Below are 57,671 nucleotides of genomic sequence, written 5' to 3'. Positions count from 1 at the left end.
GAAAGAGGGTCGCACTGGAGCCAATCAGGGGTATCAGGAGGAGCACCGTCAGAAACGTACCGACAATCGAACCAACCGTCGAGAGGGCCGAAATGGTTCCGGCCGTGCGGCCTGCTTCTTCCACCCCACGGGCAGCCTCACGTAGGCGCAGACGGACCGCAAACGGACCCACGGTCGCCATCAGAATCACCGGGGCGGCAAAGAGCAACAGGACAACAAGCAGCGCCCCAACAAACCCACCTGCGGCGACCGTACGCAGCGCCCCCTGGGCAAAGAGCAGCACGGGCCGGGCAATGAGCGGAATAACCGCACACAGCAACCCGGCCCAGGCAATGAACCAGTAGAGCAAACGTTCATCGGGGTAACGATCAGCGAGGCGCCCGCCAAGCCAATAGCCCACCGCGAGATAAGCGAGCGTCATCCCGATTACCACAGCCCAGATCGGTTGCGACGTCCCAAAAAAGGGCGCCAGCAACCGTGGCATCACCATCTCGATCCCCAGCGTACCAACACCGGCCAGAAAGACAACCACGAATAAAAAGCGGTCACGACGCGCCATTTAGATTGCTCGCAGAATGAGGCTCTGGAGCAGCTGAAGCAAGAGCAGCGCCACCAGAGGTGAGAGATCAATCATACCCATTGTCGGCAAAACACTGCGGATCGGGGCCAGGATTGGCTCGGTCAACTCACGCAGGATCTGCGTCACGCGCATATTGCCCATCGGATCAATCCACGAGACGATGACCCGCCCAAGAATGGCAAACAATAAAACTTGAAAGAGCAAGTTGATAAAGGTCACAAAAAAGCCGGACATAGAGACTACCTTTCAGCAAAGATTTTTTACTTCCAAACACCGAACCAACCCAACCCACCAGTCTTAGCCCGAATACCTTGCAAAGAAGACCTCACAGGTCTGCTTGTCCGCCTTGGGGCGCCATCATCAAGACCTGTGAGGTCTCTTCTTGTCCTTCTTTGCAAAGTATTGGTCTCAGCCATTGTCATCCGCAGCCTCAGCGTGTTCGCGGCGGATACGCACCGCCGCAGCGTGGGCATACAACCCTTCAGCCTCGGCCAGGCGCTGTGCTGCGGGGCCAATCCGGGCAAGCCCGGTTGCATTGAGCCCAACCAACGAGATCACCTTGCGAAAATCATCAACATTCACAGGCGAAGCATACCGCGCCGTTCCCTCGGTGGGCATAATATGTGAAGGCCCGGCACAATAATCGCCGAGCACCTCAAAGGATTGTTCCCCAAGAAAGATGCCCCCGGCATTGCGCACCATCCCGACATACGGCCAGGTCTCTTCGAGTAACAAACAGAGATGTTCCGGGCCATACTCATTCGACAGAGCAAACGCCATTTCAAGATCGCGTACCAGCACAATCGCACCACGCTGGCTCACCGCTTCAGCCGCCGCCGTTGCATTTGGCTCGGGCAGCAATTTCAACTGCCGTTCAAGTTCGGTCTGCACCGCCACGGCGAGTTCGGGTGACGGCGTAAGCAAGATCGCGCTTGCCTCAACATGTTCAGCCTGGGCAAGCAGATCGGCGGCCACATACCGCGGATTCGCCGACCGATCGGCAATCACCAGGGTCTCAGTCGGTCCTGGCAGACTCTCGATGCCTACCGATCCATAAACCAGGCGCTTGGCCTGGATGACAAAACGATTCCCGGGGCCAGCAATTTTATCGACCCGCGGGATACTCTCGGTCCCATAGGCCATCGCGGCGATCGCCTGGGCTCCACCGACCGCAAAGACCTGATCAACCCCCACGAGATGCGCCGCAGCGAGCACAAGCGTCGAGGGCTTGCCCGTCGCCACCTGGGGGGGCGAACAGACGACAATCTGTTCCACGCCAGCCACCTGAGCAGGTACGGCCGCATGGATCAACGACGAAGGCAAGGGAGCCGCCCCACCCGGGGCATAGACCCCGACCCGCTGAAGAGGAACCACCAGTTGACCGCGCACCCCTTCGACGCTGAAATCGATCCAGGAGTTGCGGGCCTGACGCTCATGAAAACGACGAATTTCCGTGACCGACAGTTCGAGGGCAGCCCGTACATCGGGGGGCAAGGTTTCAGCCGCAGCAGCCCACTGCGCACGGGGTACGTCGATCGCTGCGGGCGCAACACCATCAAAACGCTCACTCAGGATACGTAGCGCCGCATCGCCACCCGCACGAACTTCAGCCACAATGGCGGCCACCGCTTGTGCTGTTGTCTGATCCTCATCAAGCGGTGCGCGATAGAGCACACTCTTGCGGGCAACAGCAGGATCAACAATGATCGGAATGGTCGTCATCGTTCTACCTTTCGACGCAACTCCAGCCTGACACAAAGGGACTTGCTTGTTGCTTCTATTATACAGCTTTTACTCGCAAAGCCGCTGGCCGGCGCCTCATCCCAACACCTTGCAAAGAAGGTGATTTTTTTGACGCCAAGGCGCTGTCCACCTTGCTGTCAAGGGTATGAGCGGCGTATATGCGCCGCTCATACCCTTGACAGCAAAGATCCCATCGCGTATGATGAGCCTGAAGGCGTGTAAACGATAAAACGGTCATTTTACCATGCACAAAGCAGGTAAAGACAAGGCCGAACTACTCCAGAGTGGCAAGAATTCGCTTTACGCTATGGTAAGGAAAAAGACATGAGGCAGCGACACAGATGGTGGGCAGGGCTCTTGGTCGTCCTGGCAGGTTTGATGCTTTTTGGTACCATGCCAGCCGCGCCCGCTGAGGCTCAGAGCAAGATCTATTTTCCGCAAACGGGACATTATCTTGGTGGGGCGTTTCGCTCCTTCTGGGAACGCAACGGTGGGGTCGAAATTTTTGGTTATCCCCTTTCCGAGGAGTTTATCCAGAATAGGGACGGACGAGTTGCGCAGTTTTTTGAACGGGCACGCTTCGAGCTCGATGTTGTCAACAATACTGCGGTGGTCAGCCTAGGCCTGGTAGGGCGTGAATATCTGGCGGCAACCGGGCAGGGCTTCCCCCGGCTGGCCCCGGTCAATCAGCCCGGCGTGCGCTATTTCCCCGAGACAGGTCATACCCTGCGCGGGGCATTTCGCACGTTCTGGGAACGCCGTGGTGGGCTGCCAATTTTTGGCTTTCCCATCAGTGAAGAGCTCGTTCAGGAGCTTGACGGCAGAGGCAACTATGTTGTCCAGTATTTTGAGCGCGGGCGCTTTGAACTGGTCGGGAGCAATGTGCGCCTGAGCACCCTGGGCAGCGTCCTGGTACCGTGCCAACTCCGCCTGCCCCTGCCACCGAACGCACCTCCGACTGGCCCGATCCCTGAAGGCGACCCAAGCACCTGTCCACCGCCAGTGAATTTGAATTCGCGGGTCTTCCCCGATCCGACATCACCTGGCACAGTGCAAGGCTTTGAAGCGCATGGGTATCAACCCGGCGAAGACATTGCGCTCTGGTTAAACTTGCCCAATGGCACCACACGTGCGCTGCCCTATCTGGCGCGGGCCAACAGCGATGGCTCAATCCTGATCGGCTTTCTCACCGAGACCCGCGATCCTGTGGGGCACTGGAGCATTGTGGGGCAGGGATTACGCAGCAATCAGGTGCGCGTGGCGGCCTTTGTGTTGCAACGCTAATGCCTTAAAGGAACGCAATGAGCGTTCCTTTAAGGCATTTTTTTGACGCAAAGGCGCAAAGACGCAACATTTTGAGCGGAGATGCGCTCACCCTTCGCGGCTTGGCATGAGCTTATTTGCATGGTATTGAGCCTAGGGACGTGGAAACACAAAAACGCCAGCTTAGCTGGCGTTTTTGTGTGCAAAGAGCGGCTTTAGGGACGAGCTTCCAGCAACAGGTCAACCTCTTCGGTGGTACCATTGGCACGGACAACCGTCAGCACCGCCGTATCGCCAGCACGGTAATTGAGATCGAGCAAGCCAAGCAGTTGATCGCTGTCAGCAACAGGTTGACCACCAATGGCAATAATAATATCGCCACCAGCGCGGAGCGACATCATGCCTTCAATCAACTCACCGGTACCCGCCCGCAAGCCAGCCCGCTGAGCAGGGCTAGGCGAGCGCACATCGGTAATCAAGACGCCACGATCAACGTCAAGACCAAGGGTTTCAGCCATCAGTGCATCAAGCGAGAGCATAGCGATCCCCATCCAGGGATGGTTAAAACGGCCTTCACTGATCAGGCCAGGAACAACCTTGGCCACAGTGCTCGCGGGCACAGCATAGCCAACCCCTTCAAACGAGCTATTGCCCTGACTGACCGCAATCGCCGTATTGACCCCAATGACTTCACCCCGAATATTCAGCAGTGGGCCGCCCGAATTGCCAGGATTGATCGACGCATCGGTCTGAATAATATTCGGAATGCTATAGGTTCCAATCGAACGAGTTGGGCCACGAAGGGTACGGCCAAGACCGCTGACCACGCCAACCGTCAAGGTATTTTGCTCACCAAAGGGACTCCCAATCGCGACAGCCGTCTGACCAACCTCAACCGCACGTGACTCGCCAAGGGTAAGGGGGCCGACACCTTCAGGCAGACGACGAACTCTGATCACCGCGAGATCGCTATCAGGATCGGTGCCCACCAGATCAGCGAGCGCCGTCGTCCCATCAAAAAAGCGCACCTGCAACTGTGACGACTGGGCAACCACGTGATTATTGGTCACAATATGGCCCTGATCATCATAGAGAAACCCAGAGCCCTGCCCGGAACGGACATCAGGCAAGCCAGGAATAGCCGGATGATCGCTGGGCAAACTACTGCCCAGTACATCAATGCTCACCACAGCCGGATTAGCGCGACGAAACAACTCAACCAGCAAGCGCTCCTGACTGAGCAATGGTTCAGTCAGTTCAGCGCCAAGGGTCGGCTGAGGCGGAACTGGAGGAAGCGTTGGCAGCACAGGCAACGGCGGGCGAGGGGTCGGAGTTGCCTCAAGCATCAGCAACTGTTCCTCGGTCATCAGCGCAACCTGGGTCTGAATAGCCTCAACCGTCGGATCAGGGCGTTGGCCAACCGGCATTGACGGGAGGGAACACCCGGCAAGCAGCAGACACAACCCGCAGAGAAGCAAAAAACGCACGATGCAGCCTTCCAGACTATTATTAGTAGTGTCTAACGTACCATTCCTGGCCTTCTGGAGTGCCGGCTTTAGCCGGCTGAAGCCAGCACTCCAAAAGGCAGCAGAGCGGAAAACGTACGTTACACACGCATTAGTGTCTAACGTACCGTTCCTGACAAGCTTGCAGCCTGGTGATGGTGAGCGGAGGTCCACATCCCGGGCCAGATCGAGCAGAAGAAGAGACCGGCCGCAAACCCGGCCTGAATGCCATTGAGCAGCAAGAGCCACATTGGGGCAAACCAGAGGCCCTGATAATGGCCGACAATTTCAAGGGGCCAGAGCAAAAACGGGAGCGCGCAGAGCAACAGGCGTATCGGCCAGGGCAGGCCTAGGAACCAGCCGACTACGGCGGGCGGGCGGGCACCATCAGCCGTCCAGCGGCCAACGAGCAAGCGTGCCCCCCAGAGACCAAGCGTTGCGCCCCAGCAGCGCGCACAGACAGCCATCGGCAACCCAAAGAGCAGATACGAGCGCTCAGGGGTTGGACAGACATAGATGGAGAGCAGATCGCGAGCGAGCACCCCGGCATCGCTCACCAGCGGCAACCCGGTCGCCCGGAAGAGCGGCGAGATAATCGGGCCAAGCAAGAGCACCCACAAAAAAGTATCAAAGAGCCACTGCGGCCAGACCTGGGGAGCCTTGCTACGATTGACGGCAACCATCGTCGTCATAGAATTACTTAAATCTCCTCACACCCCACCAGATCCGGGGCATACGCACCAGTTTCTCGTGGAGCTTCAAATAGGCTCGGCGGGTATGGGCGTCATAATGGTTCAAGACAATTTTATCAAGAATACCCTGATAAACACGGCTCGCCGCAGCAACCGCAAACCGGCTCTCAGGGGGCAAGAGCGCAATACCGGGCCAACTCTCATCATAGAGGCGATGGGCGCGGTCAATTTCAAAGCGCATCAGATCGCGGAAACGGCGATCATAGACCCCAGCCAGGATATCATCGGCAGTCAAACCAAACCGTTCCAGATCTTCCTGGGGCAGATAGACCCGGCCACGGCGCGCATCTTCACCGACATCGCGCAGAATATTGGTCATCTGGAGGGCGACCCCCAGCTTAATGGCATAGGGTTCTGCTCCAGGAGCGTGGCCGGTAATACCCATCACCAACAGACCAACAACCGAAGCCACCCGATAGCAATAGAGCCAGAGGTCAGCAAACGTCTCGTAGCGATTGATGGTCAGATCCATCGCCACCCCGGCGAGCAACTCATCAACAAGCTGGGGGGCCAATTGATAACGCACACGGGTATCGTACCAGGCAACAAGCACCGGATTATCGGGAACCGGGCGTGGGGCACGCACCTGTTGCACCCAAGCGGCAAGCGCACGAGCCGGATCACCCGTTGCCATATCAACCGTATCATCGGTCATACGGCAGAACGCATAGAGGGCACGTACCGCCTTGCGCACATCAGGGGCGAGAAACTGCGAACTAAAATAGAAACTCTTGGAATGCTGGCGGATAATGCGTTCACACTCGAGATACGCTGCAGCCGTCGCATCAGGTGGATGGGGCGGCCATTCATCAGAGCCAACCTGGGGAGCAAGATCAGTCAGATGAAACAACAGCGCGAGCTGCTCCTCCGCAGGCAAAGGTTGGGCTCGACGCGTACCGGTTGCGTGAAGCGCCAGTGAGGGCACGGAGTTCAGCGACACGCGGCTCTCCTTCAAACTTGAGACACACACGAAGATCACAAAGTGTTCTCTTTTCATAATACGTGAATCAGTGCCAGAAGGCAACCCACTTCTGGCCCGTAAGAGCCAGAAGTGGGTTAGAAGGGAGGGAGCGTGCGGCCCATGCACATCAACATGAGGGCGTCAGGTGCTACGCATAGCTACTTTACAGACACAAAAAAGCCAGCGACGCTGGCTTTTTTGTTCAAACAGAACACATTGGTAGGCAGAAAGCTTAGCGACTAGAACTCAACAGATCGGCAATGGTATCAACGGCTTCCTGGGCATCGCGACCAAGGAACGCACCAGGCATACGCTGGATCAGCATCGGATTCAGATTAAAGGCGCGCCCACCATAACCAAAGTGAGGCGTAGGCGGTGGAAGCGCCGTAATGGATCGTCCCGCTTCGAGGAGTTGGGTCGCCGACTCGGTGGTAGAGGCTGCAACCGCAACAATATCAGGTTGCAAATGACGCACCGTATCAATCAGATCACGAACGGGCACTTCAGGGCCAAGATAAATCACCTGCCAGCCGTGACGCACGAGGAAGACCGCGAGCATCAGAACCCCAAGATCGTGCTGCTCGCTCGGCGCACAGGCAAGCAGAACGAGGCCACGCCCGTCGGTAATATTGTAGGTATTGAAGAGACTCGAAAGCTTACGGCGCACAAACTGGGTCGCAAAATGCTCGGCGGTGACGGTGATCCGCCCGGCGTGCCACTGCTCACCAATTTCAACCATCACTGGCTGAACCAGTTTGAGAAAGACCTCTTCCATAGGATAAAGGGCAAAACCTTCACCGAGGATCTGTTCAGCGCGCGTTGAGTCAAAATCGGTCAGCGCGGAAAAGAGCCGACTGTTCAGCCGCTCCCAGGTGTGTGGTTCCGTATCAACCGCCGTACTCAGCCACGAAAGATTTGCCTCGTTACCGTCGGTCATCAACGCAATCGCCTGGCTGATCGTCAGACCTTCAGCGGTGCGATCACGTAACCAGCGAATCGTGGCAATATCGCGCTCAGAGTAGAGTCGGTGCCCACCTTCAGTACGTTGCGGCCGCGGCACACCGTAGCGCCGCTCCCAGGCACGAAAAGTATCCGCCGGGACACCTGTCTCCTGAGCAACGGCCTTGGTATTGTAGCGTGGCTTGTCAGAGAATTGAGTCAAAAAATGCTGCTGGGCCATGACTGGCTGCCTTCCTGAAAGGTTGAGACCCTGGACAAAAGGTGTTCCTTTGTCTTTGCACATTGTAGCATGATGCACAAACGGTGTCAATGAAATGCACAATTGATTCTACGGCATCAGAATGCGCTAGACGGTTCAGGAGGGGTGGGATTATATTGTAATCTCGCAACAAAAGTTGTGCATATATCACCCATCCGACGCTGTGCGAAGGTTGTGCATCACTTCAAGGCGAAGGATCGGGCGTCCGCGGGCCTCCCAGCGCTGGTAGTAATGTGATTTGATCATGCCAGTCAGGGCTGGGGACCAATGCTCGGGGGGCAAAGGGCGCAAACCTGGATGGTGAAGGAGCAGCGTTTGGAATTCGGCAAAAAGGGCCGGCTGGTCAGTCATAATGCTCAAGCGGCCCTCAGGGGCAAGGCAACGCTCCATCTGGGTCAACAGGATTGGCGAAATGAGGCGCTGATTGCGTTGACGGTTGCGCAAGAGGGGGGCAGGAAAATGCACATAGGCCATGGCGAGGCTGGCAGCAGGGATCTGGCGATAGGCCAAGCGGGCATCAGCCTGGATAAAACAGACATTGCGCAGATCCGCCGCTGCGGCGCGTTCGACCGCGCGCCAGAGCGGCTTGGCCACAATGTCGAGCCCAACATAGTTTCGATCTGGAGAGGCTGCGGCAAGGGCCAGCACGAGATCGCCAGTGGCACACCCGAAATCAAGGGCGAGCGGCTGCTCGTTGCCAAAGAGCCCCGGCGATGAGAGTGGCGGAAACTGTTCAGCGTGGGCATAGAGCATGTGCCCAGGCCAGACGTGCAGATAGCGTGCGGTAAGTTCTTCGGGCGGCGGCACTACTTTTAGGCGCGCCGGATAACGTCCACGTCCCATGTTGCTTTCCTGCTACCGTAGAAGTTGACATTTGCCAATGAAGCCACGCGATTATACCCCATGGCTTGCAATTTTGTTATAATAGCCTGCAGGGAAGCTACGTTGCCGTGAAACGAGGACGAGCCGATGAGTGACATTATCGGCAAAGAGCCAATCCTGATTGTAGGCGGCTTTGGAAGCAACTACTCGTTGTACAATCAGTTGCAGCAATTGCTAGGTCAGGTCAGCGGGCGCGTCGTCAAAGTTGCGCCGATTACCCTCTTTGAATGGAGTGGCGTCATCGCCAGTGATAGCTACGGAGCGCTGTTGCGAGTGCTCGATCTGGCTGTTCGTGATATCCTGGCCGAACAACACGCCCGCAAAGTCATCCTGGTGGCGCACAGTGCAGGTGGGGTTCTTTGTCGGATCTATCTGGGCGATCAGCCGTATGGCCCACGTCGCCTCGTGTACAATGGGTTCAACCACGTCAGCGCCCTGGTAACCCTGGGAACGCCCCATACAACGACGCGTCTCGGGCGCCAGGGTGGGCTCAATCAGATCGCGTTTGTCCAGGCACGCTATCCTGGGGCGTACTGGCGTTTCATGCATTATATTAGCGTGATGGGGCGAGGCATCTATGGGGTGCAACAGGGCCAACCCCCAGAACGCGGGGCATGGCAGAGCTATGCAATGATCGATGGGTCGGGTGAACAGTGGGGTGATGGGGTGGTGCCGCTTACCGCCGGGTTGCTTGAGGGTTCACGCAAAGTTATCATTCCCGGGCTACGTCACGATCCACGCCCTGACCTTCCATGGTATGGTACGAATGCCGCGATTGTGCGTGGCTGGTGGGAACAGGTCGAACTGGCTTTACGAGAACCAACCCAAGGTCAACGTACCTGAACGTGTCTGATGTTCGTCTCCTCTAGATAGGGTCTCCATGCGCATCCTTTTTTATACTGGCAAAGGCGGGGTCGGCAAGACAAGTGTTGCCTCCGCAACCGCGCTGCGCTGTGCCCAGCGTGGCTATCGTACGATTGTCTTGAGTACCGATGCAGCCCACTCACTTGGCGACTCGCTCGGGGTCGAGTTGCGCGCCGAGCCGATCCTGGTGCATCCGAATCTTTGGGCGCAAGAGATCAATGCACTGCACGAGCTCGAGTCAAGTTGGGGGCAGGTGTCGCAGTACCTCGCGGATCTGCTGGCATGGCAGGGCGTCGAGACGATTGCCCAGGGTGAGCTGTCAGTCATTCCCGGAACCGAAGAACTCTTCAGTCTCTTGCAGATCAAGCGGCACTATGATGAGCAAAAGTATGATGTGCTGGTCGTTGACGCCGCGCCGACTGGTGAGACCTTGCGCTTGCTGTCACTGCCCGATATTATGCGCTGGTGGATCGGGCGGCTCTTTCCGATTGCCCGTGCGTTGCTCAAAGTCGTCCGCCCGGTCGCCAAACGGGTGACTGATATGCCGATCGCCGCCGATGATGTGCTCGCGTCGGCCCAGCAGGCGATTGATGCCCTCGTTGATGTGCGCCATATTCTGACGGATCAGCAGGTGACAACGGCACGCATTGTGATGAACCTCGAAAAGATGGTGATCCGTGAAGCCCAGCGGAGCCTGACCTATCTGAGCCTCTTTGGGTATGCCGTTGATGCGGTGGTCGTCAACCGCATTTTGCCGACAGACGTCGATCGCCACTTTACCTCGTGGCGGAATATGCAGCAAGAGTATGCACCGCTCGTGAATGAGATGTTCGAGCCGCTGCCGATCCTGCGTGCGCCTCACTTTGAGCGTGAGATTGTTGGGATCGAGAACCTCAGTCGCTTGGCCGATCATCTGTTTGATCAGCAAGATCCAGCCGAGTTCCTCTATCGTGGGCCGGTGCAACGGGTCGAAAAAATGGCTGGCGGGTTTGATCTGATCATTCCGCTCCCGTTTGCTTCAGAGGATCAGGTACACCTGGCGCAGAGTGCCGACGAGTTGCTGATCTCGGTAGGCTGGCACCGCCACCGCATTGTGCTGCCCCAGAGTCTCGCCCGGCTGCGTGCCCAAGATGCGTATTTTGAAAACGATGCACTGCGGATCATCTTCCGTAAGGCGGAAGTAACGGCCCCGCTTGCCGGTGCTGAGAAATAATGCTACAATGGCCGACAGTGCGCCAGAGTGCGCGTTTTGCTGCGCCAGAGAGGAATTGAGCCATGGCTTCGAAAAAGGGCAATCGGATCGTGATTAAGTTGAAGAGCACCGAGAGTGGTCATTCGTATACAACGATGAAGAATCGGCGGAATGATCCTAGCCGGATCGAACTCCGCAAGTATGACCCCCTGGTGCGACGCCACGTGACCTACCGCGAAACAAAGTAAGTTGCGACCAGGTGAGGGCAGGCCGATGAGCCTGCCCTCGCTGCTTTTCCCCCTGTATGCGCCTCTTTTTTGTGCTCGTTCTGCTAGCCCTTACGACGACGGTGGTGAGCCTACCGTTGCTTGCGTTGACGACGCTGACAGCCCCATGGCCGCTGCTCTTCCTTGTGGTAGGCCTGGGTTGGCTGAGCGAACATGCAACGCGACAGCAAAGCCTGGGGCTGCAGCGTGGGTTGCTCGCCGTGAGCGCCATTGCCAGTGCGCTGCTATTGCCACTCTTTGCGGCGGGGAACGTCGCTACGCTCTTCCAACGCCTTCAACCAGGTCAACCCGGTTTTGCCGGGGCGTATACGCTCGTGCTGGTGGGCCTCGTGCTCTTCTGGCGCGGGATGCAGATCGATCATCGTGACGGCAATGCCGCCGGGGTGCTCTTTGGGCGCGGTGCGGCGCTGGCCGTGGCAAGTTTGCTGCTGGGAACCTTGATGGGCACGGGCAGGCCGTTGAATGCTCCGGTGATGCTGGCCCAGATTGTGGCTTTTGGGGCAACCGGGTTGCTCGCGCTGGCACTCTCGCATGCGCAGACGGCCAACGATGGAGATCGGGCCCTGAACTGGCGCTGGCTGGCAACGATGCTCGGAGCTGTAGCGACAGTAATCGGCCTGGCGATCCTTGGCGTAGGGCTCATCGGTGGCGCTGAACTGCTCGGAGCGGTCGAGTTTGGGCTGCACATCGTGGTGCTACCGTTTGCGCTCATCGGCGGGGTGCTTGTCTGGCTCGTGCTGACGATCTTTGGCGAACCTCTACGCTGGTTGCTCGAGCGGGTGCTGGAAGCGCTCGACGGGTTCAACGTGCGCCCTGTAGCACCACCCGAGGGCGGTCAACCGGGGGTTGAGGTGCTCGCGCCAGTGCCATCGATCGGAGCACTGGTGGAGGGAGCAAGTCTGCTGCTGGCGGTCATCCCGCTGATCCTGCTGATCATCGCGATTATGCTCTGGCGTCGACGCACCAGCACCAATCCCCAGATGAACGAAGAACGCGAGTCGCTCGGCGTGCTACAGAGCCTTGGCGAAGACTTGCGAAGCCTGTTGAGCCGCCTACGTAAGCCGTTTGGCGCTCATCGCACCGGCTTACGGGCAGCGCTGGCAGGACTGAAGAGCGATGATGCCACCACACGCACACGGCGAGCCTATATTCGGATGCTCTTGCACCTCGAAGCGAAGGGGGTTATGCGACAGGTCGCCCAGACGCCCACCGAATTTGCGCACACCGCCGGATCCGACAGCCCATCCAAACCGACGCTCACCACAATGACCCAACTCTACGAACAGGCACGCTACCACCCCGAGGGGGTTGGGCGTGACGAGGCCGAGCAAGCCGAGCAGTCGCTACGCACGCTGGAACGTGAGGCGAACAGGGAATAAGCCCATTAATGATCCACCGACTCGTTGTTTTGCTTCTCCTTAGCCTGCTCAGCACGAGCATCCATAGCTTCAGCCAACTGCCTGCAACAAGCAGCAGCGCGTGCAACACGCCCCTGCACATTGCCGGGGTACGCCTCAAAGACCACAGCCTCTTCTTTTTTGACGGCTGGTACTACGTGGTCTCGATCCGCGTTGAACCGGCCAGTGGGAGCAGCGCCCGGGACAAAGCAGTCAGCCCCCTGCGCTCAAGCGAACGGCTTGAAGGGCGCTTTGCCTATGCACGAACGCGTGATTTTTGTTTTTGGGAAGAGCTCGCGATGCCGCTTGAGCATGGTGAAGCAGGTGAGCCTGACGAGTGGGAGATCTGGGCCCCTCATGTGATTGAGCGCGACGGAACCTTCTACATGTACTATACCGGGGTGAACAACCAGATCGCCCAGACAATAATGCTGGCCACAAGCACGAATCCAGCCGATCCAGCAAGTTGGCAAAAAAAGGGGGTGATCTTTACCCCACACCATCCTGAGGCCTTCTATCCAGGCCCAGATTACTGGTCAGACTGCCGTGATCCGATGGTACTCTTCTATCAGGGCCGCTACTATCTCTACTACACCGGGGTGAACACGCAAGGGCCCATAGTTGGCCTCGCCTTTGCAGAGCATCCCGAAGGCCCGTGGCATGATCTTGGGGCGGTGTATCAAGAAAGAGAGCCTGGCCGGATCCCTGAATCGCCGTACGTTGTTGAGCACGAAGGTTTGTTCTATCTCTTCTACAACAGCTCAGGGCGGGATGGAGCACGTCAGGTATGGCGCTGGTCGGTCTCGCCTTTTGGGCCATGGCAGACCGAGGTACGTGCTGGGTATGGGTGGGCCTATGACTTTTATCGTGACGAGCAAGGCTGGCTAGCTTCATACCTGATGGGATACGGCGAGCGCATTGGGGTGCAACGGGTGGCGTGGCATCCTGGAGGCTTGCCCATGATCCCACGCATTGGGACGCAGGTCTACGTACCGATCCTGATCAGGTAGGTAGTCTGGGAAATACGTTTTCTGCGCGGGTGATCCTTGATCAGCACGGCGCGAGGCAAAGCAAGACCTCACAGGTCTGCGCGTTGGCATTGGAATGCCCCCATCAAGACCTGTGAGGTCTTTTCCTTGCCATCCTTGATCGGCAAAGCGAGGCAAAGCGAGACCTCACAGGTCTGCGCGTTGGCATTGGAATGCCCCCATCAAGACCTGTGAGGTCTTTTCTCGTCCTTCTTTGCAAGGTATTGCTACTAGCTCCGCATGGTTGCACCAAGCTCGCGTTCGAGGCCGGTGATGATCTTGCGGCGCACGCGGGTCAACGCCTCGTCGCTGAGGGTACGATCGGGGGCACGGAAGGTCAGGTGATAGGTGAGGCTGCGTTTGCCTTCGCCGACCTGGGGGCCAGTATAGACATCGAAGAGCGTCAAGTCTTCGAGCAGATCGCCGGCACCCCGCCGGATAAGCGCAGCCACGCGGGTTGCCGAAACCTCGAGGGGGGCCACAATCGAGAGATCCTGCACCGTTGCGGGGAAACGGGAGATTGGGCGGAAGGTTGGTGGTTGCGCCGCCGCGATGAGCGCAGCGAGGTCAAGCTCGGCGAAGACCGCCCGCGCCACCCCAAGTTCGAGGCGGACACGGACGGCAGGATGCATTTCACCAAGAGCCCCGATCGCCACCCCTGGCGCCTGACCATTGTCGCGTTGGGGGATCACCTTGCCCCCAGAACTCTCGGGCATGAGCATCAGCGTAGCAGAACGACCGGGGTGGAACCGCTCGTCGTCAGTGAGCGGGACAAAGCTGATCCGGTCGGTCAAGCCGAGGCGAGCGAGCAGCAACTCGACCATGCCTTTGAGATCATAAAAATCATAGAGCTCGCGGTGGGCCGGCTCCCAGCCTTCAGCCTCACGCGGACCAGCGAGCGCAAGCGCAAGGCGACGCGGCTCGGCGGGGAGCCAGGCATCCTCGGCCTTGAGGTAGACACGCCCGATTTCAAAGACGGTTACCCGTTCGCGTTCACGGAGATTCATCGTCAGTGCGGCCCCAAGTGAGGGCAGGAGCGAACGGCGTAAAAAAGTCTTTTCGGGAGTATTCGGATTAGTGAGTTTCAAATAGCGCGTCGCAACGGCCTCTGAGGGGGCCACGGTTGCGACGAGCGGCATATCAATGAGCGAATGGGTGATCAACTCAGTCAAACCCGCGCCAACGAGCACCTCGCGGACGCGCTGTTCGAGGGCAAGTTCAGGCGACTGCATCGCCGGGGGCAACTCATCGGCAAGGCGGGTAAGCGGGATCTGGTCATAGCCATAGACGCGTGCAACCTCCTCGCAGAGATCGGCGCGGATGGTCACATCCTGGCGAAACGAAGGCACCTCGACGGCCACATAGGGGACAGAGGCTTCATAGGGCGTACCGCCAAAACCGAGGCGTTGCAGCAGCGCGGCGAGCTCAGCAGCCGTTAGATGAATGCCAAGCATGCGCGCAACCTCGGCGGTTGGAAGGTCAAGCACCAGCGGCTGCCAGGGGCGGGGATAGACATCAACAAAGCCCTGGGCAATCGTCGCGCCGGCATAGCGGCGCATCAACTCGAGGGCACGCCGCAGCGCAATGGGAGGCAGCGCATAATCCACCCCGCGTTCAAAGCGGCGCGAGGCCTCACTGGGCAACTTCATGCCGCGGGCGGTCTTCCGGATCTGCGTTGGTTCCCAGATGGCCGCCTCAAGGAGGACGGATGTCGTGGTCGGGCTGACCTCACTGGAAGCGCCGCCCATCACCCCGGCGACCGCAAGCGGCCCCGAGGCATCACAGACCATCAGAGGCGTCCGTTCGAGGCCACTGGCCGAGCCAGGGGTCAGATCGCGATCCTTATCATCGAGGGTAACGAGGCGTTCACCAGGCTGGGCAGGGCGCACAATCAGATGGCGATCAACAACTTTAGCGGCATCGAAGGCGTGGGTTGGCTGGCCCCACTCGAGCATCACATAGTTGGAGATATCGACTACATTGCTAATCGGGCGCATCCCAGCATTGACGAGGCGGCGCTGCATCCACTGAGGGGAAGGGCCAATCTGCACCCCTTCAGCGAGCCCGACCGCAAAGCGGGGGCACAACTCGGGAGCCTTGATCGTCACCGCAGCACGGCCTACGATGGGCGCACCTTCGGCGAGCACCTGGGGATCAGGGAGAGTCAAAGGTACACCGGTCAACGCAGCGACCTCACGAGCGACGCCAACAATCGAGAGGGCGCGAGCATAATTCGGGGTAATCTCAATTTCAAAGATCACCTCACCGAGCAGATCGCGAAGGGGGCGACCGACGGGCATTTCATCTTCGAGCAAGAGAATGCCATCGTGCTCCTCAGAGATACCGAGTTCCTTTTCAGAGCAGAGCATCGCATCGCTAAGCACCCCACGGACGGGGCGCGCCTTGAGGGTCGTGATGACCCATCCATCGGCGTGGCCGTCATAGAGGCGAGCGCCCTCACGGGCAAAGACCGCCTTGAGGGGATGGGTGAGGGGTCCAAGGCCACGATACGGAAAGAGATTAGGCGCACCGGTGACAACCGTATGAGGCTGAGCGGCCCCATAATCAACAGTAGCGAGCACCAGGCGATCCGCATTGGGATGAGGCAACACCTCAAGAATATTGCAGGTCACAATCAGATCAGGATCCCAGGGCAACTCAGCACCTTCAAGCCCAAGATAGCGTACCTGGGCAACCTCAAGACCACCGAAGGTAAGGCGATGGGCCAACTCATCAGGCGAGCACTCAACCGCAACAAACTCTTTCAGCCAACTCAACGGTACTTTCATGACGACCCCGCAAGGCAAAACAAACCCACGGCGGATTGTAGCCGTGGGTTGAAGCGGTGTCAAGCGGGAGAATCAACCACGCCCAAGGCCAGCTTCCGTCAAAAGGCGCACAACGCGTTCGATCTGATTGAGGGAACGGGCCAGGGCAAGCGAGAGATCGGCAATCATCGCATCACAGAGCGCCGGATTTTTGGTTACTTTTTCACGGAGCGGGGCAAGGCCACGTTCGCCATCATAGAGAAGATCAATCGCACGATCAAGGGCTTCTTCGGCTTCTTCGCGCTGGCGGGAAACCCCCTGGGGCCAGCGGCCATTGATAGACTTGCTACGGGCGACCGAGAGATAACGGCGCACGCGTTCGGTACGCGTAAGTGCATCTGCGAGATAGCGCTCGGTATCGGTCACCAGCACCAAGGCAAAGCTCTGATGGGCATTGACTTTTGCCCGAGCGCTATCAAGGGTCGCCTGAGCTTTCTGAAGGATCTGAGCCGCCTCATTAGCTGAGCGAATTGCCTCCTCGCGCTCGCTCTCCACTTCGATGGGCCAGCGGCGTGGTATCGTAGGCATAGGCATCTGGCCTTTGTAACTCACGTGCCGTCGTGTAATTCAGGAGTTCCATCTGACGGAGCACTGCCTCACCGATCTGCCAGAGAATGATCGGCGTCCCGGAAGCAATAAAGCTACGCCAGATAGTCCCTTCATAGACCCGCCAATCCAACTGTCTGGACTTGCGGGCGATCAACGCAACCGGCACCAACGAAATAAGTACTCCTCCAGCTACTTCAGCCCAGATATGGTCAGGCTTAATGGGAAAGCGTCGTTCAAGGTAGCTCAGGATGGCTGCATAGGCAGTAGCAATGCCCAAAACTTTGAGCGGCACCGTCACGGCCAACTGCTCCTCCGAAGCCTCATTCTGGGTTTCGTCACGAGACGTAGTCATTACCGGGTTCCTTTCAGGGTCTCGTCGGGTCTTATTCTAGCATAGTTCGGGCCACTTGTCTATACCTTATCGGGTTCTTATTGGCGTACATTTGGATGATATTGATGTCCGGTGATCGGGCAAGAACTGTGGGGTTCGTTCCACCTCCTCAGATCTGTCTGGCGAACACGCTCACGTCAACGAGCGGCCTTAGAAAGGGATTTTAAGGGTCAAAAGCGGGTGTATAGCTTGCATATGACCCTGGTATACGATATACTACAACACATCGTACTACTTTGCAAGAGTCAAAACCGGGCAATTCCCCCCGAAAACCACCCGAAAAGCACCCGCGAGAGGGACTTAACAAAAAACCTACTATGTGCTATAGTATAGTTGATTAGCAACCTGATAAGCAACTCATAAGACCCTAACAAGGATCAAATGGGCTGCGCTGAGCGTTCTGAAGAGCTGGGAGGTACTGCGATGTTGCGCCTGTCTCGCCCTGTGTATGTTGAACCAGAGGTCGGTAGTGCTACCACGGCCCGTACACGACTGCGCGGTATCCTCCAGGCTGAACGCGGCCTCTGTGCCGGAATATCGTCCAGCCCAACGGCCACGGCCACGGCCACGGCCAGGCCGCCCGCCCGAGCGATGTCGTCGGATGAGATGTTGCGCCGCCTGCTTGACGAGCAGATCCCGGGCGGGAGGGAACCGTAATGAGTGACCTGGCCCGTGCCCTGGCCGCGACGCTGGGGGCCGTTGCGCTGGAACTCGAAGACCAGGCCGCAACCGAGGCCACACCCGCAACGCTCCACGAGCGGTTGACGGCCCTCGCGAGTCTCGCTGAACCGCCACTGATCGCACCATTTGCCCGTGCCGTGACCCGGGCAACCGAACGCCTGGGTCAGGAAGAGGCCGATCCGGCGGTTGCGTTGCTGCTGACGCTGCTCACCGACGAAGCGCCCGTGGCCGCCCGGTTTCGGGCGGCTGCGGTGGAAGAGCTGTTGCTCGCTGGTGAGCCTGATCTGAATCGGCTCGTTGAGTTGTACCGACGTGAGGTACGGCCCTGTTTGGCAAACGCCGAGGTGACGTTGCCACCATGGCGCGTAGCGGGTCCCGCGCTGATCCGTCTCCTCGGGCAACTTGTGCCCCAGGCCCTCGCCGATCACGCCCGCCTGCGGCGACTGCTGCCAAACCCGGACGAGCGCACCGCGATTGATCTGCTTCGCAGTGCGCGAGTCACGCCGGTTGCCCCCCTTGCCGAACAGTTTGCCCAGGGCATTGTGGCGACCAATGGGGCTGCGATCCACCACGTGCAGCAGACGATTGTCCGGGGCAACCTCTATACGCTGGCAGGAGCGTCTAGCCCCGATCTTGCGCTGCTCTATGCGCGCTATCGGGCCTTTATCAACGAGAATTTCAATCAACTCGATTTTCGTGGGCTACTTCAGATCCAGACTATCAGTCGGCTCAATCTAGAACAGATCTATATTCCGGTTGAGGCACTTGGGCCACAGGGCAATGGTGTATCGTTACATACCTTTGTCTGTGAACAGCCGCTCTTGGTTGTGCTCGGCAATCCGGGCAGTGGCAAGAGTACGCTGGTGCGCTATCTGATGCTAGCCCTGACCCGCAACGATGCCCGCGAGCGCCTGGGGCTTGATCCGATCTGGTTGCCAATCTTCTTTCCGGTGGCTGCTTTTGCGGCGGCCCGCCGTCGCCCCGGCAAAGAAGATCTCGCGCCGCTCGCATACCTTGCCGATTATTACCGCGGCCTCTCCCAGCCCGATTATGGGTCGCTCTTTCAGCGCGCCCTGACAACTGGGCGGGCGATGATGCTGCTCGACGGCCTCGATGAGGTGCGCACCGACCGGCAGGCGACGATTCGGGTGCTTGAAGCCTTTGTGCGCGAATGGGACGCGCCGGGGAACCGGTTCCTCGCGACCTCACGGATTGTGGGCTACGATGATGCGCCGCTTGATCCAGCGCTCTTTGCGGTGGTGACGATCCAACCACTCAGTGACGACCAGATTCGTAGTTTTATTCAGCGCTGGAGCCAGGCCTATGCCGCGAGCAGCATGCCCGCAGTTGCTCCGGTCGACGAACTCTTGCATGATCTCGTGCGTGAGTCGGCTGCGGTTGAACACGAACAGCGCGTCGCGGCCTACAGCGCGTCGCTCACCGAAGCGGTCTTTGCGGTTCCCCACGTCACCGAACTCGCCCGGAACCCGCTGCTGCTCACGATTCTCGCTTTGATCCACAACCAGGGCGCGCGCCTGCCTGATCGACGGGTCGAACTCTACCGGCTCTGCGTGGCCGCGCTGGCCGAAACATGGAACCGCGCTCGCTCACTGAGCGGACGCCCCGTCGAGGTCTATCTCGGCGATGAATTGCTCGACGAGCGCTTTGTCGTGAATCTGTTGGGGCCGCTGGCGCTCTGGATGCACAGCGAACATGCCGAGGGCTTGATCGAACAGGTCGATCTCGAAAAACGTCTGGCCGAGACGCTCGAACAGACGGATGGGATGCCACGGCGCCGCGCCCGACGGATGGCCCTGGCTTTTGTCGAGTTGATGCGTCGCGATACGGGGCTGTTACAAGAGCGTGGTTTCGGGAAGTTCGCCTTTTTGCACTTGACCTTTCAGGAGTACCTGGCCGCACGCGGGTTGCTCGAGTCGGTTGCGATCGAAGATCCGGCCCTCTTGCTGCAAAACTATGCCAATGATCCACGCTGGCGCGAGGTCATCCGTCTCGCGGTCGCCGCAGCGCCGCAGCGTGAAGCCGGGCGCCTCTTGCTCGCCCTGCTCGAAGCGCCGTCAGGCGAACGCGCTGGCATCCACCCCGTCGTTCTTGCGGGTGAGTGTCTGCTTGATGTCGGGCGGAATGGTGCCGGCGGGCGAGCCTGGCAAGCCGTGACTGGCGCACTGGTGCAACTAGCAATGGATCCGGCGACTCCGCTCACGACCCGCATCAGCGGAGGGCTCGTGCTGGGTCAACTCGGCGATCCACGGCTGCTCAACCTGAGCGATGGCCGGGCGACCGGTGGCAGCGAAGCCCGGATTGCCGATTACTGGTGTGATGTCGCTGCGGGGCACTTCTGGTCGGGCGACGAACGGCTCAAACACGGGCGCAGCAGTGGGCTTCACCAGACCTACCTAGGCTATAGCTTTCGTCTGGCCCGCTATCCGGTGACGAACAGCGAGTATCAGCGTTTTATCGAAGCCGGCGGCTACCGTGACGAGCGCTGGTGGACATCAGAGGGGCGCACCTTTCTCGACTACGGCGGGCGCATGCCTTCGTCCGACGACGTGATCGTCCCGATTACCCAGCCAGCCCTCTGGACAAATGGGCAATACAATAACCCCAACCAACCCGTCGTTGGCGTCTCGTGGTACGAAGCGAGTGCCTACTGTGCCTGGCTCACGGCGCTCGGGCGCACGGCAGGCTGGCTCTACCCTGGCGAGGTCTTGCGCCTGCCAACGGCCCTGGAATGGGAACGGGCGGCACGTCATACCGACCAGCGGACGTTTCCGTGGGGCGACGAAGCAGTAACCCCAGAACGAGCCAATTACACCGATACCGGCGTGCGCGCCCCATCACCAGTCGGCGTCTTTCCCACCGGGGCAGCCTGCTGTGGAACCCTCGATCTGGCCGGCAACATCTGGGAATGGACCGCCAGCGTGGCCGAGCGGCTCAACGAACGCACGCCCTGTCACGATGTCTCGCCCGAGCAAATGCCTGCGATCAAAGGGGGCGCCTTCAACTGGGACGGCGACGCCCTGCGCTGCGGCACGCATTACTGGTTTCACCCCGCCCAGCGCTATAACCTCCTGGGCTTCCGTATGGTCTGGACAACCGAAGAGGTGACGTCGTGAGCAACGCACTGGAACCAGTAGCCCTGCGACTGATCTTGCTGCCCCGTGGGGCCGGGGCGACGGTACGCTGGGAAGCCGACATCATTGGGGTACGCCAGAGTCGTATGGTGCCCCCGATTCCAGCGAGTGAACTGGCGCTCATCTTGCGTGCGCTTGATGTGCTGCAAGATCCCACCTATCCCTATGCGCGTACGGCGATGCAAGAACGCCACTTCAGCTTTACCCCCGAAGAACGAACCCGCCTTGAGACCCTGGGGCTCTGGGAAAGCAACGAGCGGGTGCCGCTGGATGCGCCGCGACGGATCGGGCGGCGGCTCTACACCGCCTTGACGGCCGATCCTGCTGGGCGCGAAGCGCTCGAGAGTACACGTAATCACGCCACAGCGACGGGGGTGCCGCTGGCGATCGAACTCTGCTTTCCGCCCGACGCCGTACGGCTTGCAGCGCTCCCTTGGGAATTGCTCTGGGATGACGGCTCAGCCCCGTTGCTGCTCGGGCGCGGCGAAGCGAGCAGTCTTACGCGCCGCCTCGATCTTCCGCAGGCCTTGCCGCCGCTACGCCGTAGACACGGCCCGCTGCGCATCCTCGCCGTCTCGCCTGAAGCTGGAATTAGCACCGAGCTACGTTATGTCGAGCGAGCTGCACGCAACGAAGCGCTCGCGCCACTGGTCGAAAAAGGGCAGGCGATCATCGAAGAATTAGAGCCAGCCGATCGCGCCGGACTAGTACGGGCGTTGGGAGGCGAGCCACCTGACATTCTGCACTTTTACGGGCACGGGCGTTTGCGCGGCGGCCTGGGCGAACTCTTGCTTGATGATGCCAACGGCGCAAGCTGGGTACCTGCCGAAGCCTTTGTCGCCCTGCTCGGCAAGGTCGGGTTGGTCGCCCTCTATGCCTGCGAAGGGGCCAGTGTCGGTGGGGGGATAGGTGATCCGCTGCTCGGCGGCGTCGCCCAGGCGCTCGTGGCGGCAGGCATACCAGCAGTGCTGGGCATGCAACTAGCCGTGCGTTCAACCGCAGCGAGCCGGGCGGCTGCGGCGATCTATCGCACCCTTGCCGACGGCAGGAGCCTCCAGGAGGGCGTTGCCCAGGCGCGGCGGGTTCTCTTTGTCGAAGAAGCGGACGGGGCATCGTGGTACGTCCCAGCACTCTACCTACGGAATCGCACCGGTGGCCCCTTTTACCTGCGCGAACCGGCGCGCACCTTGTCGGCAGGGGCGGCCAAGCCCGATGATGTGCGCCAGAGTGTCCTGGCACGCCGGGGGGCGGTCATTCGCTCACTCAGCATTCAAGGGCGCCCCCGCAGCAACCAGCGCGTCATTGCTGATAGCGGGGCTTCGATTCAAGATGTCACAATGCGGGTAGTTGGGTAGAAGCGTTGGGTCGGTTTGGGTTAACGCAGAGGCACTGAGCGACTAGCTTCAGGCTCGAACCGTTGTCATGAAATAAAGCGAGAACCAGGGATGGGCAACATTACGTGGGTCGGAATGACCCGCCAACATTTTCAACGTGGCAGCGCCGAGCGGATTCGAGCCATTGTGATCCACGCCACAGCAGGCCGGGGACCCGGTGATCTCGGGTGGCTCCGCAAAGGTGGTGACGAACGCCGACCAATCTCGTGTCACTATTACATTGATAAAGCCGGACGGATCAGCCAGTTGGTGAAGGATGAAGACATCGCTTGGCATGCCGGGGTGAGTCGCTGGATGATCGATGGGCAGATGCGCGACAACCTCAACACCGTCTCGGTCGGCATCGAGTTGGAGAATCTCAATACCGGGCGCGACCCCTACCCCGAGGCCCAGGTAGCGGCAACCGTCGCACTCACCCGGATGTTGGTCGAACGCTACAATGTGCCCCGTCCCCAACTCGTGCGGCACCTCGATATCAGTCCGGGGCGCAAAACTGATCCTGCCGGGTTCCCGTGGCAAACCTTTGTGGCGCGCGTGTATACCAACAGTGAGGCAGGCAGCGCGTCCCCCCAGGATCAGGTGCGCAACCTGATGCTCGATCTCGCCTACCGTGCCGCAGGTACCGGCATCGCTGCCGACTGGCCGCTCTTTGCTGCCGCACGCCGCCAGAGTCTCGGGCTGCCAGTGGCCGTCATTACGACCCGCCCAACCGGACAGAGCGGCGGCACGGGCCAGGATGACCGTGATCGCGCCGTACGTCTGCCAGGTCAGGCCCCCCTGCTCATCGAGGCCTATGCGCGTGACCTGATCTATGCCGAGGCCAACGGGCCAGATGATGAGCCACCGGCGCAGCAGCAGACCAAGCGGCTGCAACAAACCCCCGCAGGCCCGCTGCGCGATGCCTTGCTTGACCTGCTCTTTCGCTCTGCCGACCCGTTACATGGCTTCAAGCCCGCGTGGGCCTTTCACCAGGCCTATCTCAAACAACCAGCCCGGTTGGGGGTTCCCATTGGGGCCAATCACCGCCTGACGATCAACGGGCGCCAGGCCTTCACCTGCCAGCACTTCAGCCTCGACAGCCTCTGTTCACCGGCTGACGACTGGCAGACCGTCTATCGTCTGAGCGAAATGAATCGCACCCTCGCCGGACTCGATGCCGACACGACCAGCACCCTGCGCCGCACCTTGCTCGACGACCTCTACCGTGCGCGGACAGGGCGGCGCTACGATGCCGAAGCCCTTTTGATCCGCCAGGCCGAACGGCGACGCCTCGGTGCACCCCTCGGGCGCCCCGAAGTCGTCATGGTGCAGACCGAAGCCTATCTGCTGATGCCCTTTGCCCTTGATATCCTGGCCTGCCAGTTGCCCTCGGTCGACTGGCCGCTCGACAAAGCCCTGCCCAGCGAAACAAAGGTCATCGGCCTCAACAACAATGCGGCACGGGTCGGCGGCCTGACCGGGATCCTCCTGGGCGGGCATCCAGATCACCCGCTGACCCGGCTCCGTCAACGTGTCCACCTGGGCCTCACCTGGAACCAGCACGAACCAGAAGAACCGACAGCCCTGCTCGGCAGTCCGGCGGCCCAACCGATCATCTTTGATATGGGCACCTCGCTGCACCAGCATCAGCAACGCACCCGCCCACAAACCGACACCATCTTGATCACGGCAACGACAGGCCCGGTTGGCAACGACCTCTACCATGAAGCAGCGGCAGGGCGCTGGCATTATTACATTGACGCAACCGGAGCCATCTATCGCCTGTGCGACGAAGCCTGCGTTGCGACTGCTGCACCCGATACCGCGCTTGGTGAGCGCTCAATCGTCATTGCCGTTGAAGGAGGACCATCCGACGCTGACACGATCCAACGTCGTGCACTTTCGTGGCTAGTACGCTCCCTCTCAACCACCCTGCAGATCCCCTCCGAACGGATTCGTGTCCTGCGCAACGCAGGCTATGCAAAGGAATACGTCCATGGCTGAGCGATTGATCTTCTTTCCAGCATCAACCTACGATCAGGCGCCCTTCCAAACCGACACTGACGTCCTCACGGTAAGTCCGCCCGAATTACGGATCAGGGTTATCGGAGTAGGGGGGGCGGGTGGCAATGTCATCAACTGCCTGGTCAAGCATCGGATGGCGGCAATTGACACACTTGCGGCAAATACGGATCGGCAGGCATTATCGGGCGGACGAGCAGGCGGTCTCATTTGCCTCGGGGAAAACCTCACCCGGGGGCTGGGGGCGGGCGGCAACCCAGAGGTTGGGCGTCATGCGGCTGAAGAGTCGCTCAAAGCCCTGACCGCCGCGCTGCGTGGGGCTGATATGGTCTTTATTGCGGCTGGCATGGGCGGAGGCACGGGCACCGGGGCGGCCCCAATTGTGGCGGAAGTCGCCCGCGAACTTGGGGCGCTCACCGTGGCACTGGTGACCCGTCCCTTCTCATTTGAAGGGCGGCGACGAGCGCGCACCGCCGAAGAGGGCCTTGAGGCACTGCGCGCCGTTGCCGACACAGTCATCGTCGTGCCCAACGATCGCCTGTTGCAAGTAGCGGGACGCAGCACCACGGTGCGCGAATCGTTCAGCATGGCTGATGCAGTGCTGCGCCATGGCGTTCAGGGCATTGCCGACCTGGTCACCAACCATGGCCTAATCAATGTTGATTTCGCCGACGTACGCACGATCATGAGTGAAGCCGGCCCGGCCTTACTGGGCATCGGCTCGGCGCAGGGGGCCGACCGTGCCGTCGAAGCGGCCCGCCGAGCCATGGCCTGCCCCTTGCTCGAAGGGCGTCTTGAGGGGGCCAGCCGCCTCCTCTTGCATGTCTCAGGTGACGAAGACCTGGGGCTCTTCGAAGTGGAACGGGTCGCCGAGATGGTCGCACGCACCATTGATCCCGACGCCAACATCATCCTGGGGGCAACCATCGACCCCACAATGAACAACGGCTCGGTCAAAGTCACGCTCGTCGCCACCGGGTTTAGCCTGCAAGAGCCCGTGCCATTGGCGCAACCATATGCGATGCCCTCCCGCATCAACCAGGTCAAACCACGCGCGGCCCCCACCGAGCCAGTCAGCGTACGCGAACAGGATGCCCTAGACATTCCACCCTTCTTAAAGCGCTTTCGCCAGGCGTAAGGAACTGTAATGACCATTATCCCCCTCTGTCGTGAAGATCCGCTCACCGGGCTGGTGCATGATCTCTTCAACGCGAATATCGTGCGCATCCCCGATGCCCGCGTGGTTCCGTTGACGGTACTGCTCCACCACCACAAACGCACGTATTTTCGTGGTTCCTTGTTGCCAATGCTCGAAGATGCGCGCCCACTCGGGTTACCAATTGAAGAGTCGTTGCTCACCGATATTTCGGGGCGGCGATCACGCAAAGTGAATCTCGACCTGGGGTTGCACATCTTGCGCGGCTTTCTACGGGGTTTTGGCTTGCCGTATGCCGACCTTGAAGCGGGGTTTGCAGGCGCGGCCCACCTCACTTTCGCCTTTCCAGAAGCACGACGGCGCGCCGTTGATCCCAACGCCCTCGGGTGGGCGCTAACCGAACGCCGCATTGATCGGCAAAACCCCGCCGCCTCGATTCTGTTCAACGAGTCAGGCTATGAATTGTTGTTAATCGACTCAATCCTGATTAGTCGTCAGATCAGCATCGTACTCAGTTCGGCCCGCGGGCGACGACTCAACGTTGATATGAGCGTCCTGCGTGAAACAATGACCGAGCTTGGCGGCAGTGTCGGGGCAAATAGTGACAGTGATCTCGAGTTGACCCTGCAAAGCCAGGCCGAACTAACCTTTGCCTTCACGTGCGTCCGGGTCATCTTCAGCTCCGAAGGCGAAATTATTGCGCTGCCCCCCGATCCGCAGCAGCGCACGCTGAGTTTAGCTGAACCACAGCCCCATGTTGTGCTGAGTCATGGTCCGGGTCTGTTGATCTGGGATCACACGCTTCCCTGATCGGCACAGCTTCTGCGGCGCTACATAGTGTGTAACGTAAGTTTTCTGCTCTGCTGCCGAAGGGAGTGCCGGCTTCAGCCGGCTAATGGTCTTCCAGAAATGAATCCGCTCGACCAGACCTCACAGGTCTGCGAGACCTGTGAGGTCTAGCCGGTGCCACCTGCGCGGTTACGGGCGTTCCCGTGCGCTCCACCGCTGCATGGGTGCGTGCCAACCCATGCCCCGGCGCGGGCCGGGCAATCCCCGTCAGACCTTGGGTGAAACTTCCGCTCCCCCCAGGATCGCGGCGGCGCACACCTGGCAGGTTTCCTCCGCCCGACACCTAACCGTCGTCAGCCTTCACCAAATCACGAGACTCAGGCTATAATGAGTCTGGATCCAGAGCAGACCTGTATCGCCAGGATACGGCACCTCATATCTGCTGTCTGTCATTCTGATGGATGAACGAATGTTCATCAAGAGCAGCAATAACTGTCAGCAAATCTTTCACTAAGCCTGGTACATTGCCAGAGGCAGCTAGCAATGCACCTGCACGATCTGGTGTTGCTCTAAAAAAACCGATTCGATTGACTGCACAGCAGAGGCTGGTGGCACCATGCGCAAATTGCTCATCGTTCTGGGCGTCCCAATTGATAATCTAACCATGGAAGAAGCGCTGGAGCGCTGTGACAAATTCATTGCCCATGGAAGAACCACTGGTAGAACCCATCAGATAGCAACGGTCAACGCTGATTTTGTGGTCAACTCACTGCACGACCCTGAATTACGCCGTATTCTGCAAGAAGCCGATATGGCAACCGCCGATGGCATGCCGCTTGTCTGGGCCTCGCGCCTACTAGGTGGTTCCCTGCCAGGCCGGGTCACAGGGGCCGATATGGTACCAACCCTGGCCCATCGCGCCGCCCACAAAGGTTATTCGATCTTTTTTCTGGGGGCAGGGCCCGGCATTGCAGACCGTGCAGCTGACATCTTGCAACAACGCAACCCTGGCCTCAAGGTCGCCGGTGTACTTTCACCGCCACCCGCCTCGGTGCTCGAGATGGATCAGGGCATCGTGGATGCGATCAAAGCGGCCCGCCCCGATATTCTGCTCGTTGCGTTTGGCAATCCAAAACAAGAAAAGTGGATCCGAATGCACGCGCCAACCCTTCAAGTGCCGATCTGCATCGGGATCGGGGGCACCCTCGATATGATCGTCGGGGTCACACGTCGCGCCCCCGCCTGGATGCAACGCACTGGTCTCGAGTGGATCTATCGTCTGGCGCAAGAACCACAGCGCCTCCTCAAGCGGTATCTGCACGATTTTGGCTACTTCGGCTATTTTTTTGCCCGTCAGTGGTGGGCCATGCGTTCCGGCGGTGGGATCAACATGATTCCCGTCACCACCACCATCGAGACTCCGCCTCCCCCTCCCCCACCTGCCGAGCCGATCCTAGTGACAGCAGACGGCGACGAAGCTTCGGTGGCAACACCGGTTCCAGTCGCAGCGGTCGCAACGCAGACGACACCAATCATGCGTATTCGTGGGCGGCTTGATGTGAGTAATCAGGCAACCTTTGTGCAACAGGCCAACCAGTTGTTGCAAGGCAACCCCTATCTTATTATTAGTCTGGCCGAAGCCGAATTCCTCGACAGCAGTGCGCTGGGTGCGCTCGTCGCCCTAGCAAATCAGGCCCGCGCTGGTGGCGGCGATGTCTGGCTCGTCGAAGTGCCTCGGCCGATCCGCGAAATTCTGACTCTGGTGAATCTGCACCACTTCTTTGAGATCATGGCGAGCCCGGCTGCCGCCGAAGACCGTCGCTTGAAGACGAACGAAGTGAGCGATGCCAAGCCCGGTACGGGCGGATGGCACATCATTCGTAGCCCACGCCTCTTTGATGCGTCCACAGCTTCAACGATGCTCGAGCTCTGCATGGAACAGCTCAAGCACCATCCGAAATTGATTGTTGATATGAGCGAGGTCGTCTTTCTCGCCAGCATTGGTATGTCAACCCTGATTAAGGTTGACCGAGCCGCCCGCGGGCGTGAGGGCGAACTCCGCATTACCAACTGCTCGAGTGACGTGCTCCGTACCTTGAAACTCGTCAAACTTGAGACGATCCTCAACCTCTATCCGGATATTGCCACGGCAACATCAGCATGACCACCTAAGGCCACTCCTTTTCAAAGAAGCTGACGCGAAGGCGCGAAGGGTTAGCGCACCTATCGGGCAGATCATCGGGTCGAACCATCTGGCGCGCCACGCGAACCGCACGCTGATAGCGACCAAGCCCAAGCAAAGCTCCACGCATCTCAGCAACGATCAGGTCGCGGGTCGTATTGACCGGTGCCACATACGAGCGCCCCCAACGATAGAGATACCACGAGCAAAACCACCAGACCGCGAAACGGAGCAGGTGGCGGCGTTCGTCAGCATAGTGCAGAAAAAGCCGTACCAGATACGCATAGAACCCGACGCCATTATTGGCAATCTGCTGATGAAACTGGGCCGCTTCGCGCCGATGACAATGCCAGACCAGCGCACGCGGCTCATAGACCAGAATATGGCCTGCCTTGATCACGCGAAAGAACATCTCAAGATCACCGCCCCCATTCGCGAGGGTTCCCACATCAAGTGCCGGATCAAAGCCTCCAAGCGAAGCAAAAAGCTCACGGCGATAGGCCATATTCGCACCAGTGCCAAACTTGCCGGTTGCGGCATAGATCGTCGCTGGTTGATCGGCCGGCCGATTGATCGCGTACCAGCGCTGCTCATACCCCTGCCCAAAGCCACCGTACTGCTCAAACGCCAACTGCGCCTCGGTCTCCAATTCATATGGCTCCACCAGGCCAGTTACCGCCATCACCGCCGGATGCTGGGCAAAGACTTGCGCCAGACTACGGACCCAGAGCGGATCAACCAGTACATCATCATCGGTATACGCCAGAATATCGCCACGGGCCTCACGAAGAGCGCGATTGCGCGCCCAATCAAGGCCGGGGCGCGGCTCACGCACATAACGCACGTGGGGCGCGTATGATTCAAGCGCACGCGGCACACGATCGTCGGATGGAGCATTATCAACGACGATCAATTCCAGCGCCCCAGGGTAATCAAGGGCAAGGAGCGCCTGCACACAGCGCACCACGGCCTCGGGCCGATCCCGCGTACAAACGGCCACCGTCACCGAAGGCCAGGGGCCATCATACACCGGAGGCAGGGGCGCTACCGCAAGATCATCGAGCGTCCAAGGCTGTGCAGGCGGAGTGTTCAACAAGCCTTGCAGATGCTGACCAACAAGCATCCAGGCACATTCGCGCAGCAGCGCCTCACGCAGTGCGGTGGCAGGAATCCGACCGTCTTGCACCTCCAGACTGATGGTGGCGAGCGGCCTGCCCTGCAACCGAACAAGGATGTGCGCTCGGCGATAAGCCCCCAGATTGATCAGATCAACGAGCGGGAGGGTAAGTTCAAGTTCCAGGACTTTGATGGCATGAAGCACCCGTTAGCTCCGATTTTCAACTGCACTGCCGCCATACATGATTGCATCTGAAGGTCGCTGCACCCGAGAGCGGTCTGAGTTAGGGCGCTTGCACCACTTCTGCTGGTTGTGTTCCCGTCTGATACAAGCAATGCGTACAATCAACGGGATAGCGGAACCCCTGGACAAACCCATACCAAGGATAGACAAACTGTTCAAGGGCAACCTGGAGCTTGGGCCAACTGCGCCATTTCAGGATCGCCGAGACAGCCTGGCGCAGGCCTTGACTGAACATCCACTCAGTAAAGATCGCGACCCCCACGGGATCGCCACAACGCACATACTTGCTTGCCGACGCCCCCGCCCCAATGGCATACCCACGAAAGACCCGCCGAATCGCGTCCCAATCACGCCACTGGCGATGGTAAATGAGGGCAGCAGGGGTATACGCAATGTGCCCCCCTGCCGCAAGAATCCGATAGCCAACATCACGGTCTTCCCATGAATGCAAGGGGCCCCCCGCGCCGAGCAACTCATCAAAGCCCCCCAACTGCACCATACGGTCACGCTGTACGCCCATGCTCGCACCATGGCCAAAGCTGAGATCAAGGCGATTGCCCGAATACACCTGTGGCGCTTGAACTGGTTTGATGGCGACCGTACCACCGCGAAGCACAGTCGCATCCTCGGCACCATGCGTGGCAGGCAACACCCGCCCAAAGACCGCCCAGATCGACGGTTTGCGCAACTCGGCAAGCATCGAACTAGCCCAGTCGGGATGCACGTAACAATCATCATCGGTGAATAGAATGAAAGGAGCCTGCCCAAATGACACGCCAAGATTACGTGCCGTGCTGGCACCAACAGTGGGGGTGCGCCGATAGCAGATCCGCGGATCTTCCAGCGCATGGCGACGCACACACTGTTCAGTGCGATCATCATCACTTTGATCAATCACCCAAAGCGTAAAGTATACGTCACGTAGGGTGCGGATGCTGGCAATAGTCGTGGTGATCAGCTCACCACGACCGCGGGTGGGGATGATAATATCGATGGAGGGCGAGGATGACAGGCTAGATTGGTTCATAGGATGCTTGCCTTTAGGCACGGAAATTCAGGAACTTCAGCCCTGGGAAGAACGCCCCGCTTGGGAGGCTTTCGCCCATTGAACTGCGCTAAATCGCCAAGTTGGTTAGCTTACTCGCCAGGATACTTGAGACCCCAGGCGGCCCTGACCGTATCCATTGTCTCCATAATCTGCAAGGTCTCGTCAAGGGGCATCAACGGACTCTCGGTCAGGCCGAGGCGGAGGCAACGCATGACTTCAGCGGCCTCGTAGTTATAGCCATTGCCCTTGATGCGCATGGTTACATCGCGTGGACGTGGGCGTACCAGCGAACGCATCACAGGGTAGACCCGGTTGAGCACCGGATTCTGTTTGATTGCCTCCACGAGACGATGTTTGAGCGTGAGATCACCGCCAACCGGATCAAGAGTCGGCTGATAGCGCTCGATCGTCATCCGCTGAGGGCAAAAGAAAGGCGCATGGATCTGAATTTTACCGTGGGTTCCCGACAGAATGGCACCATTCGAGCCAAAGCTACTCAGTGACGAAGCAAGTACCGCAAGCCGCCCCTTGGGAAAACGCAGCACCAGCGCTGAATGCTCATCAACCCCCTCCCGCGTCATCCCGGCCAACCCTACCACCTCTTCGGGTTTGCCAAAGAGCATATGGGCCAGCGAGATTGGATAGACACCGCGGTCGAGCAACGCACCGCCCGCCAGGGCCGGATTGTAGAGACGGGTCTGGGGCTGATACGCATTGGCTACCCCGAAATCAGCCATAAACATCCGCAGATCGCCAAGTTGATCGCTGGCAGCAAGCTCAGCCACCCGGCGGATCAGCGGAATGAACCGCATCCACATCGCTTCCATACAAAAGAGCCGCCGGGCACGGGCGAGTTCAATCACCTGACGCGTCTGACGGGCATTGACGGTAAACGGTTTTTCACACAACACCGCTTTGCCATGCTCAAGACAAAGCGTCACATCGTGGACATGGCGGTTGTGCGGTGTCGCAACATAGATCACATCAAGCGACGGATCACGCACCATCTCTTCATATGAAGCATAAACCCGCTCGACCGGATGCATCCGGGTAAATTGGCGTACCGTCTCAGACGTACGCGACGCGATGCCCACCAGCTTGGCCTCGGGCAATATCCGTAATCCTTGCGCAAAACCACGTGCAATGCGGCCTGCACCCAGAATTCCCCAGCGAATCTGCTTCGACATAAACGCACTCCCAACTACAACGACGGCAGAACTCACCCCTTGCCCTACACCCTACACCCAGGACATCGGTTCAAGCGGATCGAACGTCGTTGTCATCTTGTACGTCGCACCACCCTGCAATTCATTTTGTACCGCCAGAACAAGTTCATTGACATGCAACGAATAGCGCGGCGAGAGGCGTGCAGGGCGACCCTCACGCACCGCTGCGGCCAGTTCAGCGGGGCCACGCGCAAAATCCATCTGCTGGGTACCGCGATACTTATAGCGCGTGCCTTTGCCAACCAGCGGATAGGTGCGGCGCGGCCATGCGAGATGACGGCGCCGCAGATTGAACCAGCGACGCACATAGACCGGCGACGTGTAGTACCACGTATCGTCGGTATACACAACCCCTTTATCACCAATAATCCGTAGCGAGTGATCGTGGGGCGCAAGCAAACTACAGGTCAAACGAGCCACCACACCTGACGCAAAATGCAGTGAAGCTGACACATAATCGGGGGCAAGGACATCCAGCGGCGTACCCTTATCGGGAACCAGGCACGCTGAAAAACCCGCAATTGACTGCACGGGACCAAAAAAAGCCGGCAACCAGGTCGCCACATAGCCCGCGTGTTCAAGGGTAGTACCAATCTCAAACTCATCTTTATACGGCCAGGGTGCCCCAGAAGCGCTGATCCACTTTTTGTAGGGCATCTTAAAGACCATGCCCTCATCCATTTCTGCATAGACCAGGCGCACTGCACCGATGACCTGCTTACGAATGGCTTTCCAGACCGTCTGGGCAGTCTCGCCCAGCAAGCTACACGGTGCCGAAATAATGAGCAACCCACGGTGCTCAGCCATCTCGACCAGTTCACGCGCCTCAGACAAGGTCATCGCCAACGGCTTCTCCGAGTAGACATGCTTGCCTGCCTCAAGGCACGCCCGCGACACCTCATAGTGACTACGCGGATTCGTCAGGTTCAACACCATGTCAACCTGACGATCAGCCAGCAGCGCCGGCAACGAAGCGTAGGTAGGCACCTTATGGTACGCCGAAAACGTCCTGGCACGCGCCTGATTACGGTCATAGACCCCGAGCAACGTGAGTTCAGGATGTTCTGGCAAGGTCTTGAGGTAATAGTCAGCGACAAAACCGCAACCAACCAGGGCAATCTTCATTGGGTAACTCTCCTATCGAGCAGGTGCTGCCCGGGGTGTTCCTGGCAGGCTTGAAAGCAGAAAGAGCGTTCTACGCAGAAGAAGAAGGCGTACGGGCTACACGAGCAAGCGTCGCCTGCACAAAGCCATTCAATCGCTCGGCATACTGATCCAGATTCATCGCTTGCATCACCAGCAGGCGCCCGTTACGTCCCATTGTAGCAGCTTGATCAGGGTTCGCAAGCAACATTTCAATCGCACGGCGTAGCGCAACCGGATCACCAGGAGCAACATAAAGGCCATGTTCCTGGTCACGGATCACATCGGTCTGACCAGCCACACGCGAACAGATCACGGCACGCTCCATCGCCATCGCCTCAAGGATAGCCGTGATCCCGGCCTGGAATTCAACCGGTTCAAGGGGCATCACAAGAAACGCGCTATCAGCATAAAGTTGGCGCAACTCGTACTGGGTAAACCGACGCACCGTCACATTGGCGGGGATGCGCTGGCCAGCGGTGCTATCCTGCCGCTTTGACCAGGGGCTCGCCGCAGCAATCACTACATCAACCGGCAACCCATCAACCGCCTGCAACAACGTCGGGTAATCACGGCGTTCGAGACCCACGGCACAGATCTGCGGGCGCGCCAAATGCGCCGGCTCCACATGTTCCAGCGCAAAAAAACGGCTATCCACCATAAATGGCGTGAACAAGACCCGTTCGGGCGCAAGCTTCCAGCGTTGTTCAATAAAGTGTTTTTGACGGGTCGCATAGACAAGAAACCGATCAATGTGATCTTGCACACGTAACACATCAAGAAAAAACATTTTCTTTGGCACCGAAATAATATGTGTTATCATCAAGTGTTTCGGTCGTTTACCCAAAGCCAAGAACTTGAACAGCGTCGCCAGAGGGAGGCCGACCTGTTCGCCATCAGTAATGATCGCCTGATAGCGGTGGCGGTGCCGAAAACAGGCCCAGGCAAGGGTCAGATCAGCACCACCAAGCCTGGCAAGAAGGCGCCCAAACAGGCCCGTCTCGTGGTGCGCACGGGCATAATCGATCAGATCAGCGCCGCAATGACGCGCCAATTCAAGATAGTCAGCACGCGGACGCTGGCCGCGTTCAATCTGATCAACAAGATCAGCAGGAATAGTTCCAGCGACGGTCAAGAGAACTTGATTGGTCATGCCACCCTCACTTGCCCACGGGCCGCAGCCGCTTCATGCTTCAACAGCTCAAAGAGAAGGCGGGAATTCACCTGCAGATCATAGGCCTGCCGAATATGCGCGACGGCGGCATGAGCCAGCCTCAGCCGCAACGCGGGATTGAGCACCAACTGTTGTAGAGCCAGCGTCAACCCGGCCCCATCGCCAGGCTCAACCAACAAACCCGTCTCAGCATGGCGTACCACCTCAGGAATAGCCCCCACGCGGGTCGAAACCGTGGCCATGCCAGCCGCACCCGCTTCGGAAAGCACCATAGGCAAGCAATCGCCATAGGTTGGCAAGGCAAAGATATCGCAGCAATGGTACAACGCCTTGAGGCGATCACTGTTGGGTTGCATATCATGGTAGACAAAAACACCCGGTTCGGGCGCAACGGGATCACGAGTGACGAGGTGCAACTCGATCCCGAGGTGGCGCAACGAACGGAACGCCTCAAGTAACAAGAGGCCGCCCTTCCGTTCGAGGTTGCCACCCACAAACAGGATTTTCAACTGATGACCATCAGGCGTAAGCGGGGTAGGGCGGACCCATTCGCGCACATTGACCCCTGGAGGAATAACCGTAATTTTCTCGGCAGGGACAACATACTCATCGATCAAGCCCTGCTTGGCCCAGTTGCTCCAGACAACAAGATGGCGCGCCAGTTCAAAACAGACCCGACTCAGACGCCACTTCAAGAGTTCGCTCGTCAACGAACCCTTCTGATGGGCATAGAACTCACCGAGCCGATCATACTGCAAGGGCGTTGCATCAAGCGAGATGATGCTGGGAAAGCGGCGCAGCCAATCCACCGCCAGCATTGCTGGAACCTGGGTATGAAAGAAGAGCACATCAGGGCGCACCTCACGAACCATGTGCGCAAGCCCACGTCGAGCCCCCAGACCAGCACGGATCGTCCAGTTCGTTGCATACACAGGCAGATGACGAGCCAGGCCCGCAACCTCATACGGTACGAGAACCCACTCGGTGCGCACGTCAGCATCGTCACCCACATTGGCCCGCAAATTCTGTGTATGGGTAATATGGCCCAGTACTTGTTCGATGACAAACCCGATGGTATACACAGTGTTCGTTCCTCCTGAACGGCTAGGCGCGAGTGGAGTGAACGTCTGGAACAGTCGATCTTAACCCTAAGGCACGCTCAAGCTGGGTGTGCAACTGGATGGCAACGTTCCGCCACGAATAATGTACCTCGACAAACCTTCGTCCGGCCACACTCAAGCGCTTTTGCAACGCAGAATCGGTCAACGCCTGTACCACGTGCGTCGCAAACGCCTGAGGCGTATCAGCAATCAGCAGATGCTCACCAGCCACCAGATTCAGACCTTCCGCGCCGACCGACGTCGAAATCGTCGGCACGCCAAACGCGAGGCCTTCGAGAATTTTCAACCGCGTCCCCCCACCACTCCGCAGCGGCACAACCAGGACCGTTGCTTGCTCCATATAGGTGCGCACATCTGGCACAAAGCCGGTGACTTCGACATTTGGTCGTTGCCCAAAAGCCACAATCTCAGGAGGCGGGTCACCGCCAACAATTGACACCCGGACATCAGGGACGTGCTGTTCAATCAAGGGCAAGATCTGCGTCATAAAATAGCGCAAGCCATCGCGATTGGCATCAACTTGCGTGGCCCCAATAAAGGTGATCTGATTGGTTATTGGGCGCTGGGGGTGGAAGGCAAAGTAATCAACATCAATCGTATTCGGCAACGTCTCCACGGGGGGCATCTGCTTGAAGCGTTGCAGAATCAGACGTTCACGGTCAGAAGGGGTAAAGATCAGATCATACGAACGACAGATCGCGATTTCATCGCGGTAGCACTTTTGAGCTTCGAGCCAGAAGGCTGCCCGTTTCAGGGGATGGGCAACCATCTCGGCCCGACGGAACAACAACTCGTACTCGATATTCTGCATATCAAGGACACGCAAAGCCCCTGGTTGGTGGTAGCGAAAATAGCCCATCTGGGTCATTTCGACCACAATGACATCGAATTGCTCGGCAGCGAGCAGATCATCAATGATCAATTGAAAATGCTGGCTGTAGTGTACATCGTATTGAAAAGACCGCATGCAAAACACCGAACGCACCCGGTCAACATTAGTCACCGCCGGCTTGCCATCAACGAGCATCACGCGGTGACAAATCGTCTCAAGGTAGTCTTGCACCGCTTCCGCCTCGACATCCGCCCAGGAACGATAGGCCAGCAAAGTAACCTCGGAAAAGGAGGCCAGCATTTTCATCAGATAATGAACCCGAATGGCACCACCAAAGACGAGCGGGAAGGGGCTAAAGGGAGCGACTAAGAGGGTCTTCATACAAGCTTTCCCTAACTCTTGGGATGCTCAACGGGCATAATCCCCTGAGGTATGCGGATCAAGCGCTGAACCCAACGCCGGAGCAATCGGAGGCCACGCTTGGTTCGCGACGACTTGATTGCTTCGTGGAGCGTTAACAAAGCACGGAGAAGGTTGCGCAGCACCCTGGAATGCGTAAGCACCAGCGAACCACGCTGCCAATTATGGCGAGGATGCGCCATATGTCCAGTACGAAGAATGCGCGGGAGATCTGACCATTGATAGGGCCGTGCTAGAGGAGAGAAAAAGAGTTCTTTGCCCCAGCCATCATCAAAAGGAAACGCGCCCCAGGCTACCGCTTCTTCACGCGTAGGATGACGCCAAAAGTGGCTGATAGCCTCAACTGCCGCTGGACGCACATCAACACGTACATTCACCAGATCAGGGCTAAGTTCAAGCACATCGGCAAAATGACAGATTGTTTCGCGCACAAACGCATAGCCCCAAGCATAGGCTGCTGTATTAAATTGCTCCTGCAAGATTGGCACAACCTGCGCACCATTATGTTGAAAACCCAAGACCGTGCCATGATCAGCCGTACAAACAATCTCAACAAGCTGCACTAACCCCATCACATTAGGGAAACCCATCCCCGTATGGCGCGCAAAGAGGTAGGGCAAGAGCTTCCCAGTATGATGTGTTGGTTCATTTGTAAACCCAAGATAAAAACTTGTCAAGGGAGACATACCAACTGTTGCGAGGACAAGCTCAAGGGCAATATGGAGGGTTCCACCGGTACCGAGATCAACCAGCGCAAACGGCGTCCCATCCAGCATCCCCTCCTGTTGCAAATATGTGAGCAGCAAAGCCCGTGCTTCAGAAGCCCGTTCCACAATCAAGGCATTGAGGAAAGGATCCTTAAACAACGCTTTCTGAACTGCCAAGCGCTCGGCCACGGTTAGATTGCGTTGCCAATCGTCTGGATGCAATTGCACAGCAACCAGGTGGGCAGCAATTTCCTCTGGTCGAATATTCACTCGATGCAGAAGACCTTCAACTGACAAAAACTCGAGTGATTTCAATTCGTACGTACTAAGGATCCGTTGAAGTAAGAGTTGTTCATCAGCAGTTATCGCAGGAAGACACCACGCCTGACGACTACTATACAAATAACGGAGATCGACTTCCAGACCGAGTTTAGGCGCAATACGCTTCGCCAGCTCTAGCACCATCTGTCCATCACGCGCCGCAAAATAGAGTCGGCGCAAGCCAAGCCGTTGTGCTTCAGATAAGATCCAGAGCGTAAAGCCCACAAGGAGAGGGGCTGCCACCCCAGCACTAATATCACGCAAGGCTCGCTGATGAGCAGTAGCAGCTGGGAGCGCTAAACGCGTCAGCCGTGAAGCCCCCGCCAAAAGCGCCGCCAGGCCATCCGTCGCATAGGTAAAATGACTCAGTGCCTCTTCATAGCGATTCAGATTGCCGTCAGTCACCAACTCAGCCTGCAGACCTGCCATTTTTGCACCACGAAAATCAGCACGCGCATTGTTGCCAATATGGAGCACCTCTTTTGGCGCAACCCCTTCACGTTGCACGAGCAGATCAAACAAAGCGCCAGAAACCTTTGCGCGTCCATAATCGCTCGAGGCATAGCAAGTATCATCTGACGTGGCAAGACCATGAGCGGCAAGCCACTCAAGAATCGTCTGAGCTGAAAGATACATATCCGAGGTAAAGACGACGCGTTGTCCAGAGGCACGAAGACGAACCAACCGTTCAGCCATCGCTGGAATTGGACGAAGAAACCGCGTTTCGAGCTCCAACTCAGCCTTCATCATCATCTGACGCTGTGATGCATCAAGACCGAGAACAACGCCGAGTTCTTCATAAATTCGCGCAAGATCCACATGCGAGTCAAGTCCACCAGCATTTTCAAAAGCACGCTGTTCAGCCTCTGAGCGCAGACGGGCAAAAACCTCAGGTGAACACGGCAACAGGCCCTCCTGGGCTAACTGACGTCCCAGGAAGAGAAAGATTGCGCCGGGTTGGCCAGTAACTCTGGTCAGCAGCGTATCAAAAACATCAAATGACATAACTTTCATATACTGGATTGATCCTGATCTGTGGGAAATTCCCAGTATTGTTCAAGAAATCCTTTCTATTGTAAACGAAAAAGCTGACGCTTGGGTGACAACGACAGGCTTTGCGTGTGGAAGAATGTTCATTCTTCAGTCGACTTTTTACTTCAGCCGACTGAAGTGGGCACTCCAATCACCGCAAACGGTCAAGCTCGTTTGAAACATGCCTTACGTAGCGTAGCTCTGAATCATGCATAAAGAAAGAACCAAATGGCTGCTCGCGGGTACGCCACGAGCAGCCACTCACATGTTTTTATAAACCCGTTGGGTTGCTATTGCATCGTTAAGCCTTACGCAGCTACGCCTGCGGCTTCCTCGAGCACCATCTTGACCATTTCGAGCTCGATCTCAATGGTAATCTCTTCACCGACCAGCACGCCACCAGTCTCAAGCGCGACGTTCCAGGTGAGGCCCCAGTCTTTGCGGTTGATCTTGGTGCTCGCGGCGAAACCAGCGCTGGTGGTGCCCCAGGGCGACTTGGCCTGACCATTGTACTCGGTATCAAGCGTGACTTCACGGGTGACGCCGCGCATCGTCAGGTCGCCAATAATCTTGGCGTGGGTCGCGTTCACCATCTCAATCCGCTTGCTCACAAATGTCATGGAGGGATAATTGGCTGCATCAAGAAAATCAGGCGAGGTCAGGTGCCCATCACGCTTTTCGTCACGCGTATCAATGCTGGCAACCTCGATCTCGACGTTTACCGACGAATTGGCCGGATTCTGCTCATCAAACTCGACATTCCCAGTGAACGTTTGAAAACGCCCGCGCACCTTCGCGATCATCATATGGCGAGCGCTAAACTGAATGTGCGAATGGCCAGCATCAATTGTCCAGGTCATGTTTGGTTTCCTTTGTCTTTTCACTTGAGTGTATGCGGTTCCTGAAACCCAGCATACCTGGTCAGTGTCAACACCAGCGTGAACACGTGCGTTAGCACCTTCCGTTAACGCTCACCAAACAGGGCTCGCCCGACCCGCACCAGCGTGGCCCCTTCGCTGATAGCAACCTCGAAGTCATCCGTCATCCCCATCGAGAGTTCGTTCCAGTGAACCGTCGGCACCTGACGAGCAAGTTCGTCGCGCAGTTCGCGGAGCATACGAAATGTGGGGCGGGCCAGTTCTGGATCGTCAACCAGTGGGGCAATCGTCATCAGGCCACGCACGTCGAGCCCTGGCAAGGCAACAACGCGCTCGATTTCACCTAGCAAGGACGCCATCCCTGGTTTGTTGGCGCATCCACCAGGTAAGGCAAACCCCTCTTTGCTGGCTTCGCCACTCACATTGATCTGCAACAAGATTGGCAAGCGCCGACCTGAAACATGCTCTGCTGACAGCGTAGTTTCACGCAACTGACGATCCAGGGTCTCGGCGAGGCGCAGGCTATCAACCGAATGGACAACATCAAAGAGACCAAGGGCGACCCGAGCTTTGTTCCGCTGCAAATGCCCAATCAGGTGCCAGCGCACGTCGTGCCCAGCTTGACGGAACGTTTCGACTTTCGAGGCCGCTTCCTGCACACGATTTTCACCAAGATCAGCAACACCTGCCGCAAGCACTTCCTCAATCAACGCAGGTGGATGCGTCTTGGTCACCGCCACAAGCGTCACCGACGCCGGATCGCGTCCAGACTGGCGGGCGGCACGCTCAATGCGTTCGCGTACAAGCGCAACACGGTCAGCAATCGTTTCAGGGGAGACTGGCATATACGTTACTCAACTACGATCAACCGTTGTTGTACCGGCGGATCAGGGGGCAGATTGGTGATCAAGAGCAGACCACGGCCTTCAGGCAGCGGCACCGTCAACTCAAGCGCCGTACTCTCACCAGAGCGCAGCGTGGCACTCGCCCCACCTCCGGCGAGATACGTTGTACCCGTGCTATCGTGCAATTCAAATGCACTAATCGGCACAAGCAGATCATCGGAACTCAGATTTGTGATCGAGCCAAGCACTTCAATGCCATCGGCAACCGGCCGCAGTTCCTTGACTTCGACGCGCAGGCGGGGCGTAATCGCAATCGGCTCAACCGGACGTCCACTTGAACCTGCGCCGAGGCGCGTCAATAGATCGCGTGCGCCCTGCTGCAACTCAGTCGGCAGCGAGCCAAGTTCAAAAGAAGGGAGCCAAGCAACCCCATCAGCACCGGCACCAACCCCTGTTCCAGGGGGTTGCGCCGCAAAAACCTGGCGGAGGGCAGCATTGCTGCCGGGAAGCATACGCCCACCCGTGCTGATCGCAATCAACATCAGACCGAGGAGAGCCCCCCAGATCCAGATGGGCATGCCACGTGAAGATTGATCAAACATATGTCTAGCATACCACGTTTATGCGCTCCCGATGACAGCAAGCAACTGATGCAGGGCGATTGCATCTTCCGTGTATGCACCCCGCCAAGGCACCCGCAAGCGGTGCCCGTACGGGGCCAAGGCACCCGCAAGGGGTACCCGCACCTACCGGGGCGGGGGGCGGGCCCGGTGTAGGGGCACCCCTTGCGGGTGCCCCGTCTCGGAAAAGAGTCTCGGACACGCAGTCCTAGCCTGCCTCGGGATCAATTCCAAACGCACGCAAGCGTTCAGCTAGGAGCATTGCCCGCTGCTGCGCCTCATCTGCCCGCTGCTGCGCCTCGTCTGCCCGCTGCTGCGCCTCGTCTGCCCGCTGCTGCGCCTCGTCTGCCCGCTGGTATACCTCAACAAAACTCAGAAACGGACGACCATCTGGACGGATAAGCTGAAGCTCTTGAGGATCAAGGACAAAACGAACCCCCAAACGCGGGCTAAGCCAGCCATCAACCGTTTCTAGCGGGCGCAAACGCTCAGCCTGGCGCAACCAACCACTCAGATCATTGCGTTCAGGATCATAGAGATAATACTCTTCGACCCCATACAGATCATAAAATTCCAACTTACGCGCCATTTCAGACAGAGTATTCTTGGGCGAAAGCACTTCAAAGACAACCTGCGGGGCAATCTGATCCTCGCGCCACTGCATATATGAACCCCGATACCCCTTAGGTCGCCCAAAGACAACGAGCGCATCAGGGGCACGTCGAATATCAGGCCGACCTTCGACCGGATACCAGAGCAAATCCCCGGCCACAAATACATCCGGACGATCAGCAAAGAGCGCATCAAAATTGCTTTTGAGACGCATAATCCATTCAAACTGAAGGGTATTATCCGACAATGGTTGTCCGTCGCTATCTGGATAGATCAGAGAAGACGCAATTGGTGTCGCAAGTTCAGTGCTCATGGTGACCTCCGGGTAGTTCAAGCAGAACCATCGTTCTTCCCATTGTATACCAAACCTGACCCGGATGGAAAGTCCATGTAGCCCTTGCCCTTGTATGCTGGCTGTTTACACCTGCACATGCAAGTTTTCCTAAGGGCCACACCCCTACTCGCTTCGCCGCGGGCGGTACTGGATAGCCTCAGCAAGATGGGCCGGGCCAATGATGTCGGCCCCGGCAAGGTCAGCGATGGTACGGGCCACTTTGAGTACGCGGTGATAGCCACGTGCCGAAAGGTTGAGTTGCCGCACAGCGGCTTTCATCAGGGCATGTCCTGCCGCATCAAGGCGACAATCCTCACGCATCTGACCAGGGCCAAGATCGGCATTGGTAAAAGCGGAACCATCAGGCCCCAAGCGGGAACGCTGACGTACCCGCGCGGCGGCGACACGGGCACGAATCGCTTCTGATGGCTCGCCAAGACGATTCGAACTGAGTTTTTCGTAGTTGATGCGAGGAACTTCGACGTGAATGTCGATTCGATCAAGTAGTGGCCCCGAGATGCGTTTTTGATAGCGCGTTACCAGCGCCGGGCTACAGGTACACTCACGCTCGGGATCACCGTGCCAGCCGCACGGGCAGGGATTCATGGCCGCAATCAACATAAAAGCCGCCGGATAGGTGACACTCACCACCGAACGGCTCAGGGTGACGACCCGATCTTCCAGCGGCTGACGCAAAACCTCAAGCTTGGGGCCAAATTCGGGTAGTTCATCCAGGAAGAGCAGGCCACGGTGAGCCATGCTGATCATCCCTGGGCGCGCACGACCGGCACCTCCGCCGACCAGACCCGCCAGCGAGGTCGTATGGTGCGGCGCACAGAAGGGGCGGCGCTGCACCAGTGGGGTATCTTTGGGTAACTGGCCGCACACACTGTAGATCTTGGTCACCTCGAGCGCCTCCTCGAGACTCATCGGGGGCAAGATCGAAAGCATCGCCCGCGCCAGCATCGTCTTGCCCGAACCGGGGGTTCCCCAAAGCAAGGCATTATGTCCACCAGCAGCCGCAACTTCCAGGGCACGTTTGACGTGTTCCTGGCCCTTGATATGTTGAAAATCAACAGGGAAATGCGTTGCCTGCCCAGCGGCAGGCGGCCGTGGCGCATAGGGTGACAGGCGCCGCTCACCGCTGATATGAGCCGCCAGGTCGCTGAGCGAGGGCACCGGCATAATCGTCAGGCCATTGACGAGCGCCGCTTCGGCGGCATCCTCAGCGGGCACATAGACAGTCGTCATCCCACAGGCACGCGCAATAGCCGCCATCGGCAAAATGCCATCGGTATGACGGAGGCCGCCATCAAGACTCAATTCACCAATAAAGACCGTCTTGGCAAAACTCTCGGTCACCTGCCCCGAGGCGAGCAACAGGCCCACCGCAATGGGCAGATCATAGGATGGACCAGCCTTGCGCAGATCAGCAGGAGCAAGATTGACAGTCAGGCGTTTCATGGGAAAGTTGAGGCCGGAATTGCGAATCGCCGCACGCACCCGTTCGCGACTCTCTTGCACTGAAGCATCACCCAGGCCAACGACCGCAAACATCGGCATCCCGTTGGCAATATCCACCTCAACTTCAACCAGCACCCCTTCGAGCCCGATGACCGCACAGCTATAGACTTTGGCAATCATACCCTTACCCCGTGATTAAAATTACTTGATCTACCGCACGGGAAGGGGAAAAGATACGCCCCATAGACAAGGATTCAGAAAATAGAAAAGAGGAAATAGCCGAGCGCACCAGGATGCGATGCGCACTTTCGAACGGTAAAGGAGGCTGGAACCTTGCCCTAGCGCAACAGATTCTCGTTTGTGCGCCCCTCTTCAAAATCGGTCAGATTGCGAATGGTCGTCTCGGCAATGGTTGTCATTGCTTCGTGGGTAAAGAAGGCCTGGTGACTGGTCAACAACACGTTGGGGAAGGTCATCAGGCGAGCAAGCACATCATCGTCGATGACCACATCCGAGAGATCGCGAAAGAACTTGCCCTCTTCCTCTTCATAGACATCGAGGCCGACGGCAGCGATATGACCACGTTCGATCGCCGCAATCAGGGCCTCGGTATCAATTAAGCCACCCCGACTCGTATTGATAATCATCACCCCACGTTTCATTGAAGCCAGACTCTGGGCATTGATCATATGGTAGGTCTGGGGCATCAGCGGAACATGGAGGCTAATAATATCGGCGCGACTGAGCAACTCTTCCAGGGATACATACGTTGCCCCGAGCGCAAGACAATCAGGGTTTTCCTGGACGTCATAGGCCAGAATAGGGCACCCGAAGCCATGCATAATGCGGGCAAAAATGGCCCCGATCTTGCCAGTTCCCACCACACCGACCGTACGCCCATAAATGTCGTGCCCAAGCAGGCCAGCCAGGCGGAAATTGAATTCACGGGTACGGTTGTAGGCACGGTGAATGCGCCGATTGAGCGTCTGCAACAGACCGACGGCAAACTCGGCGACGGCATAGGGCGAATAGTACCCAACACGCATACAGGTCAAGCCAAGACGGGAGGCTGCTTCCAGGTCAAGATTGTTGAAACCGGTCGAGCGCTGCGCGATCATGCGCACCCCGGCATTAGCCAGACGCTCTATCACGGGGGCCGGAGCATAGTCGCTGACAAAGAGGCAGACAGCATCATAGCCCTCGGCCAGAGCCGCGGTCTGGAGATCAAGCTGGGCCGAGGTATAGTCAAGCTGATGCCGCCCGGCATTCGCGGTATCGAGAAAAGTTCGATCATAGGAATGGGTATCGTAAACTAGCACTCGCATACGAGATATACCTTTCATTAGGTGAGGGCCAACGTCCTCATTATACCGTGCTAACCCGGATCAAGGCCGATGTAGGGCAAACTAGCCAGTTTGAGGTGCTTCATATTCGGATAAATCGCCTATAGACAGGAGAAAAAGAAACGTTACTATGCAGGATGTGCTACCGTTCTCGGCGAAAGCAAACCCATGCGTCTACATCTGACCTCTCCAAGTCGAGGTACATGGCGGCTCTGGCGCGCTATTGCGCTTGACGCACTTATGCCCTTCATTGCGGTTGTCGTGGCACTCTGTATTGGAGCATTGGTCTTGCTTGGTCTGGGCAAAGATCCGCTCCTTGCCTATGGAGCGATGTTTCGAGGTGCATTTGGCACAGCGTCAGGGCTGACACAGACACTTGCCAAGGCAACACCACTGATTCTGGTTGGGCTTGGGGTCACCATTGCCTTTCGAGCCCAAGTGATCAATATTGGGGCGGAAGGACAGATTATCGTCGGAGCCTTAGGCGCAACTGCCTTTGCCCTTAGCTTTGCCCAATGGCCCGGCTGGTTCTTATTGCCGCTCACTGCCCTGATGGGGGCACTCGCCGGTGGGCTCTGGGGCCTGGTGCCAGGGCTGCTCAAGGCACGCCTCGCCGTGAACGAGATTCTCAGTACGGTGATGATGAATGCAATTGCCCTTCAGTTGATGAATTTTCTCTTGCGCGGGCCGATGCTCGATCCCGCGCAGATTGCAGCAGGAACCAACATTCCTCAATCAGCGGCACTGCCGGCGCAAGTCTGGATCGAGCGCGTTGTCCCGCGCACCCTCTTCCACTGGGGGTTCTTTCTGGCGCTTGCACTGGCAATCGCGGTCACGATTCTGCTGTGGCGAACGACGCTCGGCTATCGCATTCGTGCTGTCGGCTTCAATCCTGCTGCCGCACGCTATGCCGGGATACCAGTGGCTACCGTCATTACGCTTGCCATGGTGCTCGGTGGAAGCTTTGCTGGCCTGGCCGGCGCAATTGAGGTGATGGGGGTACATCGGCGCATTGTCGAGGGCATCTCGGGTGGATACGGCTTCAATGGCATTGTCGTGGCACTCTTTGGGCGCCTGCATCCACTCGGCGTGATCCCGTCCGCTTTTTTATTTGGCGGACTGCTTGTTGGGGCAGACCAGATGCAACGAGCCGTGCAGGTGCCAGCAGCGCTCATTACGGCGTTGAACGGGTTGGTGGTGTTGATGGTGGTAAGCAGTGCCTATTGGAGTCAGCAGCGCATTGCGCGGCGGCAGAGTGAGGCAGCGCGGCCAAGCGAAGCGCATGCGAAGGACGAACCGCCACTTGATGCACATTTGACGCCGGATCTCTAAACTATGGAACAACTCTTTACCCTGACGACCCTGACCGGAATTTTGCATTCCACCATCCGCCTGGCAACACCGTACCTCTTTGCTTCACTGGGTGAGACAATCAGCCAGCGTTCGGGGGTGCTGAATCTGGGCGTCGAGGGCCAGATGCTTATGGGGGCCTTTGCCGCCTTTTTTGTCGTTGTCACCACGGGGAGCCTGCTCGGTGGGGTCGTCGCCGCTATCTTTGTGGGGGCCTTGCTCGGGTTGCTGATGGCGCTCGTCAGTGTCAGTTTTCGCGCTGAACAGGGCATCAGTGGCATTGGCATGTATCTGCTCGGGTTAGGCCTGTCAAGCCTGCTCTTTCGGTTGACCCTTGGATCAGTACAGAGTGTGCGTGGTTTTGCCGAGCTTGCTCTTCCAGGGCTGAGCAGCATTCCGGTGCTTGGACCGGCACTCTTCAAGCATTCGCTGTTGGTCTATGTTGCCTTTGCCCTTGTGCCCATGGTGGCTTACCTGCTCAATCGTACGACCTGGGGGCTGAATATTCGGGCGGTTGGCGATAATCCCCAGGCAGCCGACACGCTCGGGGTGCCGGTGATCGCGATCCGTTATGCCACCGTTACCGTGGGAGGGGCAATGGCTGCGATGGGCGGCGCTTCACTGTCGATCTCCGCAGTCAATATTTTCCAGGAAAATATGACGGGCGGCATTGGCTTCATCGCGGTGGCGCTCGTCTATTTTGGCGGCTGGCGTCCAGTTGGGGTGATGCTCGGCATCCTGCTCTTCAGCCTCGTCAGCGCCCTCCAGATCTGGCTCCAACTGGTTGGCATCGGCATTCCGTCTGATCTGGCAGTGATGCTGCCCTATATTTTGACCATTATCGCCCTGGCCCTCGCCCCGCGGCGCACGGGACAGCCGGCAGCCTTGACTCGCCCCTTCAATCGGGGCATGGCATAGCGTGGTTTTTGCGCGATCCGTCAGTGTTGCCGACGCGCCCGGTATATCGCGGATGAGGAGGAAGTTGTATGTTCAAACGTGGAACGCTGGTCGTGGTAGCTTTTGTTCTGGCAGTGCTCTTAACGGCCTGTGGAGGTGCGCCCGCAGCCCCCGCTGCCCCTGCAGCTACAGATGCCCCGGTTGCCGCTGAACCCTTCAAGGTTGCAGTGGTCATGCCGAGTACCGAAACTGATCTAGCCTGGAGCCAGGCGATGATTGATGCATTGCGTAGCATTCAGGCCGAAATGGGTGGTGAAGCGGCGATGCAGATCTCGATTTCCGAGAATATGTTCAATGTCACCGATGCAGCGGCGGCGCTCCGCGATTATGCATCGGCAGGCAATCAACTGGTCATTGCCCACGGCACCCAGTACGGGACGTCAATGTTTGAGGTGGCCCGCGATTTCCCCGAGGTTTCGTTTGCCTGGGGCACGGCCACTGATACTGGTGAGGCCGAGGGCTTTACCAATGTCTTTTCGTATAATGCCAGTGCCGAAGAGGGTGGCTATGTCAATGGTGTGATCGCGGCAATGCTTTCAACATCAAATGTTGTCGGGATTGTCGGGCCAGTTGAGGCGGGTGATGCCAAAGCCTATATTGATGGCTTTGAGCAAGGCGTGCTCTCGGTCAAGCCAGACTCAACGGTCAATAAGACCTATACCGGTTCGTTTGGCGATACTGCTGCCGCTGCCGAAGCAGCAAGTACGCACATTGCCGCCGGTGCCGATGTGTTGACAGGTTCAGCACAACAGGTCGTCGGTGCCATCGGGGTTGCCAAAGAGCGTGGCGCACTCTGGCTCGGCACGCAATCCAGCCAGGCCTCACTTGCCCCTGACATTGTTGTCGCAACTCAACTCTACGACTGGACTGGGGTGCTCAAGGATATCATTGCGAAAATCCAGGCAGGTACGCTTGGTGGCACGGCCTATGACCTGACCCTTGAAAATGGCGGGTTGAAGATCGTGTTCAACAGCGCATTCCCAGGTGTCACACCCGAAATGCAAGCTGCCGTTGATACGGCCATCCAGGGGATTAGCTCAGGTGTCATAACGGTCTTGCCATAAGAGGTGGGCCTAAAAACAATACCTTGCAAATAAGGCGGCTCTTTTGGCGCAAAGGCGCAAAGGTTTTTGCGTAGGTGAGCGTAACCCTTCGCGTCTTCGCGTCTTCGCGTGAGCTTATTTGAAAAGTATTGGGCCTAAAAACCCTTGCGTACTGGCGAAAACACCAAGCTTCGCTGGATGTTTTCGCCAGCATACGCAAGATTTCTGAGGGCCTATAGACTCGATCTGTAAGAAAGCGATCTATGCAGGCTTTTCCACCGCAACGCACCACCTCAACGATTACATCACTTGAGTTGCGCGGCATTACCAAACGTTTCCCCGGCGTGATTGCCAACGATAAGGTCAATCTGTCGGTACACGGAGGCGAGATCCATGCGCTGCTTGGTGAAAACGGGGCTGGCAAGAGCACCTTGATGAAGATCCTCTATGGGCTCTATCAGCCGGATGCAGGCGAAGTGCGGATTAATGAACAGCCAGTGACGATTAGTTCGCCGCAGGATGCGATTGCGCGTGGCATTGGGATGATCCACCAGCATTTTATGCTGGTGCCCTCGCTGACAGTCGCCGAAAACATTGCCCTTGGCCTGCGCTCATCACGTGGGTTGCGCCTTGATCTTGACCGCGTTTCGGCTGAGGTACAACGCCTGGCTGAGCTCTATGGGCTACGGGTTGATCCCAAGGCCTACATCTGGCAACTGAGTGTTGGTGAACAGCAACGCGTTGAGATCCTCAAAGCGCTCTATCGAGGAGCCGAGTTGCTGGTGCTAGATGAACCGACGGCAGTCATTACCCCGCAAGAAGTTGATGATCTATTTGCAATGCTCCGCCAGATGCGAGCCGAGGGACGGGCGCTGATCTTTATTTCACACAAACTGCGCGAAGTCATTGCGCTAAGCGACCGCGTGAGTGTCTTGCGTGATGGACGCCTGGTCGGAACCTTTGCCACCGCAGGCAAAAGCCGGAGTGATCTGGCCCGGTTGATGGTTGGACGCGAAGTGATTGCCGCCCGAGCCGACACGAAGCACCCCTCTGAGGGGGCTGGATCAATCGCATTAGAATTGCAGGACATATCAGCCCAGAGCGACCGCAATACACCGGCGTTGCACGGCGTGACCCTACAAGTGCGGGCAGGTGAAATTCTCGGGTTGGCTGGCGTATCAGGCAATGGGCAACGCGAACTGGCCGAGGTTATTGCCGGGTTGCGCCCCACCAGTGCTGGCACAATCAAACTGGCTGGCAAAGACCTAACGGGCAATCCCGCTGAGCGTGCCAATGCAGGCATCAGTTATATTCCCGAAGAGCGGATGCGCGACGGGACAGTACTAGAATTTAGCGTGGCCGAGAATTTGATTCTGCGTAACCATACTGAGGCCCCATTTGCGCGTGGGCCACTGCTCAACCGATCGGCAGTTGATCGGGCGTGTCGCGATCTGATCCAGCGCTTTCAGATCAAAACCCCCGGCCCTCACACGCCCCTCAAAAGTCTTTCTGGTGGTAATATTCAAAAGGTGATTATGGCGCGCGAGCTTTCGCGCGAGCCAGCAGTGCTGGTTGCAGCGCAACCAACACGAGGCGTTGATATTGGCGCAACCGCAGCCATTCACCAGTTGCTGATCGAATTGCGGCGACGGGGAGGGGCCATCCTGCTCATCTCAGAGGATCTCGACGAAATCCTCGCCCTCGCCGACCGCATCGCGGTCATTCACGCCGGGAACATTGCCGCCATCCTGCCCCACACCGAGGCGACGCCCGAGCGGCTCGGGCTATTGATGGCAGGGGTGGCATCTGAAGTGACATGATTTTTGTTCGCGATCTGCTGGCGGCTGGCGCACAACTCGCAGGCCCACCCGGGGCAACTGCCTTTGCCGACTGGTGCTACGACTCACGTTTGATGACCCCAGGATCCTGTTTTGTCGCCCTGCGCACGCCGCGTGCCGATGGGCACGATTTCATCGCTGCGGCGATTGCCGCCGGGGCCACCGGCGTGCTCTGTCGCTGGGCACCGGCAAGCGCCGGGGTGACGGTGCTGCGCACCGATGATCCACAAGCGGTTTTGCAACGCTGGGCCTCGGCACGTCTCGCTACGGTCGCACCACAGGTCATCGGGGTCACCGGTAGCGTGGGAAAAACGACGACCCGTCGTAGCATTGCCGCCCTGCTCGCCACAGCCCAGCCGACGTTTCAGAGTCGGCGCAGTTTCAATTCATTGCTAGGCTTGCCGGTTGCGCTTGCCCGCCTGCGCGGTGAGCATCGTTTTGCGGTGCTCGAATATGGCAGCGATCACCCTGGCGAAATCGAAGCACTGGCCGTGCTCTTTCCCCCACAGATTGCGGTTGTCACCTCGGTTGGGGCCGTCCATCTGCACCGCTTTGGCACCCTCGCTCAGGTAGCCAACGAATTTGCAGCCCTTCTCGCCGCCTTGCCCACCAACGGCATTGTGATCATGAATGGCGATGATCAGCACGGATTACTGGATCAACGACTAGCACCCCATCTGCTCCGCTATGGTCTTGGCCCCAACTGTGACGTGCGGGCAGATGCAATCAGCTATGGTCTTGAAGGCACCCGTTTCCAATTGCACTGGCAAGGGGTGGTGGAGAGCGCCTCGATCCCCCTTCTTGGCCTACCTGCGGTCTACGCCGCGCTTGCCGCCGTTGCGACCGGTCTCGTCTGTGGCGTGCCGTTGGCATCCTGTGTTGCGGCGCTGGCGACGATCGAGCCAATGGCCGGGCGCCTGCGACCATTGCGCTTGCCCAGTGGGGCCATGCTGCTCGACGATACGTTCAATGCGTCACCGCCCTCGGTGGAGGCAGCGCTGACAACGCTGGCCGCCCTGCCAGCGCGGCGCCGCATTGCGGTGCTTGGGCCTTGCACCGACGTGACCCTCGACGAGGCAACCGTCGTAGCCAGTGCAATCGGCCAACGCGCCGCCCGCTACTGCGATGCCCTGATCCTCAAAGGTGACTGGGGCGTCACAGCGGCACGCGCCGCCCGCACAGTACGCAACGATCTGCCGATCACGATTGTTGATACCACCGACGCAGCCTTGCGAGCAATGCCCGTGACCCGTACCGGCGATCTTGTGCTGGTGAGCGGCTCAGCCGAGGCACGCATGGAACGGTTTGTGGCCCGTGTGTTGATGGCGAATCCGCCAGATGCGCCGGGAGGTACTCCGCTCACGGGGTATCAGACCACACCCCGGCTCGACCATCTTTTAGTGCGGCAAGAACCGGCCTGGCGTAGCGTGCGGATCGGGGCACCTGACCGTGCCACATGGCTCCGGGTTGATCTTGATGCGATTGCCACGAATATTCGCTGGCTCCAACAGTTACGTGGCGTGCCCTTGATGGTCGTGCTCAAAGGCGATGGCTATGGACACGGGGCCGTCCGTGTTGCTCGGGCAGCGCTTGGGGCCGGCGCGAGTGCCGTGGCCGTAGCAACGCTCGGTGAGGGGCGCACCCTGCGCGAACAGGGCATGCTTGCGCCGATTCTGGTGCTTGGCTATACGCCACCGTGGCAAGCCGAAGCGATCGTCGGACTCGGCCTAGACTGCACGCTCTTTGACGACGATACAGCCAGGGCACTGAGTGCGGCGGCCTCATCAGAGCGCCGCGTCCGGGTACACATCAAAGTAGACACCGGCATGGCACGTCTCGGGCTGGCCCCCGATGAAACCGGGCCATTTCTCAGCCGCTTACGTCAACTCCCCGGGCTCGAAGTAGTCGGGATCTACACCCATTTTGCCAGTGCCGATGCCGAAGATCTTGCGCAGACAACCACGCAGATCGAGCGTTTTCGCCGTTTGCTCGACGAACTCGCAGCCGCCGGGCTGCGACCACCGCTTGCTCACGCCGCCAATAGCGCCGCAACGTTGCGCCTCCCGACGGCCTGCTTTGACATGATCCGCCCTGGCATTGCGTGTTACGGCTTGGCCCCGGCACCAACGGTATCGCTGCCACCAGGGCTACGGCCGGCCTTAAGCTTTCATAGTGAAATCGCCCAGATCCGTGACCACCCGGAAGGTACGCCAATCTCATATGGAGGCAACTACATCACCAGGCGCAACAGCCGCATCGCGACCATTCCGGTGGGCTATGCCGATGGTCTGCGCCGTAGCCCGGCGTGGCGTGAAGTGCTCGTGCGGGGGCAACGCGCCCCGCTGGTAGGGCGCATCTGCATGGACTATGCGATGCTTGACGTCACCGACCTTGCCGAAGTACGGCGCGGTGATCCAGTGGTGCTCATCGGGCAACAGGGCGACGACGTCATTACCGCCGACGACGTTGCAATCTGGCTTAACACCATCAACTACGAAGTCGTCACCGGCATTTTGCCACGGGTACCGCGGGAGGTTGGGGAATAGAAAACCCAACAATGCGAGCTTTGCTCACATTGTTGGGGGATCGATCAAGCCTTATTCGAGGCCGAGGTACGACTTCTGCACCGTCTCATTGTCACGCAGCACCTTGGCTTCATCCTCAAGAATAATCCGGCCACTCTGCAGCACATAGCCACGGTGGGCAATGCCGAGTGCCTGGAGCGCATTCTGCTCAACGAGCAGCACGGTCATCCCCTGGGCATTGATCGTCTCGATAATCTCAAAAATCTGTTCAACCAGCACCGGCGCGAGACCCATAGAAGGTTCATCGAGCAACAGCACCTGGGGGCGGGTCATCAAGGCGCGTCCAATCGCCAGCATCTGCTGTTCGCCACCCGAGAGAGTACCGCCCTTCTGGGAAACGCGCTCGCGGAGGCGCGGGAAGAGCGTAAAGACACGCTCAAGATCCTCTTGGTAGGTCACACTGCGCGTACTATGGAGATACGCCCCCATTTCAAGATTTTCGAGCACCGTCAGACGAGGAAAGATCCGACGGCCCTCGGGCGACTGGGCAATGCCGCGCTTCACAATCTCGTGTGACGGAATCCGGTCGATCCGCTCATCATTCAACAGCACCTGCCCCTGCCGAGGCGCAAGGAGCCCAGAGATCGTCCGAAGGGTCGTACTCTTCCCGGCACCATTCGAGCCAATCAGGGTAACAATTTCACCTTTATTGACCGTAATGGAAATGCCTTTTAAGGCGTGAATTTTACCGTAGTATGTATGAACATCTTCGAGCTTGAGTAGAGCCATATATTCCTCTATGTAGCCGATCGTTCGCCTACGCAGCAGCCCCGGCGGCACCCTTACCGAGGTAAGCCTCGATCACCCGCGGATTGGAACGAATCGTATGCGCATCGCCCTCAGCGATCTTCGTTCCATAATCGAGCACCGAAATGCGCTCAGAAATCGACATCACAAGGCGCATATCGTGCTCGATCAACACCACGGTCAGACCAAGGTCATCGCGGAGACGCCGAATCAAACCCGTAGCGGCATCGGTCTCCTGAGGATTCATCCCTGCGGTCGGCTCATCGAGCAAAATCAACTTGGGATCACCAGCGAGCGCACGGGCAATCTCAAGGCGACGCTGGTCACCATAGGGTAAATTCTTGGCAAGCTCTTCGCGTTTAGCATCAAGGCCAACGTAAGCGAGGCGTTCGCGAGCCTCATCGCGCGCCTTCGTCTCTTCACGACGGACACCAGGGGCGCTCGCAATAATTTGCCAGAAAGGGATATGGAGGCGGGTATGCATACCAACCAGCACATTTTCGAGCACCGTCATATTATTAAAGAGCCGAATATTCTGAAACGTCCGACGCATCCCAAGGGCCGCAATCCGATCGGAGCGCATCCCAGCGATCGACGTGCCATCAAAGAGGATCGCCCCTTTATCGGGCTTGTAGATCCCGGTCAACATATTAAAAAACGTCGTCTTACCTGCGCCATTGGGCCCGATCACACTGGCAATCGAGCCCTTTTCGATCATCAACGTTACATCGTTGACCGCAGTCAAGCCACCAAAGGTTTTGGTAACGTTGGTTGCTTCCAACAGCGCCATAAAGGTTCCCCTCGCATCATACAAGCTAGGCAATTGGACCACTACCGGGTGGAGCCTGGGTCGGCGGTGGTGGCTCACCGCTATCGACTTCGCCATCATCGAGTGGCAAATCGACCACCTGATCTTCCACCAGTTCTTCCTTGCGCCGTTCATCGGGAAGAATCCCTGTGGGGCGAAAGATCATCATCAAGATCAGCAGCAGACCAAAGAAAAGGCGCTGATACTGGGTCGGGTCAAAAGCCGCCGGAATCGGCGCACCGGCGCGCTGCAGATCACGCAGCACCGTCGCCAAACGAGGCAAGATCTGCAGATCGAGCATCGTTACCAGCACAGCCCCAAGCATAACCCCAGGAATCGAACCCATGCCACCAAGAATGACCATCGCCAGAATATTGATCGACCGAATAAGATCAAAGGTCGGCGGATTAATAAAGAGTTGCTTGGAGGCAAAGATCACGCCCATCGCACCCGCAAACGAAGCGCCAACGGCAAAAGCCAGCAGTTTGGTCCGCACCAGCGGAATGCCCTGGGCAATCGCGGCGGTTTCGTCCTCACGGATCGCCTCCCAGGCGCGTCCGATGCGTGAGTGCTTGAGGCGACTCACCACCACCACGGTCAACATCACAATCAGCAACACCGCAAAGTAGAAAAACTGCTGATAGAGTTGCTGATCATCAAGGTTCAAGCCAAGGGTATTGCGCACAAAATCAGCAAAAATCAGCGGCGGGCGCTCGATGCCACGGATCCCCTGTGAACCATTGGTAATATTGATCGGGCGATCAAGGTTATTGGCCAGCACCCGGATCACCTCACCAAAGCCGAGGGTAACAATCGCCAGATAGTCACCGCGCAACCGCAGCACCGGGAGTCCGAGGAGCACACCAAAAGTAGCCCCAACGATCAGACCAAGCAAGATAAAGGGGTAGAACATAATCGGCGGCACCGGGCTCCAGGCAGGATTCATGAGCGTCATCTGTTCAGTACTCATGATCCCCCAGAGATAGGCCCCGACGGCAAAAAACGCCACATAGCCAAGGTCAAGCAAGCCCGCAAAACCGACCACCACATTGAGCCCCAGGGCAAGGGCGACAAAGATACCAGCCTGGGTCGCCACATCAATATAGAAGGGATTGAGCGTCCCAAAGATGGGCAAGACAACAAACAGCATCAAACCACCGAGCACCACTTTAAAGCCAAGGGCCACCTGCGAGCGATAAATAAGCAGCAGCAGCAGCAGAAAAAGGGCAAAGGCAATATCGGTATTGAGGCTTGTCCGCGGATTCGTCAGCAAGAGCCAGGTACAGATCGCCGCATACAGACCAAGAAAGCTATAGCCTGTCGGCCCACGCGATAAGGTAGCCTTCACCTGCTCCCAGAGATTGGTTGGCGGAGACATCGTCGCCATAGCTACACCTTCTGCGTTGTCGACTCACCGAGCAAGCCGGAGGGTCGGAAGATCAGGATCAGAATCAGGATACTGAAGGCAGCAATATCGGCATAGGCCGCTCCAGAGAGCGCACCATTGGTAAAGAGCGACAGATACGACGCCACAAACGCCTCAAGGAAGCCAAGCACCAACCCGCCAACCATCGCACCGGTAATATTGCCGATGCCACCGAGCACCGCAGCGGTAAACGCCTTGAGACCAGGAATAAAGCCCATATAGGGGTTGACGGTACCGACATTGAGGCCAAAGAGCGCCCCAGCGGCCCCACCCAGGGCTCCACCGATCAAAAAGGTGAGGGTAATAATGCGATTGACATTAATGCCCATCAAACTTGCCGTCGACATATCCTGTGCAGTCGCCCGAATGGCCTTACCAAGGCGGGTTGCATTGACCAGATAATTGAGCACGATGAGCATTATCACCGCAGCGGTAATGAAGACCAAGGCCTTGGGACTGATAATAATCGGCACGGGACGATCACCGAGGGTCATCTCAAAGAGGCGAATAGGCGGACCAAAATCAGGCGACTGATAGCGCGCATTGAACCCCAGTGGGGAATTGGTCATGATCAAGCGCACAACATCCTGGAGCACCAGCGACACTCCGATGGCTGAAATCAGTGGCACCAGACGCGGCGCACCTCGCAATGGACGATAGGCGATGCGTTCCACGGTCACGGCCAGCGTCCCACTGACGATCATCCCGATCAGCACCACCAGCAGCACAAAGAACAGAGGGTTCATCCCTTCCAGGAGACCAACACTCGCCAGAAAGAGACCTACCGCCGCCCCGGTGACGCCACCCACCATAAAGATTTCACCGTGGGCAAAGTTAATAAACTCGAGCACCCCATAGACCATCGTATAGCCGAGCGCGATGGTCGAAAAAAGAAACCCGCGCACCAAACCATCGATAAGCACCTGCGGGAGAATGGTCAACGTGCGGGTCAAGAGATCGGGGCGTGCGCCAAGTTGCACCAGTGAGAGCAAAATAACCAGCAAACTCAACGCGATGGCACTGCCAATCACAAAGAGCAACAACTGGACAAGAGGGCCAAAGACGGTTCGCAGGGTCTCAGCGATGGGGCGTCGAACAGCTTGAGCTGACGTTTGGGCGTTTGCTTCCGCAGCCATGAACCTCACCAGACTATTGTATCGTGCGTACGGCATACCGCACGCACGATAAGCTTTTGTGCGGGAGCACCGCACAAGGCCAGAAGTGAAGGTGAGCAAGCGTGTGACCACGACGTGCTTGGTACACACGCTTGTCCACTGCGTACAACCTATTGCGGCGGCGCAATATCCAGCCGGGTGATCAGGGCATTCTCGTTCCAGTCAACAATATTGGCCTGGAGCACGAAGTAGGTCGCAACCTCGGGATCACCATTCTCATTGAACTTGTAGTCACCAGTAATGCCACTAAGCGTCGGCAAGCCACGGATCGCGTCAACCACCTGGGCACGCGTCGGGGCAGCAGCAGCATCAACGGCGGCCTGAAGAATGCCAGCCACACAGAAGGCAGCCGAGTCATACGACTGGGCCGAGAAGGGTGTTGCTGGGCCATTAAACTGCGCCTCGTAGTCAGTCGCAAACTGCGCGGCATTGGGGAACTGGCTCACCGGTGCGGCCACCGAGGGTG

The 57,671-nt window shown here is 58.1% G+C and carries 48 protein-coding genes (1 of these 48 running past the window's edge); 18 read left to right on the top strand and 30 right to left on the bottom strand.

Annotation, left to right across the window (positions count from 1 at the left end):
- The 3 genes from EKD05_RS04920 to hisD all read right to left on the bottom strand — a co-directional run.
- Positions 1 to 559: the start of a spermidine synthase gene (locus EKD05_RS04920; protein WP_129671323.1), read on the bottom strand. The gene continues 1,106 nt to the left of window position 1, outside the view; the window shows 559 of its 1,665 coding nt (coding positions 1–559); it begins with the start codon at positions 557 to 559; the stop codon falls past the left edge of the window.
- Positions 560 to 814: a YggT family protein gene (locus EKD05_RS04915; protein WP_129671322.1), complete on the bottom strand. Its 255-nt coding sequence runs from the start codon at positions 812 to 814 to the stop codon at positions 560 to 562.
- A gap of 174 nt (positions 815 to 988) precedes the next feature.
- On the bottom strand, positions 989 to 2,302 hold the full coding sequence (gene hisD, locus EKD05_RS04910; protein WP_129671321.1) for a histidinol dehydrogenase: 1,314 nt from the start codon (positions 2,300 to 2,302) through the stop codon (positions 989 to 991).
- Between the two features lie 345 nt (positions 2,303 to 2,647).
- Between hisD and EKD05_RS04905 the strand changes: the two genes are divergently transcribed.
- On the top strand, positions 2,648 to 3,607 hold the full coding sequence (locus EKD05_RS04905; RefSeq protein ID WP_129671320.1) for an LGFP repeat-containing protein: 960 nt from the start codon (positions 2,648 to 2,650) through the stop codon (positions 3,605 to 3,607).
- 194 nt (positions 3,608 to 3,801) lie between these two features.
- Here the strand turns inward: EKD05_RS04905 and EKD05_RS04900 are convergent, their stop codons facing one another.
- From EKD05_RS04900 to EKD05_RS04880, 5 genes are all read right to left on the bottom strand, one after another.
- Positions 3,802 to 5,073 carry a S1C family serine protease gene (locus EKD05_RS04900; protein ID WP_240695639.1) on the bottom strand — a complete coding sequence of 424 codons (1,272 nt, stop codon included), beginning with the start codon at positions 5,071 to 5,073 and terminating at the stop codon, positions 3,802 to 3,804.
- Between the two features lie 137 nt (positions 5,074 to 5,210).
- On the bottom strand, positions 5,211 to 5,783 hold the full coding sequence (locus EKD05_RS04895; RefSeq protein ID WP_240695638.1) for a DUF2085 domain-containing protein: 573 nt from the start codon (positions 5,781 to 5,783) through the stop codon (positions 5,211 to 5,213).
- Between the two features lie 4 nt (positions 5,784 to 5,787).
- The gene (locus tag EKD05_RS04890; protein ID WP_240695637.1) at positions 5,788 to 6,783 is read right to left on the bottom strand and encodes a phytoene/squalene synthase family protein; all 996 of its coding nucleotides are present in this window, start codon (positions 6,781 to 6,783) and stop codon (positions 5,788 to 5,790) included.
- A gap of 253 nt (positions 6,784 to 7,036) precedes the next feature.
- Positions 7,037 to 7,984 carry a MerR family transcriptional regulator gene (locus EKD05_RS04885; RefSeq protein ID WP_129671318.1) on the bottom strand — a complete coding sequence of 316 codons (948 nt, stop codon included), beginning with the start codon at positions 7,982 to 7,984 and terminating at the stop codon, positions 7,037 to 7,039.
- 186 nt (positions 7,985 to 8,170) lie between these two features.
- The gene (locus tag EKD05_RS04880; RefSeq protein WP_129671317.1) at positions 8,171 to 8,866 is read right to left on the bottom strand and encodes a tRNA (guanosine(46)-N(7))-methyltransferase TrmB; all 696 of its coding nucleotides are present in this window, start codon (positions 8,864 to 8,866) and stop codon (positions 8,171 to 8,173) included.
- 126 nt (positions 8,867 to 8,992) lie between these two features.
- Here EKD05_RS04880 and EKD05_RS04875 point away from each other — a divergent pair, with 126 nt between their 5' ends.
- The 5 genes from EKD05_RS04875 to EKD05_RS04855 all read left to right on the top strand — a co-directional run bounded on the left by EKD05_RS04875 (position 8,993) and on the right by EKD05_RS04855 (position 13,655).
- A complete protein-coding gene (locus EKD05_RS04875) occupies positions 8,993 to 9,748 on the top strand; it encodes a triacylglycerol lipase (protein WP_129671316.1) in 756 nt (251 codons plus the stop codon).
- A 37-nt stretch (positions 9,749 to 9,785) separates the two neighbouring features.
- Entirely contained in the window at positions 9,786 to 10,982 is a 1,197-nt protein-coding gene (locus tag EKD05_RS04870) for an ArsA family ATPase (RefSeq protein ID WP_129671315.1), read from the top strand.
- 62 nt (positions 10,983 to 11,044) lie between these two features.
- Positions 11,045 to 11,209, top strand: a complete 165-nt coding sequence (gene rpmG, locus EKD05_RS04865) for a 50S ribosomal protein L33 (protein ID WP_097654272.1) — start codon at positions 11,045 to 11,047, stop codon at positions 11,207 to 11,209.
- 56 nt (positions 11,210 to 11,265) lie between these two features.
- The gene (locus EKD05_RS04860) at positions 11,266 to 12,627 is read left to right on the top strand and encodes a DUF4129 domain-containing protein (protein WP_129671314.1); all 1,362 of its coding nucleotides are present in this window, start codon (positions 11,266 to 11,268) and stop codon (positions 12,625 to 12,627) included.
- 8 nt (positions 12,628 to 12,635) lie between these two features.
- Positions 12,636 to 13,655, top strand: a complete 1,020-nt coding sequence (locus EKD05_RS04855) for a family 43 glycosylhydrolase (protein WP_129671313.1) — start codon at positions 12,636 to 12,638, stop codon at positions 13,653 to 13,655.
- 248 nt (positions 13,656 to 13,903) lie between these two features.
- Here EKD05_RS04855 and pheT read toward each other — a convergent pair whose 3' ends face one another.
- The 3 genes from pheT to EKD05_RS04840 all read right to left on the bottom strand — a co-directional run bounded on the left by pheT (position 13,904) and on the right by EKD05_RS04840 (position 17,402).
- Entirely contained in the window at positions 13,904 to 16,462 is a 2,559-nt protein-coding gene (gene pheT / locus EKD05_RS04850) for a phenylalanine--tRNA ligase subunit beta (RefSeq protein ID WP_129671312.1), read from the bottom strand.
- 72 nt (positions 16,463 to 16,534) lie between these two features.
- Positions 16,535 to 17,029: a hypothetical protein gene (locus EKD05_RS04845; protein ID WP_129671311.1), complete on the bottom strand. Its 495-nt coding sequence runs from the start codon at positions 17,027 to 17,029 to the stop codon at positions 16,535 to 16,537.
- Positions 16,959 to 17,402, bottom strand: coding sequence for a hypothetical protein (locus EKD05_RS04840; protein ID WP_129671310.1), 444 nt, complete (start codon positions 17,400 to 17,402; stop codon positions 16,959 to 16,961). The genes EKD05_RS04845 and EKD05_RS04840 overlap by 71 nt, the downstream gene beginning before the upstream one ends.
- A gap of 462 nt (positions 17,403 to 17,864) precedes the next feature.
- Between EKD05_RS04840 and EKD05_RS04835 the strand changes: the two genes are divergently transcribed.
- From EKD05_RS04835 to EKD05_RS04805, 7 genes are all read left to right on the top strand, one after another.
- Positions 17,865 to 18,098 carry a hypothetical protein gene (locus EKD05_RS04835; RefSeq protein WP_129671309.1) on the top strand — a complete coding sequence of 78 codons (234 nt, stop codon included), beginning with the start codon at positions 17,865 to 17,867 and terminating at the stop codon, positions 18,096 to 18,098.
- Positions 18,098 to 21,256, top strand: coding sequence for an NACHT domain-containing NTPase (locus tag EKD05_RS04830; protein ID WP_129671308.1), 3,159 nt, complete (start codon positions 18,098 to 18,100; stop codon positions 21,254 to 21,256). Before EKD05_RS04835 ends, EKD05_RS04830 begins: the two co-directional genes overlap by 1 nt.
- On the top strand, positions 21,253 to 22,629 hold the full coding sequence (locus EKD05_RS04825; RefSeq protein ID WP_129671307.1) for a CHAT domain-containing protein: 1,377 nt from the start codon (positions 21,253 to 21,255) through the stop codon (positions 22,627 to 22,629). Before EKD05_RS04830 ends, EKD05_RS04825 begins: the two co-directional genes overlap by 4 nt.
- 90 nt (positions 22,630 to 22,719) lie before the next feature.
- Positions 22,720 to 24,651 carry an N-acetylmuramoyl-L-alanine amidase gene (locus tag EKD05_RS04820; RefSeq protein WP_129671306.1) on the top strand — a complete coding sequence of 644 codons (1,932 nt, stop codon included), beginning with the start codon at positions 22,720 to 22,722 and terminating at the stop codon, positions 24,649 to 24,651.
- Positions 24,644 to 25,807 carry a cell division protein FtsZ gene (gene ftsZ / locus EKD05_RS04815; RefSeq protein ID WP_129671305.1) on the top strand — a complete coding sequence of 388 codons (1,164 nt, stop codon included), beginning with the start codon at positions 24,644 to 24,646 and terminating at the stop codon, positions 25,805 to 25,807. Before EKD05_RS04820 ends, ftsZ begins: the two co-directional genes overlap by 8 nt.
- Positions 25,808 to 25,816: 9 nt before the next feature.
- Positions 25,817 to 26,635 (top strand): hypothetical protein, encoded by an 819-nt coding sequence (locus EKD05_RS04810; RefSeq protein ID WP_129671304.1) that lies wholly within the window; start codon positions 25,817 to 25,819, stop codon positions 26,633 to 26,635.
- 595 nt (positions 26,636 to 27,230) lie between these two features.
- The gene (locus tag EKD05_RS04805) at positions 27,231 to 28,778 is read left to right on the top strand and encodes a WecB/TagA/CpsF family glycosyltransferase (protein WP_129671303.1); all 1,548 of its coding nucleotides are present in this window, start codon (positions 27,231 to 27,233) and stop codon (positions 28,776 to 28,778) included.
- A gap of 4 nt (positions 28,779 to 28,782) precedes the next feature.
- Here the strand turns inward: EKD05_RS04805 and EKD05_RS04800 are convergent, their stop codons facing one another.
- The 14 genes from EKD05_RS04800 to EKD05_RS04735 form a co-directional block, all read right to left on the bottom strand.
- Entirely contained in the window at positions 28,783 to 30,117 is a 1,335-nt protein-coding gene (locus EKD05_RS04800; protein ID WP_129671302.1) for a glycosyltransferase family 2 protein, read from the bottom strand.
- A gap of 79 nt (positions 30,118 to 30,196) precedes the next feature.
- Positions 30,197 to 31,183 (bottom strand): glycosyltransferase family 2 protein, encoded by a 987-nt coding sequence (locus EKD05_RS04795; protein ID WP_129671301.1) that lies wholly within the window; start codon positions 31,181 to 31,183, stop codon positions 30,197 to 30,199.
- A 110-nt stretch (positions 31,184 to 31,293) separates the two neighbouring features.
- Positions 31,294 to 32,391 carry a Gfo/Idh/MocA family protein gene (locus tag EKD05_RS04790; RefSeq protein ID WP_129671300.1) on the bottom strand — a complete coding sequence of 366 codons (1,098 nt, stop codon included), beginning with the start codon at positions 32,389 to 32,391 and terminating at the stop codon, positions 31,294 to 31,296.
- Between the two features lie 51 nt (positions 32,392 to 32,442).
- The gene (locus EKD05_RS04785; RefSeq protein WP_129671299.1) at positions 32,443 to 33,555 is read right to left on the bottom strand and encodes a Gfo/Idh/MocA family protein; all 1,113 of its coding nucleotides are present in this window, start codon (positions 33,553 to 33,555) and stop codon (positions 32,443 to 32,445) included.
- A 70-nt stretch (positions 33,556 to 33,625) separates the two neighbouring features.
- Positions 33,626 to 34,726, bottom strand: coding sequence for a glycosyltransferase family 4 protein (locus EKD05_RS04780; protein ID WP_129671298.1), 1,101 nt, complete (start codon positions 34,724 to 34,726; stop codon positions 33,626 to 33,628).
- Positions 34,723 to 35,829 (bottom strand): glycosyltransferase family 4 protein, encoded by a 1,107-nt coding sequence (locus tag EKD05_RS04775; RefSeq protein ID WP_240695636.1) that lies wholly within the window; start codon positions 35,827 to 35,829, stop codon positions 34,723 to 34,725. The genes EKD05_RS04780 and EKD05_RS04775 overlap by 4 nt, the downstream gene beginning before the upstream one ends.
- Before the next feature lie 22 nt (positions 35,830 to 35,851).
- Positions 35,852 to 37,081, bottom strand: a complete 1,230-nt coding sequence (locus tag EKD05_RS04770) for a glycosyltransferase family 4 protein (protein ID WP_129671296.1) — start codon at positions 37,079 to 37,081, stop codon at positions 35,852 to 35,854.
- An 11-nt stretch (positions 37,082 to 37,092) separates the two neighbouring features.
- Positions 37,093 to 39,162, bottom strand: a complete 2,070-nt coding sequence (locus tag EKD05_RS04765; RefSeq protein ID WP_165360588.1) for an HAD family hydrolase — start codon at positions 39,160 to 39,162, stop codon at positions 37,093 to 37,095.
- Positions 39,163 to 39,488: 326 nt separating this feature from the next.
- Positions 39,489 to 40,040 (bottom strand): YceI family protein, encoded by a 552-nt coding sequence (locus tag EKD05_RS04760; protein WP_129671294.1) that lies wholly within the window; start codon positions 40,038 to 40,040, stop codon positions 39,489 to 39,491.
- 104 nt (positions 40,041 to 40,144) lie between these two features.
- Positions 40,145 to 40,903 carry a YggS family pyridoxal phosphate-dependent enzyme gene (locus tag EKD05_RS04755; RefSeq protein WP_129671293.1) on the bottom strand — a complete coding sequence of 253 codons (759 nt, stop codon included), beginning with the start codon at positions 40,901 to 40,903 and terminating at the stop codon, positions 40,145 to 40,147.
- A gap of 5 nt (positions 40,904 to 40,908) precedes the next feature.
- Complete coding sequence (locus EKD05_RS04750; RefSeq protein ID WP_129671292.1) at positions 40,909 to 41,505, bottom strand: hypothetical protein; 597 nt, start codon at positions 41,503 to 41,505, stop codon at positions 40,909 to 40,911.
- Positions 41,506 to 41,731: 226 nt separating this feature from the next.
- Positions 41,732 to 42,448: a Uma2 family endonuclease gene (locus EKD05_RS04745; protein ID WP_129671291.1), complete on the bottom strand. Its 717-nt coding sequence runs from the start codon at positions 42,446 to 42,448 to the stop codon at positions 41,732 to 41,734.
- A gap of 144 nt (positions 42,449 to 42,592) precedes the next feature.
- Positions 42,593 to 44,113, bottom strand: a complete 1,521-nt coding sequence (locus EKD05_RS04740) for a YifB family Mg chelatase-like AAA ATPase (RefSeq protein ID WP_129671290.1) — start codon at positions 44,111 to 44,113, stop codon at positions 42,593 to 42,595.
- A gap of 158 nt (positions 44,114 to 44,271) precedes the next feature.
- A complete protein-coding gene (locus tag EKD05_RS04735; RefSeq protein WP_129671289.1) occupies positions 44,272 to 45,258 on the bottom strand; it encodes a 2-hydroxyacid dehydrogenase in 987 nt (328 codons plus the stop codon).
- Positions 45,259 to 45,444: 186 nt separating this feature from the next.
- Here EKD05_RS04735 and EKD05_RS04730 point away from each other — a divergent pair, with 186 nt between their 5' ends.
- The 5 genes from EKD05_RS04730 to alr all read left to right on the top strand — a co-directional run bounded on the left by EKD05_RS04730 (position 45,445) and on the right by alr (position 53,010).
- Positions 45,445 to 46,608, top strand: coding sequence for an ABC transporter permease (locus EKD05_RS04730; RefSeq protein WP_129671288.1), 1,164 nt, complete (start codon positions 45,445 to 45,447; stop codon positions 46,606 to 46,608).
- A gap of 3 nt (positions 46,609 to 46,611) precedes the next feature.
- Complete coding sequence (locus tag EKD05_RS04725) at positions 46,612 to 47,544, top strand: ABC transporter permease (protein WP_129671287.1); 933 nt, start codon at positions 46,612 to 46,614, stop codon at positions 47,542 to 47,544.
- 68 nt (positions 47,545 to 47,612) lie between these two features.
- Complete coding sequence (locus tag EKD05_RS04720; protein WP_129671286.1) at positions 47,613 to 48,647, top strand: BMP family protein; 1,035 nt, start codon at positions 47,613 to 47,615, stop codon at positions 48,645 to 48,647.
- A gap of 242 nt (positions 48,648 to 48,889) precedes the next feature.
- Positions 48,890 to 50,446, top strand: a complete 1,557-nt coding sequence (locus tag EKD05_RS04715) for an ABC transporter ATP-binding protein (RefSeq protein ID WP_129671285.1) — start codon at positions 48,890 to 48,892, stop codon at positions 50,444 to 50,446.
- Entirely contained in the window at positions 50,443 to 53,010 is a 2,568-nt protein-coding gene (gene alr, locus EKD05_RS04710; RefSeq protein ID WP_129671284.1) for an alanine racemase, read from the top strand. The genes EKD05_RS04715 and alr overlap by 4 nt, the downstream gene beginning before the upstream one ends.
- Before the next feature lie 51 nt (positions 53,011 to 53,061).
- On the opposite strand, the gene EKD05_RS04705 is transcribed toward alr, so the two are convergent.
- The 5 genes from EKD05_RS04705 to EKD05_RS04685 all read right to left on the bottom strand — a co-directional run.
- Positions 53,062 to 53,778 (bottom strand): ABC transporter ATP-binding protein, encoded by a 717-nt coding sequence (locus EKD05_RS04705; RefSeq protein WP_129671283.1) that lies wholly within the window; start codon positions 53,776 to 53,778, stop codon positions 53,062 to 53,064.
- Between the two features lie 28 nt (positions 53,779 to 53,806).
- A complete protein-coding gene (locus EKD05_RS04700; RefSeq protein ID WP_129671282.1) occupies positions 53,807 to 54,586 on the bottom strand; it encodes an ABC transporter ATP-binding protein in 780 nt (259 codons plus the stop codon).
- A gap of 25 nt (positions 54,587 to 54,611) precedes the next feature.
- Positions 54,612 to 55,991: a branched-chain amino acid ABC transporter permease gene (locus EKD05_RS04695; protein ID WP_129671281.1), complete on the bottom strand. Its 1,380-nt coding sequence runs from the start codon at positions 55,989 to 55,991 to the stop codon at positions 54,612 to 54,614.
- Between the two features lie 2 nt (positions 55,992 to 55,993).
- The gene (locus tag EKD05_RS04690; RefSeq protein WP_129671280.1) at positions 55,994 to 57,166 is read right to left on the bottom strand and encodes a branched-chain amino acid ABC transporter permease; all 1,173 of its coding nucleotides are present in this window, start codon (positions 57,164 to 57,166) and stop codon (positions 55,994 to 55,996) included.
- Between the two features lie 149 nt (positions 57,167 to 57,315).
- Positions 57,316 to 57,671 (bottom strand): ABC transporter substrate-binding protein (locus EKD05_RS04685; RefSeq protein WP_165360587.1); only part of this gene is annotated, 356 nt, incomplete at its 5' end.

Origin of the sequence: Candidatus Chloroploca sp. Khr17, assembly GCF_004138165.1 — a bacterium.
Taxonomy (GTDB): Bacteria; Chloroflexota; Chloroflexia; order Chloroflexales; family Chloroflexaceae; genus Chloroploca.
Note: the sequence above shows the minus strand (reverse complement) of the source record. Positions and strands in the feature narration are given on the sequence as shown.

Excerpts from the sequence above, each read along its gene's own strand:
- ftsZ (WP_129671305.1), top strand. The coding sequence starts at position 24,644 with ATGGCTGAGCGATTGATCTTCTTTCCAGCATCAACCTACGATCAGGCG.
- EKD05_RS04730 (WP_129671288.1), top strand. The coding sequence starts at position 45,445 with ATGCGTCTACATCTGACCTCTCCAAGTCGAGGTACATGGCGGCTCTGG.
- EKD05_RS04695 (WP_129671281.1), bottom strand. The coding sequence starts at position 55,991 with ATGGCGACGATGTCTCCGCCAACCAATCTCTGGGAGCAGGTGAAGGCT.
- EKD05_RS04745 (WP_129671291.1), bottom strand. The coding sequence starts at position 42,448 with ATGAGCACTGAACTTGCGACACCAATTGCGTCTTCTCTGATCTATCCA.
- EKD05_RS04880 (WP_129671317.1), bottom strand. The coding sequence starts at position 8,866 with ATGGGACGTGGACGTTATCCGGCGCGCCTAAAAGTAGTGCCGCCGCCC.
- EKD05_RS04840 (WP_129671310.1), bottom strand. The coding sequence starts at position 17,402 with ATGACTACGTCTCGTGACGAAACCCAGAATGAGGCTTCGGAGGAGCAG.
- EKD05_RS04795 (WP_129671301.1), bottom strand. The coding sequence starts at position 31,183 with ATGAACCAATCTAGCCTGTCATCCTCGCCCTCCATCGATATTATCATC.
- EKD05_RS04725 (WP_129671287.1), top strand. The coding sequence starts at position 46,612 with ATGGAACAACTCTTTACCCTGACGACCCTGACCGGAATTTTGCATTCC.
- EKD05_RS04805 (WP_129671303.1), top strand. The coding sequence starts at position 27,231 with ATGCGCAAATTGCTCATCGTTCTGGGCGTCCCAATTGATAATCTAACC.
- EKD05_RS04735 (WP_129671289.1), bottom strand. The coding sequence starts at position 45,258 with ATGCGAGTGCTAGTTTACGATACCCATTCCTATGATCGAACTTTTCTC.
- pheT (WP_129671312.1), bottom strand. The coding sequence starts at position 16,462 with ATGAAAGTACCGTTGAGTTGGCTGAAAGAGTTTGTTGCGGTTGAGTGC.
- EKD05_RS04845 (WP_129671311.1), bottom strand. The coding sequence starts at position 17,029 with ATGCCTACGATACCACGCCGCTGGCCCATCGAAGTGGAGAGCGAGCGC.
- EKD05_RS04780 (WP_129671298.1), bottom strand. The coding sequence starts at position 34,726 with ATGACCAATCAAGTTCTCTTGACCGTCGCTGGAACTATTCCTGCTGAT.
- EKD05_RS04705 (WP_129671283.1), bottom strand. The coding sequence starts at position 53,778 with ATGGCTCTACTCAAGCTCGAAGATGTTCATACATACTACGGTAAAATT.
- EKD05_RS04750 (WP_129671292.1), bottom strand. The coding sequence starts at position 41,505 with ATGTTTGATCAATCTTCACGTGGCATGCCCATCTGGATCTGGGGGGCT.
- EKD05_RS04855 (WP_129671313.1), top strand. The coding sequence starts at position 12,636 with ATGATCCACCGACTCGTTGTTTTGCTTCTCCTTAGCCTGCTCAGCACG.
- EKD05_RS04765 (WP_165360588.1), bottom strand. The coding sequence starts at position 39,162 with ATGAAAGTTATGTCATTTGATGTTTTTGATACGCTGCTGACCAGAGTT.
- EKD05_RS04875 (WP_129671316.1), top strand. The coding sequence starts at position 8,993 with ATGAGTGACATTATCGGCAAAGAGCCAATCCTGATTGTAGGCGGCTTT.
- EKD05_RS04810 (WP_129671304.1), top strand. The coding sequence starts at position 25,817 with ATGACCATTATCCCCCTCTGTCGTGAAGATCCGCTCACCGGGCTGGTG.
- hisD (WP_129671321.1), bottom strand. The coding sequence starts at position 2,302 with ATGACGACCATTCCGATCATTGTTGATCCTGCTGTTGCCCGCAAGAGT.
- EKD05_RS04770 (WP_129671296.1), bottom strand. The coding sequence starts at position 37,081 with ATGAAGACCCTCTTAGTCGCTCCCTTTAGCCCCTTCCCGCTCGTCTTT.
- EKD05_RS04760 (WP_129671294.1), bottom strand. The coding sequence starts at position 40,040 with ATGACCTGGACAATTGATGCTGGCCATTCGCACATTCAGTTTAGCGCT.
- EKD05_RS04785 (WP_129671299.1), bottom strand. The coding sequence starts at position 33,555 with ATGAAGATTGCCCTGGTTGGTTGCGGTTTTGTCGCTGACTATTACCTC.
- EKD05_RS04885 (WP_129671318.1), bottom strand. The coding sequence starts at position 7,984 with ATGGCCCAGCAGCATTTTTTGACTCAATTCTCTGACAAGCCACGCTAC.
- EKD05_RS04905 (WP_129671320.1), top strand. The coding sequence starts at position 2,648 with ATGAGGCAGCGACACAGATGGTGGGCAGGGCTCTTGGTCGTCCTGGCA.
- EKD05_RS04690 (WP_129671280.1), bottom strand. The coding sequence starts at position 57,166 with ATGGCTGCGGAAGCAAACGCCCAAACGTCAGCTCAAGCTGTTCGACGC.
- EKD05_RS04870 (WP_129671315.1), top strand. The coding sequence starts at position 9,786 with ATGCGCATCCTTTTTTATACTGGCAAAGGCGGGGTCGGCAAGACAAGT.
- EKD05_RS04820 (WP_129671306.1), top strand. The coding sequence starts at position 22,720 with ATGGGCAACATTACGTGGGTCGGAATGACCCGCCAACATTTTCAACGT.
- EKD05_RS04755 (WP_129671293.1), bottom strand. The coding sequence starts at position 40,903 with ATGCCAGTCTCCCCTGAAACGATTGCTGACCGTGTTGCGCTTGTACGC.
- EKD05_RS04700 (WP_129671282.1), bottom strand. The coding sequence starts at position 54,586 with ATGGCGCTGTTGGAAGCAACCAACGTTACCAAAACCTTTGGTGGCTTG.
- EKD05_RS04715 (WP_129671285.1), top strand. The coding sequence starts at position 48,890 with ATGCAGGCTTTTCCACCGCAACGCACCACCTCAACGATTACATCACTT.
- EKD05_RS04915 (WP_129671322.1), bottom strand. The coding sequence starts at position 814 with ATGTCCGGCTTTTTTGTGACCTTTATCAACTTGCTCTTTCAAGTTTTA.
- EKD05_RS04895 (WP_240695638.1), bottom strand. The coding sequence starts at position 5,783 with ATGACGACGATGGTTGCCGTCAATCGTAGCAAGGCTCCCCAGGTCTGG.
- EKD05_RS04790 (WP_129671300.1), bottom strand. The coding sequence starts at position 32,391 with ATGTCGAAGCAGATTCGCTGGGGAATTCTGGGTGCAGGCCGCATTGCA.
- EKD05_RS04835 (WP_129671309.1), top strand. The coding sequence starts at position 17,865 with ATGTTGCGCCTGTCTCGCCCTGTGTATGTTGAACCAGAGGTCGGTAGT.
- EKD05_RS04740 (WP_129671290.1), bottom strand. The coding sequence starts at position 44,113 with ATGATTGCCAAAGTCTATAGCTGTGCGGTCATCGGGCTCGAAGGGGTG.
- alr (WP_129671284.1), top strand. The coding sequence starts at position 50,443 with ATGATTTTTGTTCGCGATCTGCTGGCGGCTGGCGCACAACTCGCAGGC.
- EKD05_RS04720 (WP_129671286.1), top strand. The coding sequence starts at position 47,613 with ATGTTCAAACGTGGAACGCTGGTCGTGGTAGCTTTTGTTCTGGCAGTG.
- EKD05_RS04860 (WP_129671314.1), top strand. The coding sequence starts at position 11,266 with ATGCGCCTCTTTTTTGTGCTCGTTCTGCTAGCCCTTACGACGACGGTG.
- EKD05_RS04830 (WP_129671308.1), top strand. The coding sequence starts at position 18,098 with ATGAGTGACCTGGCCCGTGCCCTGGCCGCGACGCTGGGGGCCGTTGCG.
- rpmG (WP_097654272.1), top strand. The coding sequence starts at position 11,045 with ATGGCTTCGAAAAAGGGCAATCGGATCGTGATTAAGTTGAAGAGCACC.